The organism is Pseudomonas sp. PDM30 (genome assembly GCF_019218985.1).
GTDB lineage: Bacteria > Pseudomonadota > Gammaproteobacteria > Pseudomonadales > Pseudomonadaceae > Aquipseudomonas > Aquipseudomonas jessenii.
In genome coordinates this window covers 1-57,671 of the sequence record NZ_JAHUWM010000008.1, presented here as the reverse complement: position 1 = coordinate 57,671, position 57,671 = coordinate 1, and the positions used below count along the sequence as shown (strand labels likewise).

The 57,671-nt window shown below is 59.5% G+C and carries 50 protein-coding genes and 2 pseudogenes; 24 read left to right on the top strand and 28 right to left on the bottom strand.

The window, feature by feature from the left end; all coding sequences use genetic code 11:
* The first annotated feature begins 90 nt into the window (after positions 1-90).
* Positions 91-978 carry a LysR family transcriptional regulator gene (locus KW840_RS19165; RefSeq protein ID WP_218496959.1) on the top strand — a complete coding sequence of 296 codons (888 nt, stop codon included), beginning with the start codon at positions 91-93 and terminating at the stop codon, positions 976-978.
* Between the two features lie 61 nt (positions 979-1,039).
* On the opposite strand, the gene KW840_RS19160 is transcribed toward KW840_RS19165, so the two are convergent.
* The 4 genes from KW840_RS19160 to KW840_RS19145 all read right to left on the bottom strand — a co-directional run bounded on the left by KW840_RS19160 (position 1,040) and on the right by KW840_RS19145 (position 5,000).
* Entirely contained in the window at positions 1,040-2,473 is a 1,434-nt protein-coding gene (locus KW840_RS19160) for a S41 family peptidase (RefSeq protein ID WP_256353471.1), read from the bottom strand.
* Positions 2,474-2,639: 166 nt separating this feature from the next.
* Positions 2,640-3,506: a carboxylate/amino acid/amine transporter gene (locus tag KW840_RS19155; RefSeq protein ID WP_218496954.1), complete on the bottom strand. Its 867-nt coding sequence runs from the start codon at positions 3,504-3,506 to the stop codon at positions 2,640-2,642.
* Between the two features lie 344 nt (positions 3,507-3,850).
* Complete coding sequence (locus KW840_RS19150) at positions 3,851-4,450, bottom strand: FMN-dependent NADH-azoreductase (protein ID WP_046043697.1); 600 nt, start codon at positions 4,448-4,450, stop codon at positions 3,851-3,853.
* Between the two features lie 235 nt (positions 4,451-4,685).
* Entirely contained in the window at positions 4,686-5,000 is a 315-nt protein-coding gene (locus KW840_RS19145; RefSeq protein ID WP_057715974.1) for a hypothetical protein, read from the bottom strand.
* 49 nt (positions 5,001-5,049) lie between these two features.
* Between KW840_RS19145 and KW840_RS19140 the strand changes: the two genes are divergently transcribed.
* From KW840_RS19140 to aqpZ, 5 genes are all read left to right on the top strand, one after another.
* Positions 5,050-5,973: a LysR family transcriptional regulator gene (locus tag KW840_RS19140; RefSeq protein ID WP_008018223.1), complete on the top strand. Its 924-nt coding sequence runs from the start codon at positions 5,050-5,052 to the stop codon at positions 5,971-5,973.
* Between the two features lie 14 nt (positions 5,974-5,987).
* Positions 5,988-6,791 (top strand): alpha/beta fold hydrolase, encoded by an 804-nt coding sequence (locus KW840_RS19135; protein WP_218496951.1) that lies wholly within the window; start codon positions 5,988-5,990, stop codon positions 6,789-6,791.
* Positions 6,792-6,794: 3 nt separating this feature from the next.
* A complete protein-coding gene (locus KW840_RS19130; RefSeq protein ID WP_218496949.1) occupies positions 6,795-7,358 on the top strand; it encodes a peptidylprolyl isomerase in 564 nt (187 codons plus the stop codon).
* A gap of 94 nt (positions 7,359-7,452) precedes the next feature.
* Entirely contained in the window at positions 7,453-9,285 is a 1,833-nt protein-coding gene (locus KW840_RS19125; protein ID WP_218496939.1) for an ABC transporter ATP-binding protein, read from the top strand.
* A gap of 313 nt (positions 9,286-9,598) precedes the next feature.
* Positions 9,599-10,297, top strand: a complete 699-nt coding sequence (aqpZ, locus tag KW840_RS19120; RefSeq protein ID WP_057715979.1) for an aquaporin Z — start codon at positions 9,599-9,601, stop codon at positions 10,295-10,297.
* 11 nt (positions 10,298-10,308) lie between these two features.
* Here aqpZ and KW840_RS19115 read toward each other — a convergent pair whose 3' ends face one another.
* Positions 10,309-11,433: a GNAT family N-acetyltransferase gene (locus KW840_RS19115; RefSeq protein WP_218496935.1), complete on the bottom strand. Its 1,125-nt coding sequence runs from the start codon at positions 11,431-11,433 to the stop codon at positions 10,309-10,311.
* Positions 11,434-11,714: 281 nt separating this feature from the next.
* Here KW840_RS19115 and KW840_RS19110 point away from each other — a divergent pair, with 281 nt between their 5' ends.
* Positions 11,715-13,046, top strand: coding sequence for a putative porin (locus KW840_RS19110; RefSeq protein WP_057715980.1), 1,332 nt, complete (start codon positions 11,715-11,717; stop codon positions 13,044-13,046).
* 309 nt (positions 13,047-13,355) lie between these two features.
* Here the strand turns inward: KW840_RS19110 and KW840_RS19105 are convergent, their stop codons facing one another.
* From KW840_RS19105 to aceK, 3 genes are all read right to left on the bottom strand, one after another.
* Positions 13,356-14,477: a beta-ketoacyl-ACP synthase III gene (locus KW840_RS19105; protein ID WP_057715981.1), complete on the bottom strand. Its 1,122-nt coding sequence runs from the start codon at positions 14,475-14,477 to the stop codon at positions 13,356-13,358.
* Between the two features lie 345 nt (positions 14,478-14,822).
* Complete coding sequence (gene hrpA, locus KW840_RS19100) at positions 14,823-18,734, bottom strand: ATP-dependent RNA helicase HrpA (protein ID WP_218496933.1); 3,912 nt, start codon at positions 18,732-18,734, stop codon at positions 14,823-14,825.
* Between the two features lie 178 nt (positions 18,735-18,912).
* Positions 18,913-20,631 (bottom strand): bifunctional isocitrate dehydrogenase kinase/phosphatase, encoded by a 1,719-nt coding sequence (gene aceK / locus KW840_RS19095; protein ID WP_057715983.1) that lies wholly within the window; start codon positions 20,629-20,631, stop codon positions 18,913-18,915.
* Positions 20,632-20,790: 159 nt separating this feature from the next.
* Between aceK and KW840_RS19090 the strand changes: the two genes are divergently transcribed.
* Positions 20,791-21,699, top strand: coding sequence for a DMT family transporter (locus KW840_RS19090; RefSeq protein WP_057715984.1), 909 nt, complete (start codon positions 20,791-20,793; stop codon positions 21,697-21,699).
* Positions 21,700-21,777: 78 nt separating this feature from the next.
* Here KW840_RS19090 and KW840_RS19085 read toward each other — a convergent pair whose 3' ends face one another.
* From KW840_RS19085 to cysK, 3 genes are all read right to left on the bottom strand, one after another.
* Positions 21,778-22,641 carry a DMT family transporter gene (locus KW840_RS19085; protein ID WP_218496923.1) on the bottom strand — a complete coding sequence of 288 codons (864 nt, stop codon included), beginning with the start codon at positions 22,639-22,641 and terminating at the stop codon, positions 21,778-21,780.
* A gap of 481 nt (positions 22,642-23,122) precedes the next feature.
* Complete coding sequence (locus KW840_RS19080) at positions 23,123-24,061, bottom strand: aspartyl/asparaginyl beta-hydroxylase domain-containing protein (RefSeq protein WP_218496912.1); 939 nt, start codon at positions 24,059-24,061, stop codon at positions 23,123-23,125.
* Positions 24,062-24,322: 261 nt separating this feature from the next.
* Positions 24,323-25,297, bottom strand: coding sequence for a cysteine synthase A (gene cysK / locus KW840_RS19075; protein WP_090453716.1), 975 nt, complete (start codon positions 25,295-25,297; stop codon positions 24,323-24,325).
* 129 nt (positions 25,298-25,426) lie between these two features.
* Here cysK and KW840_RS19070 point away from each other — a divergent pair.
* The 3 genes and pseudogenes from KW840_RS19070 (at position 25,427) to KW840_RS19060 (ending at position 28,681) form a co-directional block, all read left to right on the top strand.
* A pseudogene (locus KW840_RS19070) lies at positions 25,427-26,500 on the top strand (DUF748 domain-containing protein).
* A 145-nt stretch (positions 26,501-26,645) separates the two neighbouring features.
* Positions 26,646-27,491, top strand: coding sequence for a MoxR family ATPase (locus tag KW840_RS19065; RefSeq protein WP_057715989.1), 846 nt, complete (start codon positions 26,646-26,648; stop codon positions 27,489-27,491).
* Between the two features lie 11 nt (positions 27,492-27,502).
* A complete protein-coding gene (locus tag KW840_RS19060) occupies positions 27,503-28,681 on the top strand; it encodes a VWA domain-containing protein (protein ID WP_008055445.1) in 1,179 nt (392 codons plus the stop codon).
* A 100-nt stretch (positions 28,682-28,781) separates the two neighbouring features.
* Here the strand turns inward: KW840_RS19060 and KW840_RS19055 are convergent, their stop codons facing one another.
* The 4 genes from KW840_RS19055 to KW840_RS19040 form a co-directional block, all read right to left on the bottom strand.
* Positions 28,782-29,708, bottom strand: a complete 927-nt coding sequence (locus tag KW840_RS19055) for a biotin-dependent carboxyltransferase family protein (RefSeq protein WP_218496910.1) — start codon at positions 29,706-29,708, stop codon at positions 28,782-28,784.
* Complete coding sequence (locus tag KW840_RS19050; protein WP_154860798.1) at positions 29,705-30,409, bottom strand: allophanate hydrolase subunit 1; 705 nt, start codon at positions 30,407-30,409, stop codon at positions 29,705-29,707. The genes KW840_RS19055 and KW840_RS19050 overlap by 4 nt, the downstream gene beginning before the upstream one ends.
* Entirely contained in the window at positions 30,406-31,158 is a 753-nt protein-coding gene (locus tag KW840_RS19045; protein WP_057715992.1) for a 5-oxoprolinase subunit PxpA, read from the bottom strand. Before KW840_RS19045 ends, KW840_RS19050 begins: the two co-directional genes overlap by 4 nt.
* 73 nt (positions 31,159-31,231) lie before the next feature.
* The gene (locus tag KW840_RS19040; protein WP_102671282.1) at positions 31,232-32,518 is read right to left on the bottom strand and encodes an MFS transporter; all 1,287 of its coding nucleotides are present in this window, start codon (positions 32,516-32,518) and stop codon (positions 31,232-31,234) included.
* 146 nt (positions 32,519-32,664) lie between these two features.
* Here KW840_RS19040 and KW840_RS19035 point away from each other — a divergent pair, with 146 nt between their 5' ends.
* The 3 genes and pseudogenes from KW840_RS19035 to KW840_RS19030 all read left to right on the top strand — a co-directional run bounded on the left by KW840_RS19035 (position 32,665) and on the right by KW840_RS19030 (position 36,244).
* Positions 32,665-33,594, top strand: coding sequence for a LysR family transcriptional regulator (locus KW840_RS19035; protein WP_218496908.1), 930 nt, complete (start codon positions 32,665-32,667; stop codon positions 33,592-33,594).
* Positions 33,595-33,855: 261 nt separating this feature from the next.
* A pseudogene (locus KW840_RS28600) lies at positions 33,856-34,118 on the top strand (MFS transporter); the annotation flags it as partial.
* Between the two features lie 14 nt (positions 34,119-34,132).
* Complete coding sequence (locus KW840_RS19030) at positions 34,133-36,244, top strand: TonB-dependent receptor (RefSeq protein WP_218496906.1); 2,112 nt, start codon at positions 34,133-34,135, stop codon at positions 36,242-36,244.
* A 44-nt stretch (positions 36,245-36,288) separates the two neighbouring features.
* Here KW840_RS19030 and KW840_RS19025 read toward each other — a convergent pair whose 3' ends face one another.
* The 3 genes from KW840_RS19025 to KW840_RS19015 are packed head-to-tail and all read right to left on the bottom strand — an operon-like array spanning position 36,289 to position 38,149.
* Complete coding sequence (locus tag KW840_RS19025) at positions 36,289-36,831, bottom strand: DUF2937 family protein (RefSeq protein ID WP_102671286.1); 543 nt, start codon at positions 36,829-36,831, stop codon at positions 36,289-36,291.
* An 11-nt stretch (positions 36,832-36,842) separates the two neighbouring features.
* Positions 36,843-37,619 carry a class II glutamine amidotransferase gene (locus tag KW840_RS19020; protein ID WP_218496904.1) on the bottom strand — a complete coding sequence of 259 codons (777 nt, stop codon included), beginning with the start codon at positions 37,617-37,619 and terminating at the stop codon, positions 36,843-36,845.
* Between the two features lie 32 nt (positions 37,620-37,651).
* On the bottom strand, positions 37,652-38,149 hold the full coding sequence (locus KW840_RS19015; protein ID WP_057715997.1) for a hypothetical protein: 498 nt from the start codon (positions 38,147-38,149) through the stop codon (positions 37,652-37,654).
* A gap of 213 nt (positions 38,150-38,362) precedes the next feature.
* Between KW840_RS19015 and KW840_RS19010 the strand changes: the two genes are divergently transcribed.
* Together KW840_RS19010 and KW840_RS19005 are read left to right on the top strand one after the other, a co-directional pair.
* Complete coding sequence (locus tag KW840_RS19010; RefSeq protein WP_218496902.1) at positions 38,363-40,417, top strand: S9 family peptidase; 2,055 nt, start codon at positions 38,363-38,365, stop codon at positions 40,415-40,417.
* A 217-nt stretch (positions 40,418-40,634) separates the two neighbouring features.
* Positions 40,635-41,108 (top strand): Crp/Fnr family transcriptional regulator, encoded by a 474-nt coding sequence (locus tag KW840_RS19005; RefSeq protein ID WP_057715999.1) that lies wholly within the window; start codon positions 40,635-40,637, stop codon positions 41,106-41,108.
* On the opposite strand, the gene KW840_RS19000 is transcribed toward KW840_RS19005, so the two are convergent.
* A complete protein-coding gene (locus KW840_RS19000) occupies positions 41,105-41,395 on the bottom strand; it encodes a hypothetical protein (protein WP_057716000.1) in 291 nt (96 codons plus the stop codon). The genes KW840_RS19005 and KW840_RS19000 overlap by 4 nt on opposite strands.
* Positions 41,396-41,490: 95 nt before the next feature.
* Between KW840_RS19000 and KW840_RS18995 the strand changes: the two genes are divergently transcribed.
* The 4 genes from KW840_RS18995 (at position 41,491) to KW840_RS18980 (ending at position 43,721) form a co-directional block, all read left to right on the top strand.
* The gene (locus KW840_RS18995; RefSeq protein WP_057716001.1) at positions 41,491-42,177 is read left to right on the top strand and encodes a spermidine synthase; all 687 of its coding nucleotides are present in this window, start codon (positions 41,491-41,493) and stop codon (positions 42,175-42,177) included.
* 50 nt (positions 42,178-42,227) lie between these two features.
* Positions 42,228-42,599 carry a YajD family HNH nuclease gene (locus KW840_RS18990; protein ID WP_007898702.1) on the top strand — a complete coding sequence of 124 codons (372 nt, stop codon included), beginning with the start codon at positions 42,228-42,230 and terminating at the stop codon, positions 42,597-42,599.
* 193 nt (positions 42,600-42,792) lie between these two features.
* Positions 42,793-43,263 carry an RNA methyltransferase gene (locus KW840_RS18985; protein ID WP_007993783.1) on the top strand — a complete coding sequence of 157 codons (471 nt, stop codon included), beginning with the start codon at positions 42,793-42,795 and terminating at the stop codon, positions 43,261-43,263.
* 80 nt (positions 43,264-43,343) lie between these two features.
* The gene (locus KW840_RS18980) at positions 43,344-43,721 is read left to right on the top strand and encodes a DUF2892 domain-containing protein (RefSeq protein WP_057716002.1); all 378 of its coding nucleotides are present in this window, start codon (positions 43,344-43,346) and stop codon (positions 43,719-43,721) included.
* A gap of 128 nt (positions 43,722-43,849) precedes the next feature.
* Here KW840_RS18980 and KW840_RS18975 read toward each other — a convergent pair whose 3' ends face one another.
* Together KW840_RS18975 and KW840_RS18970 are read right to left on the bottom strand one after the other, a co-directional pair.
* Positions 43,850-45,079 (bottom strand): hypothetical protein, encoded by a 1,230-nt coding sequence (locus KW840_RS18975; protein WP_218496901.1) that lies wholly within the window; start codon positions 45,077-45,079, stop codon positions 43,850-43,852.
* 35 nt (positions 45,080-45,114) lie between these two features.
* A complete protein-coding gene (locus KW840_RS18970; RefSeq protein ID WP_008015986.1) occupies positions 45,115-45,564 on the bottom strand; it encodes a YcgN family cysteine cluster protein in 450 nt (149 codons plus the stop codon).
* Positions 45,565-45,728: 164 nt separating this feature from the next.
* Here KW840_RS18970 and KW840_RS18965 point away from each other — a divergent pair, with 164 nt between their 5' ends.
* On the top strand, positions 45,729-46,322 hold the full coding sequence (locus tag KW840_RS18965; RefSeq protein ID WP_218496900.1) for a nitroreductase family protein: 594 nt from the start codon (positions 45,729-45,731) through the stop codon (positions 46,320-46,322).
* 123 nt (positions 46,323-46,445) lie between these two features.
* On the opposite strand, the gene KW840_RS18960 is transcribed toward KW840_RS18965, so the two are convergent.
* From KW840_RS18960 to KW840_RS18940, 5 genes are all read right to left on the bottom strand, one after another.
* Positions 46,446-47,378 carry a D-2-hydroxyacid dehydrogenase gene (locus KW840_RS18960; protein WP_102671295.1) on the bottom strand — a complete coding sequence of 311 codons (933 nt, stop codon included), beginning with the start codon at positions 47,376-47,378 and terminating at the stop codon, positions 46,446-46,448.
* 119 nt (positions 47,379-47,497) lie between these two features.
* Positions 47,498-47,791 carry a YcgL domain-containing protein gene (locus KW840_RS18955; protein WP_057716006.1) on the bottom strand — a complete coding sequence of 98 codons (294 nt, stop codon included), beginning with the start codon at positions 47,789-47,791 and terminating at the stop codon, positions 47,498-47,500.
* Positions 47,788-48,921 carry a ribonuclease D gene (rnd, locus tag KW840_RS18950; protein WP_090453691.1) on the bottom strand — a complete coding sequence of 378 codons (1,134 nt, stop codon included), beginning with the start codon at positions 48,919-48,921 and terminating at the stop codon, positions 47,788-47,790. The genes KW840_RS18955 and rnd overlap by 4 nt, the downstream gene beginning before the upstream one ends.
* A gap of 232 nt (positions 48,922-49,153) precedes the next feature.
* Positions 49,154-50,803, bottom strand: a complete 1,650-nt coding sequence (locus KW840_RS18945; RefSeq protein WP_218497239.1) for a phosphoethanolamine transferase — start codon at positions 50,801-50,803, stop codon at positions 49,154-49,156.
* Between the two features lie 190 nt (positions 50,804-50,993).
* Entirely contained in the window at positions 50,994-52,376 is a 1,383-nt protein-coding gene (locus KW840_RS18940; RefSeq protein WP_057716009.1) for a glutamine synthetase family protein, read from the bottom strand.
* 498 nt (positions 52,377-52,874) lie between these two features.
* Between KW840_RS18940 and KW840_RS18935 the strand changes: the two genes are divergently transcribed.
* From KW840_RS18935 to KW840_RS18925, 3 genes are all read left to right on the top strand, one after another.
* Positions 52,875-54,059, top strand: coding sequence for a cyanate transporter (locus KW840_RS18935; protein ID WP_218496899.1), 1,185 nt, complete (start codon positions 52,875-52,877; stop codon positions 54,057-54,059).
* Positions 54,060-54,072: 13 nt separating this feature from the next.
* Positions 54,073-54,990, top strand: a complete 918-nt coding sequence (locus KW840_RS18930; protein WP_218496898.1) for a DMT family transporter — start codon at positions 54,073-54,075, stop codon at positions 54,988-54,990.
* A gap of 113 nt (positions 54,991-55,103) precedes the next feature.
* Positions 55,104-56,042 (top strand): LysR family transcriptional regulator, encoded by a 939-nt coding sequence (locus KW840_RS18925; protein ID WP_218496897.1) that lies wholly within the window; start codon positions 55,104-55,106, stop codon positions 56,040-56,042.
* 3 nt (positions 56,043-56,045) lie between these two features.
* Here KW840_RS18925 and KW840_RS18920 read toward each other — a convergent pair whose 3' ends face one another.
* Together KW840_RS18920 and KW840_RS18915 are read right to left on the bottom strand one after the other, a co-directional pair.
* Positions 56,046-56,411, bottom strand: a complete 366-nt coding sequence (locus tag KW840_RS18920; RefSeq protein WP_090453683.1) for a 5-carboxymethyl-2-hydroxymuconate Delta-isomerase — start codon at positions 56,409-56,411, stop codon at positions 56,046-56,048.
* A 58-nt stretch (positions 56,412-56,469) separates the two neighbouring features.
* On the bottom strand, positions 56,470-57,396 hold the full coding sequence (locus KW840_RS18915; protein ID WP_150815309.1) for a LysR substrate-binding domain-containing protein: 927 nt from the start codon (positions 57,394-57,396) through the stop codon (positions 56,470-56,472).
* Positions 57,397-57,671 lie beyond the last annotated feature (275 nt).

Sequence of the window (57,671 nt, the reverse complement as noted above, 5' to 3'; positions counted from 1 at the left end):
TGTTGTCGGCTTGGATGTCACTTTAGGGGCTGGCGATAAAAGGGACAATCACCTAAAATCGAGAATAATTGATTCTAAAATAGGGACAATATGGATCGCATCGAATGCATGCGTGCCTTCGTCGTCACGGTTGGCGAGAACGGCTTCGCCGCCGCCGCCCGGGCCATGGACGTGCCGCGCTCGAAAGTCAGCAAACAGATTCAGGCGCTGGAAGAAGCCATCGGTGTGCAGTTGCTGCAACGCACCACCCGCAGCCTGCACCTGACCGAGGCCGGAGCCGAATATTTCGATGCAGCACGGGAGGTGTTGGCGGCACTGGACGAGGCCGAGCAACGCGCCCGTGACGGCATCGGCGAGTTACGCGGTGTGTTACGGGTCAATGCGCCGATGTCGTTCGGTCTTCGGCGACTGGGGCCGTTGATTCCGCTGTTTCATGAGCAGAACCCGAACATCGAACTGCAACTGGTGCTCAGCGACCAGCAAGTCGATCCCGTGCGGGGTGGGTTTGACGTGACCATCCGCATCGCCAGCATGCCCGACTCGACGATGATTGCCCGGCAACTGGCACCCGCGCCGCGCATCATGGTGGCATCCCCTGCTTATCTTGAGCGCGCGGGCGTCCCGCAGACTCCGCAGGACCTGCGCGCCCATCAATGCCTGAACTACGGGTATCTGCAGAGCGGTGTCAGCCTGCAACTGTGCAATGGCAAGGAAACCCAGCGGGTGAACGTCACCGGCCCGTTGCACGCCAACAACGGCGACTTGCTCGCCCAGGCCGCCGAAGCCGGCATGGGCATCGCCCTGCTGCCCGACTTCATCGTCGAGGATGCGCTGGCAGCCGGGCGCCTGGTGCCGGTGCTGTGCGAATGGCAGGCCCCGGCGATCACCATCAACGCGGTGTATTCGTCGGCACGGCGGGTGCCGCAGAAGACCCGGGCGTTTATCGAGTTTCTGGTGGATCAATTGGCGCCCAAATGACTTTTGGGCATCCCACAAGGTTGGCGTGTTGCGACGTGACTCAGAAATAGCGCCGTTCCGATCAAAAATGATCAAGCACCCATTCTTGAACTGCAGGTGTATCGTTTATATCGCCATTAAAAACAAATGGCGGATCATAACTTTGATTGTTTCCTCGAGCTCGGCCTCTCCATACCTTTAACGGCAGCCAGAACTGAGCACCACTCGGCAGTGTTTGAGAGCCTATGTCGATATAAAGTGTATCGCCGCTCGTTGGTAAACCTAAATGGACAACCCCCGGAACTGCAAGAACAACGTCCGCAAAGTCTAGACAGGCACTCGCGCAAAAAGAGTCAGTAACCAGTGCAAGCTTGCCTTTAAAACCTTGGGCATTGGATCCTCTCGCGCCTTCTTGAAGGACCGAGGATTCGTTCGGCTGTCGTAACCAGTCTTTCTTCTCGTGAAGCGCGAACTCCATCGACCCGGTCAGACCAAGAACAAACTTGTAAGCTTCGCTGTCTTTTCCATAATCACTCCCCATGGTAGCCAGAGCATTATTGAGCGTTGAGAGTGCAAAAGGAGAAACACGCCACATCGCATACGCACGAGATGGCTCACCCAGGTTTTTCACCCATTGCGAGCCTAACAGTGCAGAAAGTATTTCAGCACCAACCAAACTGTTACCGCCGCGATTGCCTCGTGTATCAAGCACAACCAACTTGGCATCATTGATACTCTTGATTGCCTCGAGCATTTTATCCAGGGAAGCATTCTCGGCTGCTGACGGCATGAAATTTGATACATGTATCCAATATCGCCCTTCTCCCAAATTCCGGAGCGATTGAGGGGGTTGAGGTTGACGCAGGAAAGCCTCCAGCTGCCCGGAGTCCTCTTGCCACAACAACGTAAAGTTTTGCCTTAGTCCATCCGGAAGAACAACCAAACAACTTTTTAACAAGTCTCTCGCGAGCACGGGATAACTGGCATCATCGACAGTTAACTGCTGAGCCAAATGCAACCAAGTGGACTGTAGATTAAGTCTACGATCAAAGTATGGAGATATTTCACCCTCTAGTTTTTCGCGGACCGATTTATTATCACACGATATAACCTCGGAACCTATCGGCGGCAGCGGTACAGGCCAATTTTCAGCGACGTGCTTTACAACGAAACTCTGGCCACGCATATCCAAAATGAAACCTGCCCAGGACGAACGTCCTTTATCAGGTTGACTCAGCCCTACGTGTCCGTCCTTGAAGCCCGTGATGTAAAAATCAAGCACGGCCTGGGAGTCTTTCTTTGAGTTGACGCGTCTGGACAGCTGACTTGCATCCAGATAACCCCGTTCAACCCAGTCTGAAAAAGACACATTTTCACTGTCTATAGCGCCTGGATGAGAAGTAACCACCAGTTGTCGAATGACAGAAAGATCATTAACAGTAATCTCTCTCCAATCTTTTTTATGCGCCTCATCAGCCAGCACGAAAGGCGGCAAAACAACAACCAATAGAAGCATTAAGCATAAATGCTTCAAGAGAAACACATTAGCGTTACACGTCATTTAAAAAACCAAAAAAACGGACAAATGATGGTCAGATAGATGTCATCTGAGCATTGCCGGCGTTCGCTGCTAACCGAATGCGAGCAGCTCTTCGTCAAAAAATCGCAGCCTGCGGCAACGCCTACGCGAATCTGGTTGCGCGCCGTATACCCAACCGACTAATCCACACCGCCAGCAAAATCACCGAACCACCGAGCAACAACCGCACCAGTTCTTCATGCTGGTTCCAGATCAGCAGGTTGATCAGCAACCCCACCGGCACATGCAGGTTGTTCATCACCGCCAGGGTCCCGCCGTTGACCAGGCACGCGCCTTTGTTCCACCAGTAGAGTCCCAAAGCGGTCGAGACCAGGCCGAGGAACAGCAGCACGCCCCATTGCAACGGCGCTTCGGGCAGGAAGTTCTGTTTGCCGAACAACAGAAACGCCGGCAATGCCACCGCCAGTGCGCCGAGGTAGAAGAAGCCGAAACGTCGGTAATGCGGCAGATCGCTCGGGTGGCGCGCGACCAGATGTTTATAGAGCACCTGCCCGGCGGCGTAGGTGAAGTTGGCCAGTTGCAGCAACATGAACCCCATGAAGAAGTCCGGGTTGATCCGGTCGAAGCGAATCACCGCAGCCCCCGCCACCGCCACCAACGCCGCGACCAGGGCCCAGGGGTTGAAGTGACGATTGAGCGCATCTTCAATCAGGGTCACGTGCAGCGGCGTGAGGATGGTGAACAGCAACACTTCCGGCACCGTCAGTACGCGAAAGCTCAGGTACAGGCAGACGTATGTCACGCCGAACTGCAACGCGCCGATCAATAGCATGCCACGCATGAATGCCGGCTCTACCGAGCGCCAGCGGGTCAGCGGGATGAACACCAGCCCTGCCAGTAGCACGCGTACCAGCACGGCGAAGTAACTGTCGACATGACCGGCCAGGTATTCGCCGATCAAACTGAAGGAAAACGCCTGGATCAGCGTGACAAAAAGTAGATAGCCCATGCTCGCCTCATTTCGAATGGCGGCGACGATAGCGGTTTTTGCTGCTGATCGCGAACACCCAAATAATACAAATTCCTTGTGGGAGCGAGCTTGCTCGCGATAGCGGTGGATCATTCAACATCATTGTCGACTGACACTCCGTCATCGCGAGCAAGCTCGCTCCCACAGGGTTTTGTCGGTGTTGGTTAAATCCCGGGCAAAAAAAAGCCCGATCTCGCTAAAGCGTTCAATCGGGCCAGGGCACTCAGGAGCAACAAGTGCGAAGGGAGGTTCGATGCGCGTACAGGCTTGAAGGGTTGCGCCAGGTCACTAGACCATCCAGCGATTATCTGGCGATTAACCGGTCAGGCCACTTGCGAAAGCTTGGCGTTCGCCTGGTTCAGGCCTTTCTCCTGGAAGTCTCCGCCCAGGTTCATGCCTTCGGCGTGGATGAACGTCACGTCGTGGATACCGATGAAACCCATGACCTGGCGCAGGTACGGTTCCTGGTGATCGGCGGTGCTGCCGGCATAGATGCCGCCGCGAGCCGTCAACACATACGCACGCTTGCCGCTGAGCAGGCCTTGGGGACCGGTTTCGGTGTACTTGAAGGTCACGCCGGCACGCAGTACATGGTCGAGCCAGGCTTTCAGGGTGCTGGGGATCGCAAAGTTGTACATGGGCGCGGCCATGACCAGTACATCGGCGGCAAGCAATTCATCGGTCAACTGGTTGGAACGTTCCAGGGATGCCTGTTCGATGTCGCTGCGCTGCTCGGCGGGTTTCATCCAGCCACCCAGCAGGTTGATATCCAGGTGCGGCACCGGCTTGACGGCCAGGTCCCGGACAGTGATCTGGTCATTCGGGTGAGCGGCTTTCCACTGGCTGATGAACGTCTGGGTCAGTTGGCGGGAAACCGAGTCTTGCTGACGGGCACTGCTTTCGATGATCAGAACGCGGGACATGGGATGTAGCCTCCATCTGAGAATGCTGTAGGTCGATGGAGTGAAGGTTAAACAGAGTCATATCGATGAAAAAGCGCAAATAACTGCTATAACCCATCAATAAATTCGTTTATAAGCTCAGCATGCACTACCCCCTGTAGGAGCGAGCTTGCTCGCGAGGCGTCATGTCATTCAATTTTTTTGTTGCCTGACACACCGCTATCGCGAGCAAGCTCGCTCCCACAGGGGATTGATTTCATTTCGGGGTGCAGGTCAGCTCGATGCGCAGCTTGATGATGCTGCGGGTGAACTTGGCGGTGGCATTTTTGTGCTTGCCGGCCGGTACGTCGATCTTGCGGGTACGCGGTGCTTCCGGGCCATTGATGAAAACGACCTTGCAACTCGCATCGACGTCGCCGTAGTTGGCTACCTGAATGGAGCCGATGTCGTTATCCGTGTCGTAGGTCTGGTAATCGATCTTCATGCCGTTGAGGTCTTTTTTCACATCGATCGGGTAAGCCATCGCCGTCAGCGGCAGCAGCGCCAGCAGCACACAACAGAATTTTTTCATTCAGCAGCCTCCAATTAGGGCTGCCAGCTTAGGACAAGAGGAGTTCAACATGAAAGCGCCCCGCGTGACCCTCGATCAATGGCGAACGCTGCAGGCTGTGGTCGATCACGGTGGTTTCGCCCAGGCCGCCGAGGCGCTGCATCGCTCGCAATCGTCAGTCAGCTACACCGTGGCCCGCATGCAGGATCAACTCGGCGTGCCGTTGCTGCGTATCGACGGACGCAAAGCCGTGCTGACCGAAGCCGGCGGCGTTCTGTTGCGCCGCTCCCGGCAACTGGTGAAACAGGCCAGTCAACTCGAAGACCTGGCCCATCACATGGAGCAGGGCTGGGAAGCCGAAGTGCGCCTGGTGGTCGACGCTGCCTACCCGAGTGCCCGCCTCGTCCGCGCCTTGACCGCGTTCATGCCGCAAAGCCGTGGCTGCCGGGTGCGCCTGCGCGAGGAAGTGCTGTCTGGCGTGGAGGAAGTCCTGCTCGAAGGCGTGGCCGACCTGGCCATCACGGGTTTCAGTATTCCCGGTTACCTGGGCGCTGAGTTGAGCGACGTCGAGTTCGTCGCGGTCGCCCATCCGGAGCATCCCCTGCACCGCCTCAACCGTGAACTGAGCTTCCAGGACCTTGAAAGCCAGATGCAGGTAGTGATCCGCGACTCGGGCCGCCAGCAACCACGGGACGTCGGCTGGCTCGGTGCCGAACAGCGCTGGACCGTCGGCAGCCTGGCCACCGCTGCGACCTTCGTCAGCAGCGGCCTGGGGTTTGCCTGGCTGCCCAGGCACATGATCGAACGGGAACTCAAGGAAGGTACGCTCAAGCTGCTACCGTTGGATCAGGGCGGCAGCCGTAACCCGAGCTTTTACCTGTATTCGAACAAGGACAAACCGCTGGGACCGGCCACGCAGATTCTCATCGAACTGCTGCGTACGTTTGACACCGCACCACTGGACGCACCGTTCGCCGCCCCCGAACAAGCCTGACACGGAGTGTATGCATGGCCTATTTCGAACACGAAGGTTGCAACCTGCACTATGAGGAATATGGTCACGGCACGCCGCTGCTGCTGGTCCACGGTCTCGGCTCCAGCACCCTGGACTGGGAAAAACAGATCCCGGCACTTGCCACCCGCTACCGGGTGATCGTCCCGGATGTGCGCGGTCACGGCCGTTCGGACAAACCCCGGGAGCGCTACAGCATTGCCGGATTCAGCGCTGACCTGATTGCACTGATCGAACACCTCAATCTCGGTCCGGCACACTATGTCGGCCTGTCCATGGGCGGCATGATCGGCTTCCAACTGGGCGTGGATCAACCGCAACTGCTCAAGAGCCTGTGCATCGTCAACAGCGCGCCCGAGGTCAAGCTGCGCAGCCGCGATGACTACTGGCAGTGGTTCAAGCGCTGGAGCCTGATGCACGCACTCAGCCTGCGCACCATTGGCAAGGCACTGGGTAGCAAGCTGTTCCCCAAACCCGAGCAGGCCGATTTGCGACAAAAAATGGCCGAACGCTGGGCAAAAAACGACAAACATGCTTATCTCGCCAGCTTCAATGCCATTGTCGGCTGGGGAGTCCAGGAACGACTTTCGAAGGTCACCTGTCCAACCCTCATCGTCAGCGCCGACCGTGACTACACACCGGTGGCGCTGAAGGAAAACTACGTAAAACTGCTGCCCGACGCGCGGCTGGTGGTGATCGCCGATTCACGCCACGCCACGCCGCTGGACCAGCCGGAACACTTCAACCAGACGCTGCTGGAGTTTCTGACCGCAGTCGACACCACCACTCAGGATCACTGACCCATGCTGAAAACAATCGCCCTCGCCGCAGGCACCGTCCTGTTTGCCGCCAACCTGATGGCCGCGACGCCGGAAAAGGCCCCGCATGTGCTGCTGGACACCACCAACGGCCAGATCGAAATCGAACTGGACCCGGTCAAGGCCCCGATCAGTACCAAGAACTTCCTTGCGTACGTCGACAGTGGTTTCTACAACAACACGATTTTCCACCGGGTGATCCCGGGGTTCATGGCCCAGGGCGGTGGTTTCACCTCCTCGATGCAGCAGAAACCGACCAAGGACCCGATCAAGAACGAAGCCAGCAACGGCCTGCATAACGTGCGTGGCACGCTGTCGATGGCACGCACCTCCGATCCTGACTCGGCCACCAGCCAGTTCTTCATCAACGTCAAGGACAACGATTTCCTTGATCCGGGCCGCGACGCCGGCTACGCCGTGTTCGCCAAAGTGGTCAAGGGCATGGACGTGGTCGATATCATCGTCAACACGCCTACCACCAGCAAAAACGGTATGCGCGACGTGCCGGCCGATCCGGTGTTCATCAAGTCAGCCAAGCGCATCGACTGAGACTAAGCTGGACAAGGATGTCCGAGCCGTTGCCGGTGTTTGCCGGCAATGCTCAAAACGTTAAAAGGAGAGCCCGCTCGCGGGCGAACAACCAATGCTTTATCGCCGCTTTGAAAAACTGATCGATGTGTTCCGCGAAGCACCGACGGCGTCTCCGCCGGACCGGGTTTTCCCTTTCTACACTTATTACCTCAAGCAGGTCTGGCCGAGCTTCGCCGCCCTGCTGATCGTCGGCCTGATTGGTGCGTTGATCGAGGTGGCGTTGTTCAGCTACCTGAGCCGTATCATCGACCTGGCCCAAGGCACGCCGAACATCAATCTGTTCCGGGATCACGCCCTCGAACTGACCTGGATGGTGGTGGTCGCGCTGGTGCTGCGCCCCATATTCGTGGGCCTGCATGACCTGCTGGTGCACCAGACCCTGAGCCCCAGCATGACCAGCATGATCCGCTGGCAGAACCACAGCTACGTGCTCAAGCAGAGCCTGAATTTCTTCCAGAACGACTTCGCCGGGCGCATCGCCCAACGCATCATGCAAACCGGCAACTCACTGCGCGATTCCGCCGTGCAGGCCGTGGATGCGTTGTGGCATGTGCTGATCTACGCCATCAGTTCCCTGGTGCTGTTCGCCGAAGCCGACTGGCGCCTGATGATCCCGCTGCTGACCTGGATCTTCGCCTTCATCGGCGCCCTCTGTTACTTCGTGCCACGGGTCAAGGATCGCTCGGTGGTGGCGTCCGATGCGCGCTCCAAACTCATGGGGCGGATTGTCGACGGCTACACCAACATCACCACCCTGAAATTGTTCGCCCACACCAACTTCGAGCAGCAATACGCCCGCGAAGCGATCAAGGAACAGACCGAAAAGGCGCAACTGGCTGGCCGTGTGGTCACCAGCATGGACGTGGTCATCACCAGCATGAACGGCTTGCTGATCGTCTGCACCACCGGCCTGGCCCTGTGGTTGTGGACGCAGTCGTTGATCAGCGTCGGGGCGATTGCCCTGGCCACCGGCCTGGTGATCCGCATCGTCAACATGTCCGGCTGGATCATGTGGGTGGTGACCGGCATCTTCGAAAACATCGGCATGGTGCAGGACGGTCTGCAGACCATCTCGCAACCGGTCAGCGTCACCGACCGTGACCAGGCCAAACCCCTGGCGGTGGCCCGTGGCGAAGTACGCTTCGAACAGGTGGATTTCCACTATGGCAAGCAGAGCGGGATCATCGGCGACCTCAACCTGAGCATCAAGGCTGGCGAGAAAATCGGCCTGATCGGCCCTTCCGGCGCCGGCAAGTCAACCCTGGTGAACCTGCTGCTTCGCCTGTACGACGTCGAAGGCGGACGCATCCTGATCGACGGCCAGAACATCGCCGACGTCAGCCAGGAAAGCCTGCGCGAACGCATCGGCATGATCACCCAGGACACCTCGCTGCTGCACCGCTCGATCCGTGACAACCTGCTGTATGGCAAACCCGACGCCACCGACGCCCAACTCTGGGAAGCGGTGCACAAGGCCCGGGCTGACGGTTTCATTCCTTCGTTGTCGGACGCTGAAGGCCGTACCGGTTTCGATGCCCACGTCGGTGAGCGCGGGGTGAAACTCTCCGGCGGCCAGCGCCAGCGCATCGCCATCGCCCGGGTACTGCTCAAGGACGCGCCGATCCTGATCATGGATGAGGCCACGTCGGCACTGGACTCGGAAGTCGAAGCAGCGATCCAGGAAAGTCTCGAGACCCTGATGCAGGGCAAAACCGTGATCGCCATCGCCCACCGGCTGTCGACCATCGCCCGGATGGACCGGCTGGTGGTGCTGGAAAACGGCAAGATCGCCGAAACCGGAACCCACGCCGAGCTGCTCGCCCATGGCGGTTTGTATGCGCGGTTGTGGCAACACCAGACCGGTGGGTTTGTCGGGATCGATTGATCCGCAGGATGGCCACATTACCCTGTAGGAGCGAGCTTGCTCGCGATGGTCGTCAACGATAATGCTGGGAGCCTGACAGCCCGCGGCGTTCTCTGGTTCATCGCGAGCAAGCTCGCTCCTACAGGGGGGGGCAAGTGAAGCCGAAAGATTATAGAAAACCGCCAGGGCCCGCCAACAACGGGCCCTGGCGGTTTTTTATGCCTGCTGGAATTCTGAAAAAACCGTGCTGTACTGACTTCAACGTTCTGGAGATGGTTCTGCAGTCCATCGGCTGGATGCTCAAGGCAGCATAATCTCGAAAGGGCACTCTCCTATGTCTCTGTTAAAACGTTCGGCGACTGAGTTGGTTGGTACGTTCTGGCTGGTGTTGGGTGGTTGCGGCAGCGCAGTGTTGGCGGCGGCTTTTCCGGAGGTGGGGATCGGCCTGCTCGGGGTGTCCTTTGCGTTTGGCCTGACAGTGCTGACCATGGCTTTTGCCATTGGCCATATTTCCGGTTGTCATCTCAACCCCGCGGTATCCCTCGGCCTAGTGGTGGGTGGACGGTTTCCGGCCAAGGAATTGCCGGCCTACATCATTGCCCAGGTCATTGGCGGTGTGATTGCCGCCGCGCTGCTGTACTTCATTGCCAGCGGCAAACCCGGTTTCGAACTGGCGGGAGGCCTGGCGTCCAACGGCTACGGCGAACACTCGCCTGGCGGCTATTCGATGGCGGCAGGGTTTGTCTGTGAACTGGTGATGACCGCGATGTTCATCCTGATCATCCTCGGCGCCACCGACAAACGTGCACCGGCAGGACTGGCACCCATTGCCATCGGCCTGGGGCTGACGCTGATCCACCTGATCTCGATCCCGGTCACCAACACTTCAGTCAACCCGGCGCGCAGCACCGGCCCGGCGCTGATCGTCGGCGGCTGGGCGATTCAACAACTGTGGATGTTCTGGGTCGCGCCGCTACTGGGTGCAGTGGTCGGTGGCGTGCTGTATCGCGGGCTGGGCAAGGAAGAAAGCTGACACGCTGAAGTTCAGCCTTGTCGATAAGGCAAGGCTGACTTCGCATCCTCTGCATAAGCCAGCACCCCCAGCCGCTCCTGCTCCAGGAAGTCTTTCACCGCAGCTTTCAATCCCGAATGCCGCAAGTAGTGCCAGGAATGCGTAATGACTGGCTCGAATCCGCGAATCAGTTTGTGCTCGCCCTGGGCTCCGGCATCGAAACGCTGGAAACCGTTGGCAATGGCATAGTCCATGCCCTGGTAGAAACAGGTCTCGAAATGCAGGCGGTCGAACTCTGCCAGGCATCCCCAGTAACGGCCATAAAAACTGTCGCCCCCCACCAGACTGAACGCCATCGCCACCGGCCGTGAACCCTGTTTGGCCAGTACCACGCGAATCGACTCAGGCATGTGCTCGGCCAGCAGGCTGAAAAACTCCCGCGTCAGATACGGCGCTTGCCGGCGCACCGCGTAAGTATTGGCGTAGCAGGCATAGACGAAATCCCATTGCGCCTGGCTCAGTTCCCGCCCCTCCAGCCATTCGAACTCGAAGCCCTGGCCGGCCACCTGCTCGCGCTCCTTGCGCATCTGTTTGCGTTTGCGCGAACTGAGCACGTCGAGGAAGTCCTGGAAATCCCGGTAGCCGCGATTCTGCCAGTGGTATTGACAGCCAACGCGCTGCAGCCAGCCCGGTTGCTCGCTCAGTGCCGCGTCGGTGAACGGATCGGTGAAATTGATGTGGGCACTGGAGAGCCCTTCAAGCTCCAGGTAGCCCGGCAGGCTTTTCAACAACTCGAAGCCGTCTTCGACCGTGGCCGCCAACAGCCGCGGCCCGGTGACCGGACTGAACGGCACCGCGCTCAACAGCTTGGGGTAGTAGTCAATGCCGGCACGTTCACAGGCATCGGCCCAGGCGTGATCGAACACGTACTCGCCATAGGAATGCCACTTGCGATAACCGGGGAGCGCGGCGATCAGTCGATCCCCTTCGACGTGCAATAAATGCTCGGGCTGCCAGCCGGTATGGGGTCCGACGCTGCCGCTGTCTTCCAGTGCGCTCAAAAAGGCGTGACGCAGAAAAGGCTGAGTCTCGGGCACCAGTGCGTCCCACGTCTGCGGGGCGATTTCTGACAGTTTTTGCAGGCGTTGCAACGGCATCACCATCCTCACTCTTCATGGCGTGAAAGCCCCGCGAGTATCGCCTATCGCTCTGCAATGCACACGGGCAAAACGACGACAGCGCTCTAACTCAATAGTTCACGGCAGCTTTGTATCGTCATCGACATGACATCACATTGCCACTGCTCTGTAATAAACCATCGCGATACTGGCGCCTGTTTTTAGAGCGCCGGGTTATACCCGGCCACTGTTTTCCGCCCCCTTATGGTCGGTTGTGTCCCGGATGGCTCTGTCATCCCCTCTCATCTTCGGAGATTGATATGCGTCTTGCTTCCACGAAAACTGCGGCGGCCTTGTGCGGTGGCCTGTTGCTGGCCATGAGTGTTCCGGCCAGTGCCGCAGTCGACGCCAAACTGCTCGACATGCTCAAGGCTAACGGCTCGATCACCAGCGCGCAGTACAGCGAACTGCAAGCCGAGCTGGCCAGGGATCAGAAAGAACAGCAGATCGCCCGTCAGGCTCAGCAAGAGACCAACGAGCAAATCGCGGCCACCGCGAAGAAAACCGACACACTGAGCGCTTTCGACCAGAAACTGGCCTGGGCTGCCAAGACCCAGTTCAAGGGCGACGTGCGCTTCCGTCAGGAAACCGTGCACAACGATGGCGTATCCAACAACAAAGACCAGGACCGTCAGCGCATTCGTGCCCGCCTGGGTGCCTACACCGAAATCAACCCTCAAGTCGACACTGGTATCCGTATCGCCACCGGCAACAACGACGACGCTCGATCCACCAACCAGAGCCTGGACAACTACTTCGACAAGAAGCAAATCTGGCTGGACCAGGGTTACGTCGACTACCACCCGGACGCGATCAAGAACCTGCACCTGGTTGGCGGCAAGATGCCGCAACAATGGGTGAGCATGGGCGACATCATCTGGGATAGCGACATCAGCCCGGAAGGTCTGGCCGTTACCTACAAGTACCCGCTGAGCGGCAGCACCGAGCTGTTCGGCAGCGCCGGTCACTACACCCTCAAGGACAACGTCGACGGTGAAGGCGTGCAGTTCAAGCACGACCTGCGCCTGTATGCCGGCCAGTTGGGTGGTCGCTTCGCCATCACCGACAGCATGAAAATGACCTTGGGCGGCAGTCTCTACGCCTACGACAACGATGACAGCAGCGCCTGCCCTACCAGCGGCACCGTCACCACGCCGTGCGCACTGGCCGTCAACGGCAACAGCCCGGGCGAACAGTTCAAACTGTACGAAGGCTTTGGCCAACTGGACTTCTCCAACCTGCCAGTACCGCTGTCGCTGTACGGTCAGTACGTCAACAACGCCGATGCCAGCAACGACCAGGACACTGGCTGGTTGGCCGGTGTCAAGACCAAGCTTTACGGCTTCGGCGTGGACTACAACTACCGCGACGTACAGCGTAACGCTGTGGTGGGCGCCTTCACCGACTCCGACTTCGCCAACGGCTTCACCGGTTCGCGCGGCAGCAAGCTGAAAGTGAGCTACGAACTGGACAAGAACTTCACCCTGGGCGCGACCTACTACATGGCGACCTCGGACCAGACCAACGCCAACATCAAGAAAACCGATTCGGACATCAACACCCTGCAACTGGATGCCGAAGCCAAGTTCTGATTCACCCCGCTACACGACTCGGGCAAGGAAGCCCGGGACGCTTTTACAGCCTGTCGTTGTTATCTCGGTCCCCATCATCCTCCGACACATCAACGCCGGGCTGTTTTCATATCCCCGCCTGCACATATTCATTGTGGCGAGGGGGCTTGCCCCCGTTGGATCGCGAAGCGATCCCAAACCCGGCCACTGCAATTTGACAGACATACCGTATCAGCCTGTTCTACGTCGACTTCGTCGCCGAACGGGGGCAAGCCCCCTCGCCACAAAAGCCCTGCCAAAAAAATCGCAGCTGCGACAGTTAAAACAATTTCAGCGCTTGCGCAGCAACACGCTACCAATCGAATAACCGGCACCGAACGAACTGAGCACTGCCAGCGAACCTGCAGCCAGATCGTCCTGGTTCTTGTGGAACGCAATCACGGAACCGGCGGAACTGGTGTTGGCGTAGGTGTCGAGAATCACCGGCGCTTCCTGTTCGGTGGCATCGCGACCCAGCAGTTTCTTGACGATCAGGTGGTTCATGCTGAGGTTGGCCTGATGCAGCCAGAAGCGCTTCACGTCGCTGACGTTGAGCTGGTTCTCCTGCAGATGCTCACCGATCAGCTCGGCAACCAACGGGCAGACTTCCTTGAATACCTTGCGGCCTTCCTGCACGAACAGTTTGTCCTTGGCACCGATGCCCTCTTCCGCCGCGCGGTTGAGGAAGCCGAAGTTGTTGCGGATGTTGTTGGAGAACTTGGTCAGCAGCTTGGTGCTGACGATGTCGAACTGGTACTTGGACGTCGCCAGGTCAGCACGCTCGATGATCACCGCGGTGGCAGCGTCACCGAAGATGAAGTGGCTGTCGCGGTCACGGAAGTTCAGGTGACCGGTGCAGACCTCCGGGTTGACCATCAGGACCGCCCGGGCCTGGCCCAGCTGCACGCTGTTGGCGGCGGTCTGGATACCGAAGGTCGCCGAGGAGCACGCCACGTTCATGTCGAAACCGAAACCCTGGATGCCCAACGCTTCCTGGACTTCGATGGCAATGGCTGGATAGGCGCGCTGCAGGTTGGAACAGGCGACGATCACGCCGTCGATGTCCGCGGCGGTCTTGCCGGCGCGCTGCAAGGCTTGTTCGGCCGCGCCGATGGCCATCTGGCACAGCACCGACCACTCGTCGTTGGAGCGCTCCGGCAGGCGTGGGGCCATGCGCTGCGGGTCGAGGATGCCATCCTTGTCCATGACAAAGCGGCTTTTGATGCCCGAGGCCTTTTCGATGAACGCGGCGCTGGATTCGGTCAATGCCTCCACTTCACCGCGCGCAATGGCATCGGCGTTGTCGGCGTTGAATTGCGCGACGTAAGTATTGAAAGACTGCACCAGCTCTTCGTTGGAAATGCTATTGGCCGGGGTGTACAGGCCGGTGCCGCTGATGACGACGTTATGCATGGTCGTGTCTCTAATCTGTTCAGGCAGAAAGCATTGGCACCGTCGTACCAATACACAAAGGGTCTATTCCCATCCGGGGGACGCAAACCTGGCATCGCTTTATTCCGACCTGCCCGAGACCGTGAAGGCTCAAAACCGCGGGGCCGGCGTTTATAGGCGCGAAGTTTGCCATAAACCGTGGGTTTTGGCCCCTTTTTGCTGGACAACCCACCTGTTATAGACACCACAGCAACCTGTGGGAGCGAGCTTGCTCGCGATGGGGCCATCAAATTCAACATCTATGCTGCATGACAGGCCGCTATCGCGAGCAAGCTCGCTCCCACAGGGGTTGCACCGGCCTCGCGTCTACGGCTCGACTTGCGCCCACTGCTTGTTCAGGCGCTTGTCGGAGATAGGCACCTTGGTTCCCAACTGTTGCGCAAACAACGAAACCCGGTATTCCTCCAGCCACCAGCGATACAACTCAAGCTGCGGATCGCGCTTGCCTTCCTGGGCGTGTTTGCTGGCGCGGGTCTGGTATTGCGTCCACAGGCCGCTCAATTCGCCGCTCCAGACCCGGTCGCGCTGCACCTGGGCACCGATTTTTTCAAAGCGCTGTTCGATCGCCTTGAGGTAACGCGGTAACTCCTTGAGCCACTGCATCGGCGTTTCCCGGACAAATCCCGGATAGACCAGGTAGCTGAGCTGCTGCTTGATGTCGTTCAGGGCCACGGCTTGGGCGAGATCGATCTTGCCCTTGAAGCGCTTTTGCAGGCCATGCCAGAGCTTGAGGATTTCCAGGGTCAGCTTCGCCACACGTTCGGCGTGCTCGGTCCAGGCGCCACGCTTGCGCTCGGCCAGGGACGCCAGACCGGCGCCGTCACGGGGCAGCGGGTCTTCACCTTCGAGAATGCAGCTGTCGAGGCTGGCCAGCAGAATGTCTTCCACCAGCGCATCGACCCGTCCCATGTCGCGGTACAGCAGGCCCAATTCGGTCAGGCCCGGCAACTTGCCGCGCAGGAACTTCGCAGGCTCAGCCAGTTGCTGCATCAGCAAGCGTTGCAGGGCACGGCGATGCTGGAACTCGGCTTCGGCCGGGGTGGAGAAACGCCCTTCCTTGACCGTCCCGGCTTCCTCCACCAGCGCCGGGTAGACCGTCATCGACAGCCCGGCGATCTTCTGTTGGGTTTTCTCGGCCACGGCGGCAAACACTTTCGGCTCCACCGGTTGCTGGCTCTTCGCGGTTTGCGGAACCGCCAATGCAGCCTGGCTGGCCTCGGCGAAACGCGCGGTGAGCTCGGCCAGATCGCGACCTTCGCCGAGGAACTTGCCCTGGGCGTCGACGATTTCCAGGTTCATCCGCAGATGACTTTCGACCTGCTGCGCGGCCTCGCTCCAGGCTTCATCGCTGACGCGGGCACCGGTCATGCGCAGCAGTTCGCGACCCAAGGCCTGAGGCAGCGAGCCCTCGGCAAAGGTCATGCGCTGCAAGGCCGCCTTGACGAAGTCCGGCACCGGTACGAAATTCTTGCGCAAGGCCTTGGGCAAGTTGCGCACCAAGGCAATGCATTTGGCTTCGATGACGCCCGGCACCAGCCACTCCAGGCGTTCCGGTGGCAGCATCGGCAACAGCGGTGCCGGCACGCGCAGGGTCACGCCGTCGCGCGGGTGATTCGGTTCGAAGTGGTAGCTGAGGGCTAATTCCAGATCGCCGATATGCAGCGTATCCGGGTAATGCTGGGCGGTGACTTCACTGGCTTCGCGGGCCAGCACGTCTTCTTCGCGCATGATCAGCAGCTGCGGGTCTTTCTGGCTGTTGATGCGGTACCAGCTGTCGAAGGTCGCGGTCTGATGGATCTCCGCCGGCAGCCGTGCGTCGTAGAAGGCGTACAGGGTTTCTTCGTCTGCGAGGATATCGCGACGGCGGGCCTTGGCTTCCAGTTCGTCGAGTTGTTCCAGCAGCTGTTTGTTGGCGGTCAGGCACTTGGCTTTCGACTGGATCTCGCCGCGCACCAGTGCTTCGCGGATGAACAATTCGCGGGACACCACCGGGTCGACCGGGCCGTAATGCACCGGCCGGCGCCCGACCACGATCAACCCGAACAGGGTGATCTGCTCGAACGCCACGACCTGGCCGCGCTTCTTCTCCCAGTGGGGCTCGAAGTGATTTTTCTTGATCAGGTGCCCGGCCAGCGGCTCGATCCAGTCGGCATCGATCTTGGCGACCATACGCGCGTAGAGCTTGGTGGTTTCCACCAGTTCGGCGGTCATCAACCATTGCGGGCGTTTTTTGCCGATTCCCGACGACGGGTGAATCCAGAAGCGCCGCTGACGGGCGCCAAGGTAATCGCCGTCTTCGGTTTTCTGGCCGATCTGGCTGAGCAACCCCACCAGCACCGCTTTGTGCAGTTTCGGATAGTCCGCCGGCTCTTTATTGAGGCTCAGCTGCATGTCGCGGCAGATCAGGCTCAATTGGCGATGGGAGTCGCGCCACTCGCGCAGGCGCAGGTAATTGAGGAAATTCTTGCGGCACCAGTTACGCAGCGGACTGGCCGTCAGCGCCTGGCGCTGCTCTTCGAAACCACGCCACAGATTGACCAGCCCGGCGAAGTCCGAGTCGGCGTCTTTCCACTGGGCGTGGGCCTGATCCGCCGCTTGCTGACGCTCCGGCGGACGCTCGCGCGGGTCCTGGATCGACATGGCGCTGGCAACGATCAGCACTTCCTGCAGGCTGCCGAGCTTCGCCGCTTCCAGCAGCATGCGGCCCATGCGCGGGTCCACCGGCAGCCGCGCCAGTTGGCGACCGAGCGGAGTCAACTGGCTGTTGCGGTCCACCGCCGAAAGTTCTTGCAGCAGGTTGTAACCGTCGCTGATGGCCTTGCCATCGGGCGGCTCGATAAACGGGAACGCGGTGACTTCGCCGAGGCGCAGATGCAGCATCTGCAAGATGACCGCCGCGAGGTTGGTGCGCAGGATTTCCGGATCGGTAAATTCCGGGCGACCGAGGAAATCCTCTTCGCTGTACAGGCGCACGCAGATGCCCGGCTCGACCCGTCCACACCGGCCTTTACGCTGGTTGGCGCTGGCCTGGGAAATGGCTTCGATGGGCAGGCGCTGGACCTTGGCCCGGTAGCTGTAGCGGCTGATGCGCGCCGTTCCGCTGTCGATCACGTAACGAATGCCCGGCACGGTCAGCGAGGTTTCCGCGACGTTGGTCGCCAGTACCACGCGACGGCCTGGGTGAGACTGGAAAATCCGCTGTTGCTCGGCCGGCGACAACCGCGCGTACAACGGCAGGATTTCGGTGTGCTTGAGCTGAGCCTTGCGCAGCATGTCGGCGGCGTCGCGAATCTCGCGTTCACCGGGCAGGAACACCAGCACGTCACCGGGGCTGCGGCGTTCGCTGCGCTCGTAGGCGGCGATTTCGTCGAGGGTGGCAAGGATCGCCTGATCCACCGTCAGGTCGTCCTCGACGCGGTTGCCCTCTTCGTCCTGCTCAAGCGTCAGCGGGCGATACCAGGTGTCCACCGGATAGGTGCGGCCGGATACCTCGACAATCGGCGCGTCATCGAAGTGCCTGGAGAAACGCTCCAGGTCGATGGTTGCCGAAGTGATGATGACTTTCAGGTCGGGACGGCGCGGCAGCAGGGTTTTCAGGTAGCCGAGCAGGAAGTCGATGTTGAGGCTGCGTTCGTGGGCCTCGTCGACGATGATCGTGTCGTAGCGTTCCAGATAACGATCATTCTGGGTTTCCGCCAACAGGATGCCGTCGGTCATCAGTTTGATCAGGGTGCTGGAATCGCTCTGATCCTCGAATCGCACCTGATAGCCGACCAACGCGCCCAGCGGCGTACCGAGTTCTTCGGCGACCCGGCTGGCGACGCTGCGTGCAGCGATCCGGCGGGGCTGGGTGTGGCCGATCAGGCCGTGCTGGCCGCGGCCGATTTCCAGGCAGATCTTCGGCAACTGGGTGGTTTTACCCGAGCCGGTCTCACCGGCGATGATCAGCACCTGATGCTTTTCCAGCGCCTTTTTGATTTCGTCGCGCTTGGCGGCGATCGGCAGGCTGTCGTCGTAACGGATCACCGGCAGGCTGGCCTTGCGCGCCAGTACCTGCTCACAGGACGCCTGCATCCGCGTCACCCACTGGCCCAGCCTGGCCTCGTCGGGTTTCTTGCGCAGCTCAAGCAACTGCCGCCGCAGCCGGTGGCGGTCGGCGAGCATGGCGTGATCGAGGTTTTTCAGCAGTTTGTCGATGGAGGGCGATTCGTCGGTCATCGGGTACGCAATTCGGTCGTCTAGTGGCGCAGGGTGGCGATTGTCGCAGATTTTACGACCGCTGCGCGGCCGATCGCGAGCAAGCTCGCTCCCACACTGGATGTATAGCGACCACAAAATCAGAGCACACTGCAGTCAAATGTGGGAGCGAGCTTGCTCGCGATGGCGTCAGTGAGAACTACTCGTTGTCCAAGCCTTTACGCCGATACGGAAACACATCAATCACCTTCCCCGCCCGAATCGCTTCCTGAAGGCTCTTCCAGTAATCGGCGTTGTACAACTCGCCATGCAACTGATCGAACAACTTGCGCTGCCCCGAATCGGCAAACAGGAACGGTGGAAACTCTTCCGGGAATACGTCCAGTGGCCCGATCGAGTACCACGGTTCGGACGCCATTTCATCTTCGGGTGTACGTGGCAGCGGGATGTGGCGGAAATTGGCCTCGGTGAGGAAGCAGATCTCGTCGTAGTCGTAGAACACCACCCGACCGTGACGGGTCACCCCGAAGTTCTTCAGCAGCATGTCGCCGGGAAAGATGTTGGCCGCCGCCAGTTGCTTGATCGCCAGCCCATAGTCTTCCAAGGCCTCCCGCACCTGCGCCTCGTTGGCGTTCTCCAGGTAGAGGTTCAGCGGGGTCATGCGGCGCTCGGTCCAGCAGTGGCGGATCAGCACCGTATCGTCTTCCACCGACACTGTGGATGGTGCGACTTCCAGCAGTTCCTCCAGGCACGCCGGATCGAACTTGCTCAGGGGGAAACGGAAGTCGGCGAACTCCTGGGTATCGGCCATGCGCCCGACCCGGTCGACGCTTTTCACCAGGCGGTACTTTTCGATCACCGTGGCGCGGTCGACGTTTTTCGACGGCGAGAAACGGTCCTTGATGATTTTGAACACGGTGTTGAAACCCGGCAGGGTGAACACGCTCATGACCATGCCGCGCACGCCGGGGGCCATGATGAACTGGTCGTCGGTATTGGCCAGGTGATTGATCAGTGCCCGGTAGAATTCCGACTTGCCGTGCTTGTAGAAGCCGATCGAGGTGTACAGCTCGGCAATGTGCTTGCCCGGCAGGATGCGTCGCAGAAAGCCGATGAACTCCGCCGGCACCGGCACATCCACCATGAAATACGAGCGGGTGAACGAGAAGATGATCGACACGTCTGCTTCATCGGTGATCAGCGCATCGATCTGGATGCCGCGACCCTCCAGGTGCAACAATGGAATTGCCAGCGGCCATTGCTCGTCGGCGGTGTAGATGCGCCCCACCAGGTACGCGCCTTTATTGCGGTACAGCACCGAGGAAAACAGCTCGACGCTCAGCTCCGGATCCTTGCACACCCAATCCGGCAGGTTCTCGCGCAGTTGCGCTTCGAGGCGCTTCAGGTCACCGGCCAGGTCGGCGTAATCCTCACTGAAACGGTAGTCGGCGAAGATGCTGGCGAGCATCGCCGACAATTGGCCTTGCGGCTTGTAGGTGCGGGTTTGCGCGGCCCGGGCGCGGCGCAGGCTCGGCCGGGTGGTGTGGATGAACATGCAGCCGTCGCTGATCAGGTCATGGCTGAACAGCCCACAGAAGATCGAGTTGTACCAGGTCTCGGACAGTTCATCGTCGAAGCGCAGGTCGATCAGGCTGATGTAGGCGTTTTTGACCAGCGGCCAGCAGCTGACGTCCAGGGTGTCGGCGTCAAACGCGGTGCGCAGTCGCTCCACCGTTTCACCGACCTTGTCTTCATACAGATTGATCCGTGCCGCCGACGCCGTCTGCGTTTCCTGCCACTTGGCCTGTTCGAAGCGGGCCCGGGCGCCGTCGGTGATCTGGCGAAAATGCTCGCGGTAATCGTCAAAGCCATCGAGGATCAAACGGGCGATGTCGGCGGCTGGCCATTGCTGCGGCATGGTGAGACCTCTGCGGGAATTCGGGAGGCTTGAGCTTAGCCAGTGAACCGGGTGCAGGAGAAGCGTAATTTTCCGGGTGAATTAAATGCCCGGTTTTCGGTTGCCATCGATCACACACTCAGCAACACTTTCGCCCCTCCCCCAAGGAAGGACCGCGCTGTGAACCCCGTCGATATTTTCCGTTTACTGTCCCTGGCGGCCATTTGGGGGGCCAGTTTTCTGTTCATGCGCATCATCGCCCCGGTGATCGGCAGCATTCCTACCGCTTTTTTCCGTGTATCGATCGCCGCTGCCGGACTGCTGGTGATTCTCGGCCTGATGCGCATCAGTTGGGATTTCAAGGGCAAACTCAAGACCGTGATGCTGCTCGGGGTGATCAACTCCGGGATTCCGGCGACGCTCTATTCGGTGGCTGCGCAGGTGCTACCAGCCGGTTACTCGTCGATTTTCAATGCCACGACACCCTTGATGGGCGTGCTGATCGGCGGCCTGTTTTTCCATGAAAGGCTCACTGGCGCCAAACTCGGCGGCGTGTTCCTGGGGCTGTTCGGCGTGGGCGTGCTGACCCGTGCCGGTCCGGTGGCGTTCGATTTGGAACTGCTGATGGGTGCCGTCGCCTGCCTGCTCGCGACCACCTGCTATGGATTTGCGGGGTTTCTGGCCCGCCGCTGGCTCGATCAGGCCGGTGGTCTCGACAGCCGTTTGTCGGCAGTGGGCAGCATGCTTGGCGCGACATTGTTCCTGCTGCCGCTGTTCGGCTACAGCGTGATAAGCCAACCACCCGCGACCTGGGGCGGCTGGAGTGTCTGGCTCTCGTTGCTGGGGTTGGGTCTTGGATGCACGGCGTTTGCGTACATTATTTACTTCCGCCTCCTGAGCTCGATTGGTCCGGTGAAATCGATGACTACGACCTTTTTGATCCCGCTGTTCGGCGTGCTGTGGGGGGCGCTGTTTCTTGATGAGCCATTGTCGATGGCGCATGTCTATGGCGGGATGTTGATTGCGCTGGCGTTGTGGTTGGTGTTGAAGCCGGCGGCGGTGAAACCGGGTTTGGTGGCTGGCCGGTAGTGTTGTGGCGTTTCAGATGACGCCAAAAATCACAAAGGCCCGGAGCATGGCTCCAGGCCCTTGCGGGTTTGCACGCAATTACGCGGCTTTACGGAACACAAACACCAGACCGACGATGATCAGCAGCATGCCGAACAGGCTCAACATCGCCAGGCGATTGCCGAAGATCAGATAGTCCATCACCGCCGTTACCGCCGGCACCAGATAAAACAGGCTGGTGACGTTCACCAGATTGCCTCGGGCGATCAAGCGGTACAGCAATAGCGTCGCCAGCACCGACACCACCAGCCCCATCCATAGCACCGGCAGGATGAATCCACTGCTGTGTTCGAAGTGAAACGGCTGGAAGGGTACGAAAATCCCGCACAACAGCAGTCCGGCCAGATACTGCACTGGCAGTGTGCCGAGGGGATTGTCGGTGATGCGTTTCTGCATGATCGAACCGAACGTCATGCTCGCCAGCGCCAGCAGACCGAAAAGCATGCCCGCCAAAGACATGCCGGCCAAACCGATGCCCTGGTAAACCACCATGATCAACCCGGCCAAGCCTAGCGCCAGACCGAACATCCGGCTTATTGATCGGTGCCGCTCCATCAGCACCACGGTGAGAATCGGCTGCACGCCCATGATGGTCGCCATCACCCCGGGCGTGACTTTAAGGTCCAGGGCCAGCAGATAGAAAATCTGATACGCCCCCAACAACACCACGCCGGTGACCATCGCATACAGCATCGGTTTGCCGCCCTTGGGCAACTTCAGCTTGAGCAACGGCACCAGCAACACCAGGCCGCCCAGGGCGATGACGAAACGGAACATCAGGAAGGCAAAGGGCGACGCGTGGGCCAGCCCCCATTTGGAGAAGATCGCCCCGCTGCTCCACAGCAGAACGAACAGGCTCGTGGACGCCGCCGCGAGCGCGGAGTTTTTCGAAAGGACAAACATGAATACCACCTGTAGTCAGGCAAAAAGCCAACTCAGCCGAAGCTGAAATTCAGTCGTTTTTTTCAGGTAGGCAGGGGAACAGCAGAAAGCAGCTGATCAGCCCGAAATGCCAACGCCTGGCGGTGAGACCACCGCGCACACTGGCGTGCGACTGACAGGAGGGGGGTAATGACTGATCTGCCCCGGTTGCTGATTCCCGCACGGCACGACGCCAGCGTTGACCGCTGAATCGACTACCGCGTTGAAGTGGGGTGCAGGCATTGGGCTGATCTTTACTCGAGGGATAAAAAAGTGAGTCCGAAACTCACCGTGCGCCGACTATAACCAGCGTTCGACATGGATTGCAACGACTCGACCAAAAGGCCAGCTACGACAGTTGTTACAGAGTCTGCAGTGTGCGGTTGGAGGGGCATTCAGGGATTGCGCGAAAACCTGTAAAAAACCGCTCACAACGAACGGTTCTTTTATTCTGTATCCGGCGTTAGCCAAACAACCAATACCCCAACAACATCAGCACCAGCACCGCCAGTACCGGACGCAGTACACGGTAGGCCTCGGGATTGCGCCGCTTCCATTGCTTGACCACACCACTGAATTTATCGCTGGAGTTCTTGCTCCAGGCATAGACCCGGTTGATGCCCCCTACTCGCTCGTCATCAAGGTTCTGCGGTGCAGTCGCACGACCTAGCCAGGCGCTGATACTGCGATTGATGCGGGTCATGAAGCGATTGCTCAGCGGACGTTCGATATCGCAGAACAGTATGACACGGGTCTTTTGCGTTTCATTCTTGACCCAGTGCACGTAGGTTTCGTCGAACATCACGTCTTCACCATCGCGCCAGGCGTAAACCTGACCGTCGACAAAGATGCGGCAATCATCGGAATTGGGGGTGGACAGGCCCAAGTGATAACGCAGGGAACCGGCAAACGGATCGCGATGCGGATTGAGGTGGCTGCCGCCCGGCAGTAGCGCGAACATGGCGCCTTTGACGCTGGGAATGCTGTTGACCAGTTGCACGGTTTTCGGGCACAAGGCTTCGGCGGAAGTCAGCGGTTTGTCGTACCACTTGAGATAGAAGCGCTTCCAGCCCTTCTTGAAGAACGAGCCAAAGCCGGCGTCGTTGTTCTTTGCCGCCGCGCGGATATACCCCTCGTCGAACAAGTGCATCGCTTCGTCGCGAATCACCTCCCAGTTGTCCTTGAGTACATCAAGTTCCGGGAACTTGCTGCGATCCAGATACGGTTTCGACGGCACGCCGGAAAACAGGTACATCAGGGCATTATAGGGGGCGAACAGTGCCGAATGGTTAACGAACTGGCGCAAAACCGGCAGGCGCGCCTTGCCGCGCAAATGCACATAGAGGGTGCTACCGAGAAACAGCAACAACAACGAGGCTTTCGCGGCAAACGACGGGATCATCGACAACTCCTTTGAAGATAAACGGCACCGCACCACGTCCATTGCCCGACGTGGCTACCAGCATGATAAACACTACCGCCCCGGTGAAAACCTGCACTTTTCAACATTCAATGTTAATGAATGTGCAACAAACTTTATTAACATAAGGTGCCTGAACGCTGGCTGATGCAATCCATCATCAACCGGAACAGATCAATGGATCGCAACCAGCGATAACGCCTCAACCGTCAGCGCCAGCCACGATCCGCCAATGCCTGGCACTTACTGGCGATTCTCCTGTTCGGTAAACAGATCACTGAACAGCATGCTCGACAGGTAACGCTCACCGGAATCCGGCAAGATCACGACAATGGTCTTGCCCTGCATTTCCGGGGTCTCCGCCAGTCTTACGGCGACCGCCATGGCGGCGCCGCTGGAAATCCCGCACAAGATTCCCTCTTCCTGCATCAAGCGCAAGGCCATGGCCTTGGACTCTTCGTCACTGACCAGTTCCACCCGATCGACGATCGACAAATCGAGGTTCTTCGGCACAAAACCGGCACCGATGCCCTGGATCTTGTGCGGGCTCGGCTTGATTTCTTCACCGGCCAGGGCCTGGGTGATCACCGGCGACACCACTGGTTCCACCGCCACCGAGAGTATCGGTTTGCCCTGGGTATTCTTGATATACCGTGAAACCCCGGTGATGGTTCCACCGGTTCCGACACCTGCCACCAGCACGTCGACCGCGCCGTCGGTATCGTTCCAGATCTCCGGGCCGGTGGTTTTTTCGTGGATGGCCGGGTTGGCTGGGTTGTCGAATTGCGCCGGCATGAAATACTTCGACGGGTCGCCAGCAACGATTTCACCGGCTTTCTCGATGGCGCCTTTCATGCCTTTGGCCGGCTCGGTCAACACCAGTTCGGCGCCCAGTGCCTTGAGTACCTTGCGGCGTTCGATACTCATGGACGCCGGCATGGTCAGCATCAGCTTGTAGCCACGGGCGGCGGCCACGAAGGCCAGGCCGATGCCGGTATTGCCGGAGGTGGGTTCTACGATGGTCATCCCCGGCTTGAGTTTGCCGCTGCCCTCGGCATCCCAGATCATGTTCGCACCGATCCGGCACTTGACCGAGTAGCCAGGGTTGCGCCCTTCGATCTTGACCAGGATGGTCACACCACGCGGCGCAATGCGATTGATCTGCACCAGCGGCGTATTACCGATGGAGTGGGCGTTGTCAGCGAAAATGCGGCTCATGGCTGGGTCCTTAACGACAGCATTGAAATAGGGCATCAAGGTAAGCCTCTTGCCCGCAGGCGTCCAGTCGGGTCGAACGTCCGCTTATCAGTGCAGTCAATGGCTTTAGACAGCCAGAGATTTGCCGCCATGAAACGTCGATACAGCTGGCCCCTGTGGACCCTCGCCGGCCTCGTTCTGCTGCTGGTTGCCTTGCACATTGCCCTGCCCTACATCGTGCGCGATTACCTCAACGAGAGATTGGCGAACATGGGTGACTACCGCGGCCAGATTACCGACGTGGACCTGGCCCTGTGGCGCGGCGCCTACAAAATCAATGGACTGAAAATCGTCAAGGTCAATGGCAAGGTCCCCGTGCCTTTCGTCAATGCGCCATTGATTGACCTCTCCGTCAGCTGACACTCGCTCTGGCATGACCACGCAGTGGTGGCCGAGGCGCAGTTCGACAAACCCGAGGTCAACTTCGTCGATGGCGCCAACAAGCAAAATTCCCAGACCGGCGAGGGTACCGACTGGCGAGCACAATTAGGCAAGCTGCTGCCCATTACCCTGAACGAAGTGCGGATCAACGACGGCAAGATCAGCTTTCGCAACTTCAACTCCAAGCCACCCGTGAACATGAATGCCACAAAAGTGGATGCCAACATCTACAACCTGACCAACGTGGTCGACACCAAAGGCAAGCGTGATGCGCGCTTCGAAGGCAAAGCCCTGCTGCTGGGGCACGCGCCACTGGAAACCACGGCCACTTTCGATCCCTTGAGCGACTTCGAAGACTTCGAGTTTCGCTTGCGCACCACGGATATCGAGCTCAAGCGCTTGAACGACTTCGCCGCGGCCTACGGCAAGTTCGACTTCAATGCCGGCCATGGCGACGTGGTGATCGAAGCCACAGCCAACAAGGGGCGACTGACCGGCTACATCAAGCCCCTGCTGCGCGATGTTGATGTGTTCAACTGGCAGCAGGATGTGCAAAGCGAGGACAAAGGGCTATTCCGCTCGATTTGGGAAGCCCTCGTCGGCGGTACCGAGACCGTCTTGAAAAACCAGGGCAAAAACCAGTTTGCGACACGGGTCGAACTCAAGGGTAATGTGCATCAGCAAGATGTCAGCGCATTCCAGGCTTTTTTACAGATTTTGCGCAATGGTTTCATCCAGGCATTCAATGCGCGGTATGAACGGCCAAAGCCGGATGCAGGCTGAGTCACCAAGTGACGCCCCATTCAGAGACTGAATAAGCCGTCTGCGTTCACAGTCGACCGGACACCGCGTTATAGTCGGGGCTGACTCTTTTATTGCCCCCCGCCCTGCCTCGTACAGGTCGGCGTTACCGTTCGAGGATTAGCAGATGAAGTTCGAAGGCACCCAGGCCTACGTCGCCACCGATGACCTGAAGCTGGCGGTCAACGCCGCCATCACCCTGGAGCGGCCGTTGCTGGTCAAGGGCGAACCGGGCACCGGCAAGACCATGCTCGCCGAGCAACTGGCCGAATCCTTTGGCGCCAAGCTGATCACCTGGCACATCAAATCCACCACCAAGGCCCACCAGGGCCTGTACGAGTACGACGCGGTCAGCCGCCTGCGCGATTCGCAGCTCGGCACGGAAAAGGTCCACGACGTTCGCAACTACCTGAAAAAGGGCAAGCTCTGGGAAGCCTTCGAGTCCGAAGAGCGGGTGATCCTGCTGATCGACGAAATCGACAAGGCCGACATCGAATTCCCGAATGACCTGCTGCAAGAACTCGACAAGATGGAGTTCTACGTTTACGAGATCGACGAGACCATCAAGGCCAAAAAACGTCCGATCATCATCATTACCTCCAACAACGAAAAAGAGCTGCCGGACGCCTTCCTGCGCCGCTGCTTCTTCCACTACATCGCTTTCCCGGATCGCGTGACGATGCAGCGGATCGTCGACGTGCACTACCCGGACATCAAGAAAGACCTGGTCAGCGAAGCGCTGGACGTGTTCTTCGACGTACGCAAGGTGCCGGGCCTGAAGAAGAAGCCTTCGACCTCCGAGCTGGTGGACTGGCTGAAGCTGTTGATGGCCGACAACATCGGCGAAGCGGTGCTGCGCGAGCGTGATCCGACCAAGGCCATCCCGCCGCTGGCCGGTGCGCTGGTCAAGAACGAACAGGACGTGCAACTGCTGGAGCGTCTGGCGTTCATGAGCCGTCGCGGCAGCCGATAAGGGTCAACGCCATGTTGCTCAACCTGTTCAATGAAATGCGTGCAGCCAAGGTGCCGGTCTCGGTGCGTGAGCTGCTGGACCTGATCAACGCGCTGAAACAGCGCGTGACCTTCGCCGACATGGACGAGTTCTATTACCTGTCCCGGGCGATCCTGGTGAAGGACGAAAAGCATTTCGACAAGTTCGACCGGGCGTTCGGTGCCTACTTCAATGGTCTTGAAAAACTCGACGACCACTTGCAGGCCTTGATTCCCGAAGACTGGCTGCGCAAGGAATTCGAGCGTTCGCTGACCGACGAAGAGCGGGCGGCGATCCAGTCATTGGGTGGCCTGGACAAGCTGATCGAAGAGTTCAAGAAACGTCTGGAAGAACAGAAGGAACGCCACGCCGGTGGCAACAAGTGGATCGGCACCGGTGGCACCAGCCCGTTCGGTTCCGGCGGTTTCAACCCGGAAGGTATTCGGGTCGGCGATGCCGGCAAGCGCCAGGGCAAGGCGGTCAAGGTCTGGGACCAGCGCGAATACAAGAACCTCGACGATTCGGTCGAGCTGGGCACCCGCAACATCAAGGTCGCCCTGCGGCGCTTGCGCAAGTTTGCCCGTCAGGGCGCGGCCGAAGAGCTGGACATCGATGGCACCATCGACCATACCGCCAAGGATGCCGGCCTGCTGAACATCCAGATGCGGCCGGAGCGGCGTAACACCGTCAAGCTGTTGCTACTGTTCGACATCGGCGGCTCGATGGACGCCCATGTGAAGATTTGCGAGGAGCTGTTCTCGGCCTGCAAGACCGAGTTCAAGCATCTGGAGTACTTCTACTTCCACAACTTCATTTATGAATCGGTGTGGAAGAACAACATGCGCCGCACCTCCGAACGTACTTCGACCATGGACCTGCTGCACAAGTACGGTGCCGACTACAAAGTGATCTTCATCGGTGACGCCGCCATGGCGCCCTATGAAATCACCCAGGCGGGCGGCAGCGTCGAGCACTGGAACGAAGAAGCCGGTTACGTGTGGATGCAGCGGTTCAAGGAGAAGTACAAGAAACTCATCTGGATCAACCCGTATCCGAAGGACACGTGGGGCTATACCTCTTCGACCAACATCGTGCGGGATTTGATTGAGGACCAGATGTATCCGCTGACCCTTCGCGGGCTGGAGGAAGGGATGCGGTTTCTGTCCAAGTAGTTCTGCTGTCTGGACTGACGCCATCGCGAGCAAGCTCGCTCCCACAGGGTCTTATGTACGGCAAAGATCCAATGTGGGAGCGAGCTTGCTCGCGATGCTTTTAAAGGCTAACAAACTGACGCAGATACTGAATCTGTTCTCGATGCGCCACATCCTGCACCACCGGCCGCAACCGCACCCGCGCCCCCGGCAGGCACTGCGCAAGCCGCGCCAGTGCCAACGGTGTCAACGCCCCCAATCGCGGATAACCACCGATGGTCTGTCGATCATTGAGCAACACAATCGGCTGCCCGTCAGGCGGCACTTGCACCGCCCCCAACGGAATACCTTCGGAAATCATCGGTTTGCCCTGGTACTGCAGCGCCGTGCCCAACAGGCGAATGCCCATCCGGTCGGCTCGGCTGTCAAGACTCCACACGCTGTTGAACGCATCGAACAGACTCTGCCCGCTGAACTCGCCAATCTGCGCACCAAGCACCAGATCCAGCAATGGCTCGCCGGTGAAATCCGGCACGCATTGGCTTGGCAACTCCCGCAGCAATACCAGCGAGTTCCCCGAGTAGCTCAAGGACGCGCCTTTACCCAGCGCATGGCCCATTCCGTCCAGGCCACCCAGTTCCTCACGGACCACCGTCGCGCTGCTGCCCAGCACTTTCGGTGCATCAAACCCACCCGGCGCCGCCAGATAGGCCCGGGCGCCGAGTAGCGGTCGGGCGAATTGCAAACGCTGACCTTTGTGCAACCTGAAACTGCGCCATGGCGCCAGCGCTTCGCCATCCACCTGCGCGCCAAGATCCGCGCCGGCCAAGGCCAGCAAGCAATCTTCCTCGGCCACGAGGGTGAATCCGCCAAGGGTGATTTCGATTACCGGCGCATCCAGCCCGTTGCCCAATAGCCAGTTGGCCCAGGACATCGAACGCCAATCGGCGGCTCCGCCCTGGGTCACGCCCAGATGCCGCACGCCAAATCGACCGGCATCCTGCAACAGGCACAGCGCCGTACTCGCTTCAATGGTCAGACGGCTCATGCCTGGGCCTCCAGTGGCGTATCGTCACCGCCCAGGTTAATGAATTCGGCATGGCCGACCGCTTCGAACCGTACGGTGTCACCGGGTTGCATCAGGCTGTAGCCGTCACGGTTGCGATCGAACAATTTGGCCGGCGTGCGGCCGATCAGGTTCCAGCCCCCCGGCGACACCACCGGGTAGGCCGCCGTTTGCCGTTCGGCGATGCCGACACTGCCGGCGGCGACTTTCTTGCGGGGCGTGTTCAGACGCGGCGCGGCGAGCACCTCTTCCACCAGCCCCATGAAAGCGAAGCCCGGCGCAAAGCCCAGGGCAAACACCTGATATTCACGCTCGCAGTGACGACGGATCACCTCCTCCACCGCCAACCCGCTGCGTTGCGACAACAGGCTCAATTCCGGACCGACGCTCAAGTCGTACCACACCGGCAACACATGGCAGGTACCGCGCGTACGCGCATTGGGCGACAGATCGATCAGTGCCTGGGCAATCAACTCCCGGGCCTGGGCGGGACTCAGCGCGGTCAAGTCGTAATGCACCATCAAGGTGGTGTAGGACGGCACCAGATCAATCAGATGCCCGGCGAATGCCGTGCGCAGACTTTCACTGGCCGCCAGCATCCACGGCATGTTGGTTTCGGCAATTTCATCGAACAGGCGCACCATCAGGCAGTCCAGCGCCACCACTTCCACCCGCAGCTTCATGACGCGCTCTGCCGGTTCAAGGCTTCACGGATGCGTTGCACGGCAGCGACCGAACTGGCGTTGTCGCCGTGCACGCAAAGAGTGTTGGCCTGCAAATGCAGGGCGCTGCCATCGCTGGCGGTGAGCGGATCGCCACGGGCAATGGTCAGCGCCTGCTCGATGATTTTTTCCGGATCGTGATGCACCGCTCCCGGCAGTTGTCGCGACACCAGCCTGCCGGCGCTGTCATAAGCGCGGTCGGCAAAAGCCTCGAACCACAGGGTCACGCCGTATTCATCGCCCAGTTGTTGGGCGGCGCTGTTGTCGCGGGTGGCCATCAACATCAACGGCAGGTTGCGATCATAGGACGCTACCGCTTGCAGCACCGCGCGCAGTTGTGCCGGGTTGGCCATCATGTCGTTGTACATCGCGCCATGGGGTTTGACGTAACTGACACGACCGCCCTGGGCCCGGCAGATGCCGTCGAGGGCGCCGATCTGGTAATGCAGAATGTCTTGAAGTTCCTGGGGGGCATAGGCCATGGAGCGGCGGCCGAACCCCACCAGGTCCTGATAGGCCGGATGCGCGCCAACTTGCACACCGTGGCTGAGGGCCAGGCTGACGGTCTTGCGCATGATGCTCGGGTCGCCGGCGTGGAAACCGCAGGCGATGTTGGCGCAATCGATGAAGGGCATGATTTCCGCGTCCAGCCCCATGGTCCAGCTGCCGAAACTCTCGCCGATGTCGCAGTTCAATAGCAGGCGGCTCACACTGAACACTCCTGTAGGCTTTATTCTTTTCAGCTGCGGGACATATCCGTAAGACAGCCCCGCAGGTTATCAGTTACTGGGCGTCGAGTTGCTTGCCACGGGTTTCCGGCAAACTCAAGGCCGCGAGGATCACCACGCCGTAGGAAACCGCCGCAAAGGCACCGATGCCTACACTCAGCGGCACGGTCTGGCTGAGCAGGCCAATCAACAGTGGAAACAACGCCGCCAGCGCCCGTCCGATGTTGTAGCAAAAACCCTGGCCCGAACCGCGAATGCGCGTGGGGAACAACTCGGTCAGGAATGCACCCATGCCACTGAAGATCCCGGAGGCAAAGAAGCCCAGCGGAAAGCCCAGCCACAGCATCACGCCGTTGCTGACCGGCAGTTGCGTGTACAGCAACACAATGGTGAACGAGCCGACGGCGAACAGGATGAAGTTCTTTTTACGTCCGAGGATGTCGGTCAAATAGGCGCTGATGACATAACCCACGTAGGACCCGACGATCACCATCGCCAGATAACCGCTGGTATTGAGCACGCTCAAACCGCGTTCGTTCTTCAGAAAAGTCGGCAACCAGGACGTGATCGCGTAGTAGCCGCCCAGGGCGCCGGTGGTCAGCAACGAAGCGCGAATCGTGGTGAAGAGCATGCCGGGGGCGAAAATCTCGTAGAACTTCGACGGGTTGCTCGGCTCCTGCCTGGCTTTGGCTTCACGATAGATTTCCGGGTCCTTGACCAGGCGGCGGACGAATATCACGAAGATTGCCGGCACGATGCCGAGGATGAACAGCGCGCGCCAGGCGTCTTCCGGTGGCAATACCGAGAACAGCAGCGCATACAGAATCGCCGTCAGCCCCCAACCCAGCGCCCAGCCGGACTGCACCATGCCCACGGCCTTGCCACGGTCCTTGGCTCGAATGACTTCACCGATCAGCACCGCGCCGGCCGTCCACTCGCCGCCGAAACCGAAGCCCATCAGGGTCCGTGCAATCAGCAGTTGCTCGTAGTTCTGGGCAAAGCCGCAGAGGAAGGTGAAGAAGGCAAACCACAACACCGTCAGTTGCAAGGTGCGCACACGACCGATGCGATCGGAGAGAATCCCCGCTACCCAGCCGCCGATGGCCGAAGCGATCAGCGTGCTGGTGTGAATCAGCCCGGCCTGGCCGGTGGTGATGCCCCACATGGCAATCAGGGTTGGCACCACAAAGCTGAGCATCTGGGTGTCCATGCCGTCCAGGCCATAGCCGATTTTGCAGCTCCAGAAGGTGCGGCGTTCCTGCTGATTGATGTTGCGATACCAGTCGAAAGGTCCCGGACGGGCCGAGGCTTTCGGAATGGCGGTGGTGTCGGGCGCACTCATGGCAAATCTCCGCACTGATTTTATTGGTATTGTTCTGAGCCCCGACGACGCCTATCGTGGGAACCGGATGCGCCGATTTTTGGACGCGCGCCCCTGCTGCGTCCAACTAATAAAAACCCGCCTTAGACATAAGAAATCTTTATCCCATGAACCTGAAGTTTCTCGAGACCTTTGTCTGGGTCGCCCGACTCAAGAGTTTCCGCCTGACCGCCGACAAGCTCTTCACCACTCAGGCCTCGATTTCCAGCCGCATCGCAGTGCTTGAAAGCGAGCTGGGGGTAAAGCTGTTTCTGCGGGATTCGCGCGGCGTGAGCCTGACGCCCGAAGGCCTCAAGGTGCTCGATTACGCCGAGCAGATGATGGACACCATGCAGGCGCTCAAACAGTCGATCGAGACCCGCTCGAGCAAGGCCGGACGGGTGCGCATCGGCGTGATGGACACGGTGATCCATACCTGGCTCAGCCCGTTGGTGGCGCAGATGACCGATCACTACCCGCTGGTGGAAATCGAACTGGTGGCCGATACCTCGCTCAACCTCTGCGATCAGCTGCAAAAAGGTTTTCTCGACGTGATCCTGCAAACCGACCTGCTGCGCCAGGAAAGCGTGCGCAGCCTGGAACTGGCCAGCCACCCCATGGGCTGGATTGTCGCCAGCAACTCGATCTACAACCGCAATTACACAAACGTCGCCGAACTGGCGCGTGAGCGGATCATCACTTATTCGAAAAACTCCCATCCGCATCAGGAAGTGCTGGCGCTGATGCAGGCCAATGGCGTCATGACACCGCGACTGAACTGCGTGAACTCTGTGTCGGCCATCACCCGTTTGTTGCGCGACGGCTTCGGCATCGGCGCATTGCCACCGGTGCTGGTGGCCGAGGAACTGGAGCGGGGGGAATTGACCTTGCTGGCCATCGACCAACGCCCGCCCAACCTGCAAGTGGTGGTGTCATGGCGGGTCGGCGCGGAGTGGGTCGAGGAGATCGTGACGTTGTGTCAGCACGTGGTGGAGCGGTATGCGCAGAAGGTAGGCGAGCACTACATGGTCTTGAGCAAACCCCTGGCCAGCCTCTGAAAAGGAGCGCCTCACAGCACAACAAGCAATTACTATCATTTGCATTAATATTTTGAAAATGTATTCTCTGCGCGCATTCAGCTAAACCACTGTCCAGAAGGAATCGGACTTGATGCGCGCTTTCACGCAAAGACAGCAGCAACTGCTCTCACACTGGAGCGAAGCCTTCGGCACTCAGGCCTTCCAGTCTCGCCGCATCACCCCCGACCATTTGAGCTATGCACCGGCGCCCGCCGCGCTGCGCTGCCTCCAGCGTCCGATCCTGCTTACATCTTGCGTCTCATCGAGAGCGTTGCCTGGCTCTGCGCCTTGACACTGGCGGCCACGGCACTGGCTTACGAATGGCTGGGGGTTCTCGTCTCCGGGGCATCTGGCAAGGCGCACTGTTCCCCATCACCTAGGCACTGATCGCCAACACCGTGTTTTCAAGCCAGCAGGGTTTTGCCCTCGGGATCCGCCGGGTGCGCTCATTCACCTCCACATCCGGCCCCGCAAAGTTACCTAGCCACACTTATCACGACTAAAAAAAGACCACCTCATGACCCGAACCAAACTTTCCTTGCTGATTCCGCTGCTCGGCTCCGTCAGCGTCCAGACCTGGGCCGAGGACACCGACCAGCAACCCGGCACATTGAACATGCAAGCCACCGTCGTTTCCGCGACTCGCAGCGAAGCGAGCATTGCCTCGATTCCTGGCTCGGTCCAGGTGATCGACGAACAACAGATCCGCGAACAGAGTGGTGCCGGGCGTCGGGTCTCCGACATTCTGGGGCAACTGGTTCCCGGCCTGGCGCCGTCCAGCGGCGGGATGAGCAACTTCGGCCAGACCCTGCGCGGGCGCAACATGCTGGTGTTGATCGACGGCGTGTCGCAGAACGCCACGCGTGACAACTTCCGCCAGCTCAACAGCATCGCACCGGCCAGTATCGAACGCATCGAGGTGGTTTCCGGCGCCAGCAGCATTTACGGTGCCGGCGCCTCAGGCGGCATCATCAACATCATCACCAAACGCAATCAGGGTCAGGACCTTGCCTACAGCAGCAAACTGGGCCTGACCAGCGGCAACAACCTCAACAGCAAGGGTTTCGCCTACGAGGCCTTTCAGAGTGCGACCGGGCGCAAGGATGCCTTGGACTGGTACGTGTCCGCCGACCTGACCCAGCGTAACGATCAGTACGACGGCAACGGCAACCGCATCCCTCAGGACACGTCCCAGGGCAGCAACATGGACACCGAAACCTATGACCTGCAAGGTCGTTTCGGTTACGAACTGGATGCCGACAAAAAACTCAGCCTGTCGCTGCAGGACTACAAGGACCAGCAAGACACCGGCTACACCAAAGACCCGAAAAACTCGCAGCAAGCCGTGGCGGTCAAAGGGCTGAAACTTGATGACCAACCCTATACCCATAACCAGGCGGCCAACCTCAACTACACCGACAACGACTTCTACGGCCAGGGCCTGCAACTGGAAAGCTACTGGCGCCGGGCCGACGCGCTGTTCTTCCCGGACCTGTCGCGAGGCAAGGCCGGGATCGCCGACAACAACAGCGTGCAGGATGTCTACGGCCTGCGTGCGGCCATCGACACGCCGTTGCCGGCCATCGGCAGCGCCACAGGCAACCTGGTCTGGGGCGCCGACTATGATCACGAACGCTCCCGCCAGCGTGGTGACCAATACACCCTCAAAGGGCTGACCTACACCAAGACCGGCACCACTTACGAGATGGGCCCGGATATCGAAACCACCACCAAGGCGCTGTTCGGGCAGATGTCCTGGGACATCGGAGACTGGACCCTGCGTGGCGGTGTGCGCCGCGAATGGATCGAAAGCGAGGTCTCCGACAGCATCGCCTACGGTCAGATCGTGCAGACCGGCGTACGCGCCATCCTGCCCGGTGACACCCTCAAATACGACGCCACGCTCTATAACCTGGGCGCGGTCTATCACCTGAGTGAGCATCAGGACGTCTTCGCCAATTACAGCCAGGGCTTTTCGCTGCCGGACATCCAGCGCTTCTTGCGTGACGTGAGCAGCACCTTCGACATCCAGAGCCTCAACGCCCAGGCCATCAAGGTCGACAGCTATGAGCTGGGCTGGCGCGGTGACTGGGACCGGTGGCAGGCCGACGTCACCGTCTATGAAAACACCTCGGACGTGACTCAGTTCTACGATGCCAATAGCCGTGTCTTGCGTCTGATCAATCAGAAGGAGCGGGTTCGCGGCATCGAAAACAGCCTGACTTACCGCGCGACCGATCACTGGTCGGTGGGTGGTACCTATGCCTGGGCCAAGGGCGAGACCCAGCAGAACGGGAAATGGATCGATCTGCCGGCAACACGCATTTCACCGGCCAAGACCACGCTGTTCGTCGGCTACACCGAAGACGACTACAGCCTGCGCCTGCAAGGCATGCACCTGTCCAGTTACGACGCTGCGGCCAAGGACAACAACGGGCGCGACATCGAAGGCTATACGCTGGTGGACCTGCTCGGCTCCGTGTACTTGCCGGTCGGTCGCCTGGAAGGCGGGGTGTACAACCTGACCAACCGCACGTACGTCAATCTGTTCGCCCAGGCCAACGCCAAAGCACCGTACCCCAATGCCGAAGGCCGTACCTTGAGCATGAGCTATTCGATAGATTGGTAATCAACCGAGGAGCCGGCTTGCCGGCTCCTTGACGTTCGACGGGGTTACAAACCGCGCAAATCCCGCTCTTCGATCGGCCGGCTCTGGCGCAGACGCTTGCCGCCCAGCACCACCCAGTCAATCAGTCGGAACAGGCACTCGATCCCGAACGACAGCAGCAAGGCGCCGCTCATGCCCCAGACCATCGCTTCGGGCGTCAACAGGATCTGGTAGCTGTAGCCATTCCAGGTTTCCTTGCGGATATCCGGATCGGCGGCCAGCACCACTTGCAGGAAGCGGATGTACCACGGGCCCTGCATCGCCTGGAATTGCTTGTCCAGCGCCACCTGACGGGTCAGCAGGTTGCCCAGGCTGTCGGCGTCGCTGCGAAAGATCGGGTCTTCGCTGGCGCGGTAATGCGCGACCAGAGCCTGCATGTCACCCTTGAAGAACTGATTGGCGGTGTTCTGGAAGCCGCTCAGACTGGTCTGCGCCTCGATCAGGTGCGCCTCGACCCGCTTGGCATAATCGCTGATGAAGCCCGGCACCTGGACACCGATCAACAGGCCCGCCGCAAACAACACCAGCCGTAGATAACTGAGCAACATGCAAGGAGTCCTTATTCGGTCTGGCCCTGGCTGACGCATTCGCCGCGTCGCCACAGGCTCCATTGACCCGGTTCGTAACGGGTCCAGGTTTCGTTTTCGGTCAGGGGTTCGGTGGCAATGACGGTCACCACATCGTTAGGCGTGGTTTCGGCCTGAAAGTCGACGATCACGTCGACATCTTTCAAGCGCGCCGGGCCAAACGGTGCACGACGGGTGATTTGCGCCAGCTTGGTCGAGCAATAGCAGAACAGCCAGTCACCGTCGCTGAGCAGGCAGTTGAACACGCCTTTGTTGCGGTATTCGGCGCACGCTGCCACCAGGTCAGGCAGCAGCTCTTCGACCTCGACCGGCTCGGGGAACGCCGCACGCACACGGTTGAGCAAATCGCAGAAAGCCGCTTCGCTGTCGGTATCGCCGACCGGGCGATAGAAACTGGCCACTGGCTGGAAGTCCGCCAACTGGCCGTTATGGGCGAAACACCAGTTTCGCCCCCACAGCTCACGGACGAACGGATGCGTGTTGGATAGGGAGACCTTGCCGACGTTGGCCTGGCGGATGTGCCCGATCACCACTTCGCTCTTGATCGGATAGCGCTGCACCAGGTTCGCGACCTCCGACTCGCAGCTCGCCGCTGGGTCCTGGAACAGCCGCAGTCCACGGCCTTCATAGAAGGCAATGCCCCAGCCATCGCGGTGCGGGCCGGTGCGTCCGCCGCGCTGCATCAGCCCGGTGAAGCTGAACACGATATCGGTCGGGACATTGGCGCTCATGCCCAATAACTCACACATGCTCGGACTCTCGCTCAATCGCAGGGGCAAGGTTACAGACGGGGTTCGACTCGCATCCGCTGAGGAGTGCTCGGCACGGGCGGACGACCATAACGATCATCGCCGGCACCGCCGAACGGTTGATCGTCCTCGGGCTCGTCGGCACGGACGGCGGCTTTGGCGGCGGCAGCCTGCTCCCTGCGGGCATTGGAGGCGCGCTCGATGGGGAAACGGATCGCCACCAGCACCAGATAGAGGCCGAACGCGATCATGCCGTACATGAACAGATCGGAAATCGCCCGCCAGGCGTTGTTGCCGACCTTGAACAGCAGGTCGAGCGCGGTAATGGCGAGAGCCGGTGCGATTTTGTCCTTGACCGGGTCGATGATGGTCGGGCTGAACAGCAGCACGACCATCGCCAGCCGTAGCGGCTCACGCAGCCAACGCCACATCCAGCGGGTCAAGCGCATCCACACCAACAGGCAGCCCAAAGCGGCGAAGGCGTAGAGGCCCCAAGCGATCAGATAGTCGTTCTCGGTCATGGTGTCCATGGCAAGGCAGGCAAAGAGGCGCTTATGATAACGGCTTTTCGCCCATCAGGCTGCATCAATGCCTTCGGTCAAGACATAGAACCCTGTGGGAGCGAGCTTGCTCGCGATGGCGGACTGACAGTCAACATTGATGTTGGATGTACTGGCCTCATCGCGAGCAAGCTCGCTCCCACAGGTTCCAAACCTATTCCGTACACTGCTCGAGAACCCTTCATGCCCCTATCCGCCAACATTCACGACGCTCCGATTGCCCACAAGGCTGAAGGCTCCGACCCGTATGCCTGGCTGCAAGAGCGCGACACCGAGGCAGTGCTCGACTACCTGAAAGCCGAAAACAGCTATCAGCAAGCGCAAACCGCCGACCAGGCCGCATTGCGCGAAACCCTGTTCCAAGAGATCAAGGGGCGGATTCTCGAGACCGATCTGTCCCTGCCCTCGCCATGGGGCCCCTATCTGTATTACACCCGCACCACGGCAGGCGATGAGTACGCCAGGCACTACCGCTGCCCGCGTCCGGCCGATGACAGCCTGACCCTCGACGAAAGCCGCGAACAACTGCTGCTGGACCCCAACGAACTGGCCAAGGGTGGTTTCTTTTCGCTCGGGGCGTTCAGCATCAGCCCGGACCACCAGCGTCTGGCCTACAGCATCGACTCCAGCGGCGAGGAGATTTACACGCTGTTCGTGAAGGAATTATCCGACGGCCGTGTCAGCGAGCTGGAATTCCAGGACTGCGACGGCAGCATGACCTGGGCCAACGATAGCCTGACGCTATTCTTTGGCGAACTGGATGACACCCATCGTCCGCACAAGCTGTATCGCTATCGACTGGACGGCACGGCGGCCGAAGAAGTGTTCCATGAGCCGGACGGGCGCTTCTTCATGCATTGCTACCGTTCAAGCTCCGAGCAGCAATTGCTGCTGTCCGTGGGCAGCAAGACCACCAGCGAAGCCTGGGTGCTTGACGCCAACCAACCGCAGCACGCCTTTACCTGCATCGCGCCACGGGTCGAGGAGCATGAGTACGACGTCGATCACGGCGTACTCGACGGTCAATGGACCTGGTTCATTCGCAGCAACCGTGACGGCATCAATTTCGCCTTGTACACGGCCGTCGATACCGGCGCCGCACCCACCGAAGCCGACTGGCAGAACCTGATCCCCCACAGCGACACGGTGATGATCGACGGCATCAGCCTTAACACCGGGGCCATGACCCTGAGCCTGCGGGTTGGCGGCTTGCCGGTCATTGAAGTTCACCCACAAAGCCTGGCGCCTTATCGTGTGCAACTGCCGGATGCGGCCTACAGCCTGCACGTGCAAAACAGCCTGGAGTTCGAAAGCAACCGGATTCGCCTGCGCTACGAAGCATTGAACCGTCCGGCGCAAATCCGCCAGCTTGAACTGGCGACCGGCGAGCAGAAAGTCCTCAAGCAAACCCCGGTGCTCGGCCCGTTCGATGCCGACGCCTACGTCAGCCAACGCCTGTGGGCCAGTGCGCCGGACGGCACGCAAGTGCCCATCAGCCTGGTGATCAAGCGCGCAGACCTGGGCAAACCCGTGCCGCTGTACCTCTACGGCTATGGTGCCTACGGCGAAAGCCTCGACCCATGGTTTTCCCACGCGCGCCTGAGTCTGCTGGATCGCGGCATGGCGTTTGCCATTGCCCACGTGCGTGGCGGCGGCGAACTGGGGGAAGCCTGGTATCGCGCCGGCAAGCAGGAGCACAAGCACAACACCTTCAGCGACTTTATCGCCTGCGCCGAACACCTGATCGCCCAAGGCTTCACCACTGCACCGCAGTTGGCTATCAGTGGCGGCAGCGCCGGTGGCTTGCTGATCGGCGCGGTGCTCAACCAACGGCCGGAGCTGTTTGGCGCCGCCATCGCCGAAGTGCCGTTCGTCGACGTACTCAACACCATGCTCGACCCTGATCTGCCATTGACCGTGACGGAGTACGACGAGTGGGGCAACCCTGAAGAGCCGGACGTCCATGATCGGATCAAGGCCTACGCCCCGTATGAAAATGTCACCGCGCAAGCTTATCCGGCAACCCTGGTGATCGCCGGTTACAACGACAGCCGCGTGCAGTATTGGGAAGCAGCCAAGTGGGTGGCGAAATTGCGCGCGACCAAGACCGACAGCAATCCCCTGCTGCTCAAGACTGAATTGGGTGCCGGGCATGGCGGGATGAGCGGTCGATATCAGGGATTGCGTGACGTAGCACTCGAATATGCATTTTTGTTCAAGGTTTTGGGCATGGCCTGAGGAACCTGGCGCGGTGTGCCGGTCTTAATTGCGTACACCGGCAGCCGATACAACACCTGTACCCTGTGGGAGCGAGCTTGCTCGCGATGGCGTCAGCACAATCAACATTACCGTTGCCTGTGAAGCCGCAATCGCGAGCAAGCTCGCTCCCACAAGGGGTTTTCGGTGACTTCAAATTCGAGCCAGTAACAGACACAACAATAAAGACCGTGACGACATGTCTGAACCAACCTTTCTGAACAACGAAATTCGCGACTGGCTGATGGATTGCGGCCTGTTCAATCAACTGCAGCCAGCCGACTTCGCCGCGGCTTCGGGCTACTTCAGTATCAGCACCATTGCCCAGGGCGAGGAAATCTTCCAGGAGGGCGATGCCGGCAGTTTCATGTGCATCATCCATACCGGTCAGGTGGCGGTGCAGAAAACCAACGCTGACGGGCAGCGAGTTACCATCGCCACGTTGCGCAGCGGCCGCTCGTTCGGTGAAATGGCCGTGCTCGACGGCGAACGGCGCTCGGCCAGTTGCGTGGCCGCAAGCAACTGCCAGTTGCTCAACCTGGGCAAGGACTCGCTGGAAAAGATGCTCAACGACGCACCGAAAATCGCCGCCAAGATCATCCGCGCCCTCGCCGTGTCCCTCTCCAAACGACTGCGCATGGCCGACGGTCAACTGCTTTCGCAGCAGGTCTAGCCGCCCGGCGATTTGGTTTTCGGCGGATTGGGCTCCAGGCCCGGTATCGGCTGGTCCTTGATCGGCGGGCTGGGCATTTCAATCGGCACCAACGGCGGACCGCTACTGCCGGGGCCGACTTTAGGCAAAGGCGCCGGGCTGATTTGCGGGTACGGCGTGGGCGTCGCGGTGCCGGGCGAACCGGGTATCGGCGCAGGGCTGACGGGAATCGATTGCAGCTGTTGCGCCTGCACTGCAGTTATCGAGAGCGCGGCCAGGGCAATGACCGTTAGAATGGTGCGCTTCATCAATGGCTCCGTTGGCCTTGTCGTCATAAACAGGCTACTCCCAACTGCGTCTGTTTGCCCTCCCGAGTTCTGCCAATTTTCTTCAAGTGAGCCCCATGAAACGTTTCGTTCTGCTGGACACCACCCCCATCCCTGAAAACGGCGGCGCCCTGTGCCTGTTCGAATACGGCGAGGATTTTGTCATCAAAATCCAGGGCGGCGACGGCGGACAATTGATGAACACGCGCATGCACGGCTCCGAAGATGCCCTGGCCGAGATCCCGTGTCGCAAGGTCGCCGGCCGACCGGGTTCACGGGTGCTCATCGGTGGCCTGGGCATGGGTTTCACCCTCGCTTCGGCGCTCAGGCACCTGGGCAAGACTGCCGAAGTGGTGGTCGCTGAATTAGTGCCTGGCGTCGTGGAGTGGAATCGCGGGCCACTCGGCGAGAAAGCCGGAAACCCGCTTCAAGACCCGCGGACCGTGATTCGCATGGAAGACGTGGCCAAAGTCCTGCAGGCCGAGCCCCAGGGTTTCGATGCCATCATGCTCGACGTCGACAACGGTCCCGAAGGTTTGACCCAGAAAGCCAACAGCTGGCTCTACTCCGCCGCAGGCCTCAGTGCCTGCGCCAAGGCCCTGAGACCAAAAGGCGTGTTGGCCGTCTGGTCGGCCAGCGCTGACCGGCAGTTTTCCGACAAACTGAAGAAGGCGGGTTTCAAGGCCGAGGAAGTGCAGGTCTTCGCCCACGGCAACAAGGGCACCCGCCATACCATCTGGATTGCCGAGAAGCTCAAGGGCTAGGCTAAACTTCACCCTATAACCGTCATTAGTCTTTCTACAAAGGTGAACCCATGAGTTCGTCCACCCCGACCAACACTTCGAAGCTGGATCGCATCCTCGCCGACAACCAGCGCGACAAGGAAATGGGCTACCGCGACAAGGCCCTGAAGATGTACCCGCACGTCTGTGGCCGCTGCGCCCGTGAGTTCTCCGGCAAGCGCCTGAGCGAACTGACCGTGCACCACCGCGACCACAACCACGACAACAACCCGCAGGACGGCTCGAACTGGGAGTTGTTGTGCCTGTACTGCCACGATAACGAACACTCGCGGTATACCGACCAGCAGTATTTCGACGAAGGCTCGCTGAGCACGCCGAAAATCGCCAAGGCCACGCACAATCCGTTTGCGGCGTTGGCGGGGTTGATGAAGAAAGAAGACTGAAGATTTTCAGCGCCTGATCCGGCCTCATCGCGAGCAAGCTCGCTCCTACAGTTGACTTTGTGAACGACACAGATCAAATGTGGGAGCGAGCTTGCTCGCGATGGCAATAGCCCTGCCACCGCCAATCTCCAAACTGACCGCTGCCGCCCAATCCCCGTATAATCCCGCTTTTTTCCCGAAAGGCACCCCGCTCGTGGCAGACAAACGGTACAGCTGCATTGGTTTGTATAACCCCAAATCACCGGAGAACGTCGGTTCGGTGATGCGCGCCGCTGGCTGTTATGGCGTGGCGTCGGTGTTCTACACCGGCAAGCGCTATGAGCGCGCCGCCGACTTCGTCACCGATACCAAGCGCGTGCACTACGACATCCCGCTGATCGGCATCGACGACCTGAAGAAAATCCTGCCCCTCAATTGTGTGCCCGTCGCCGTGGAACTGGTCGAGGGCGCCCGCCCGTTGCCGGAATACACCCACCCGGATCGCGCGCTCTACATCTTCGGTCCGGAAGACGGATCGCTGGATAAAGAGATTCGCGACTGGTGCGAAGACGTGGTCTACATTCCGACCACCGGTTGCATGAACCTGGCCGCCACGGTCAACGTCGTGCTCTACGACCGCATGTCCAAGGGGCTCAATACCCGCTCCGGGCCAAAATTCCGCTGAATCGCCACACATCCGATTGAACGAGCTGCCCGCCCAGGCTGTCAGTTTGACTATCGATCACTGAAGCCTGGAGACAGACCATGAGCGAACTCAAACCCGTCGAGCGTATCGAATCCACCCCGTTCCAGAGCCCTTCCGAGCAAAACGTGCAGGGCTGGGAACGCATTGGCTCCCTGGCCGGTGGCGTGGTGATGGTGGGCAAGGGACTGCGGCGTGGCGGGATCTTTGGCCTGATCCAGGTGGCCATCGGCGGCGTGGCCCTGGCGCGTGGAATTACCGGCCACAGCTCGGCGAAAAGCCTGCTGGAGAAAAGCCGTCAGGACATGAACAACGTGCGGGCGAAAATTCAGCGGGCGGGTGAAGAGTTGAAGACGCTGAAGGCCAATGCCGAGGCGGCGACCAAAACCGCAACCGTTACCGGCAATGATTCCTTGAAGTCGCCGAAAGCCGGGGTTTGAATCGGGATCTGCGCTGAAGCCACTGGCCTCATCGCGAGCAAGCTCGCTTCCACAGGGTTATGTGGCGCTCACAACATTTGTGTTCACCCCCAATCACTGTGGGAGCGAGCTTGCTCGCGATGACGGACTCACTGAAGTAAACCGGTATCAAGGACTTTGGAAGAGTCGCCAATAACACTCTCCGACAGCTGCACAAAGTCCTTGGTATCAACGTTATCCATCCGCATCACCCCGCGCAGCACATCATCGAGCGAACGCTTGTTGTGGGTTTTCAGGCGAATCTCGCGGTCCAGCTCCTGCAGCAACACCACCGCCCTGGCCACCTGCGTCGAGCTGATCCGCTCACCGCGCAGCGTGGTGACTTTCTGGCTGATCTTGACCAATTTGCGATGCAGGCTCTCGTAGCGCTCATCGCTCATGCCGCCAGCCCGACGCACCAGTTCGATGGCGTAATACTCAGCAAAGCCCTCACTGATCCAGTCACTGCGCCGGGTGCCTTTGACGCGCCCGAACACCTGGGCCAACTCACGGACCAAGGCACTGGTGCCGCTTTCGCTGACCACCGGCAGACGACTGTTGAGGTAGATCGACTCGTGCGCCGACTGGCTGCCGCGCCACATTGGATCATTGGCCCCGACGATCAGCAGTTTGCCCGGGTGTCGCGGATACAGCGCCTGCACTTGCGGCCAAACGAAGGTCAGCAGCGTCAGCACATCCATACGGCGCATGCCCTGCCCCAGCGGCGAGGCGACTGTGACTTCGGTCTCGCCCAGACGAGTGCGGCGACTGCCGAGCTCACCTGCGAGCATCCAGCCGGTAGGCCGGTCGAACAGTCGGGAAGGGTTATCGATACGGAATTTATTCGGGCCGATTCGTGGCCAAGCGGTTTCAACGCTTTTCCAGCCACCGGGCAGCTCGAACTCAAGGCGTGAAACCAGTTCGATGCCGTCCTGTTGATCGAGTCTGGCAGCCGGCACCAGATTGTCGCCGCGCATCAACGCCCAGCTTGGCGTGATGCGCGTGTCGAAGCTGCCGCTCTTGCGCCCGTGGCTGATACTCACGCGGTAGGTCAGGCTGGCCTTGTCCGCAGCCGGACGCCAGACACCGCGCGCCGCTTTGCCGGGGGTCAGTTGCCATTGGCCGTCAGCCTTGAAATCGCTGTAGTGACTGCCGTCGCCAAGGTCGAAATCCAGGCTGCGTACCGCCGAGCCCTGGGCGAGCGTCAGGCGCACTTCGGCCTGATCGCTCTGCGGCAACAGGCGCACGTGGTAATCCAGATTGACCTTGTTCGCAGCCCATGCCGGCGAATTCACGGCCAGTAATCCAAGGATCCACGCCTGCCGCCATCCCACAGCCATACACACTCCTTCGTGAAACGTTGTACCTCAGGCAATCAGCCTGCGCGGAAAATCAGATGATCTTCCCAATCATCTTCCGGCACGCTGCCTTCGGCGAGCATGCGCCCGGACTGGGAAATCCGCTCGTGATGAACGGCATCGCGATCACCGCACACCAGGTGATGCCACAACGGCAGGTCCTTGCCTTCGCTAACCAGGCGATAGCCGCAGGTCGGTGGCAGCCATTTGAATTCGTCGGCCTTGCCCGGCGTGAGCTGGATACAGTCCGGCACCGAGTCACGGCGGTTGGGATAGTCCGTGCACTGGCAGGTTTTCAGGTCCAGCAACTTGCAGGCGATGCGTGTGTAATAGACGCTGTTGTCGTCTTCGTCTTCAAGCTTTTGCAGGCAGCACAATCCACAGCCGTCGCACAGCGACTCCCATTCCTCCTGATCGAGTTGATCAAGGGTCTTGCGTATCCAGAACGGTTCTACTTTGGCGGCCATGGTTCGAGTATCGACATCAGGTGGTGAAAAGGCCGCCAGTCTAGTGCCCGCAGCTCCGCGGGCCAAGCATTGGCGACTGTCGGTACACCGGGCTTGTCAGTTTTTGCGCTGCCAAGTAGGGTTTTGTGTTGCTCCCACTTTCAAACGTAGCCAGGAATCTCTTGATGAGTGCCAACCCACGCGTTGCCGATTACGCCATTCACCCTCAGTTCACCGATCGCTGGTCGCCCCGCGCCTTCACTGGCGAAACGATTCCGGAGGAAACCCTGCTGAGCTTCTTCGAAGCCGCCCGCTGGGCACCCTCGGCCTACAACTCGCAGCCGTGGCGCTTTCTCTACGCACGTCGCGACACGCCGAACTGGGAGCGTTACCTGGGCCTGTTGAACGAATTCAACCGCAGCTGGGCGCAACATGCTTCGGCCCTGGTGATCGTGATTTCGAAAACCACCTTCGTTGCGCCTGGCGCAGCCGAAGAAACCCCGGCCCTGTGGCACACCTTCGACACCGGCTCCGCCTGGGGTCACCTGGCCTTGCAGGCGAGCCTGAGCGGCTGGCACACCCACGGCATGGCCGGCTTCGACCAGGAGCTGACCCGCAAGACACTGAACATTCCTGAAGGCTACGCCCTGCACGCCGCCGTCGCGGTGGGCAAGCTGGGGGACAAGGCGAGCCTGGCGGAATATCTGCAAGCCCGTGAAGAACCCAGCCCGCGTCGTCCATTGAGCGAGTTGGCGGCTGAAGGTGACTTCACCCTCTGAGCCATACTGAAAATCCCTGTGGGAGCGAGCTTGCTCGCGATAGCGGTAGAACAGTCAATATTGATGTTGAATGTACCAGCCTCATCGCGAGCAAGCTCGCTCCCACAGTTTTTGAGGGTGTGTTCAATACCCGCGATCGAAATCCACTTCCCCGCGCAACGCCTCTCCCGCCTCATAAGCCCGCAGGTTCTCGACAAACAGCTTCACCATCATCGAAGGCGAAGTCGGGGCCGAGCTGTGGCCGGTCAGCAGCAGGCCCCAGGCCGTCCAGAACGGATGACGCTGGGGCAAGGGTTCCTGACGGCACACATCGATCACTGCACCCGCCAGATGCCCTTCCTTCAAGGCATCCACCAGATCCGCATCGACCACCGCCACTCCGCGACCGGCGTTGATGAACAACCCGGTCGGCTTGAATTGCTTGAACAGCGCCGCGTCGTAGACATCGTGGGTGTCCGGCGTGTTCGGCAGCAGATTGACCACGTAATCGACTTCACCGACCAGCCGCGGCAAATCCGCCATCGAACCAACTTCGATAAACGGTGCCTGCTCCCGTGCGCTGCTGGCAACGCCATACAGTTCGACGCCAAACGGCACGAGGAACTGCGCGACACTTTGACCGATATCACCGGTGCCGACGATCAACACCCTGCGCCCCGCCAGGCTCTGGACCTGGCGACTGTCCCACTTGCGCTCGACCTGGCTGACCAGTCGCGCCAGCACTTCACGCTCGTGACCGAGCATGTACGTGAGCACGTACTCGGCCATGACCTGGCCAAAGATTCCGACTGCACGGGTCAGCCGATAGTGCCGCGGCAAGCCATCGGCCAGCAGCGGCGTGATGCCGGCCCAGGTCGATTGCAGCCATTGCGGTTGATGACCCTGGCGTAACAGGGTCGCCAGCAAATCAGGCTGGCCGAGCCACACCGGGCAATCGGCGGCCTGGCTGGCCAGTTCGGCGGAATCACCGCTGGTCAGTACCTCCAGGTCCGGTGCCGCCTCGCGCAACAGTTGGGCGTACACGGGGTGGTCGTGTTCAGCAATCAGGACGCGCATGCTTCAAACCTTTCAAAAACAGTGCAGACGGCCGCCGACAGAGCAGTGCTCCGTCGATGCTGCCATCGCTAAAATCAATCAGTGTTTCATAACCACTCTGAACAGAGTCTGTCTGCCGCTCACATCGGATCGTTGCGACGCAACAATTCTTCCGGCAAGTGCTCGATGTACTCGTCTTCGGCAGGCGGCATTTGCAGGTGATAACCCTGTTTCTCGAGGTTTTCCAGCACGACCGTGATGTCCTCGCGCGACAGCTTGCGCTCGGGGCTCAGCACCAGGTCGAACGCGTGGATGGCCTTGCCGAAGGCTGCCATCAGGGTATCCGGCACGCGCTCCAGAGCATCGCTCTTGAGCACATACAGGTACATTTCGTTTCTTTTCGAGCTGCGGTAGATGGAGCAAATACGTTTCAAGGCTGTTCTCCGGCGGTGGCCAGGCTGTCGAGCAGCGCCTGGCCCATCAATTCGCGGCGCCAGCCACGCAGCGAATCAGGCAATTGGTAGGGACCATTGGGGAAGCCGCTCTTGAGCAGCGCTTCCAGGGTTTTCTTGCGCAGCATCAGTTCCGGCGCGATGTTCAGGCGCTCGGCTTCGGCCTGGCCTATGGCCTTCATTTGTTTGAGCAGCGCAGCAGCATCCACCGGCAACGGCTCCGGCACGGCTGGCGGCCACTGATCAGGCGACACACTGCCAGAGCGCTTGATCAGATCAAGCAGAAACTCGCCGTCCTGACGCACGGTACGTGGGTGCATGTCTTCGATTTTCGCCAGCGCGCCGAGGTTATCCGGTTGCGTACGCGCCAGTGGCCACAACGAATGCTCGCGGATGATCCGGTTGCGCGGCAGGTCGCGGGCCCGGGCTTCCTTTTCACGCCAGGCGCAGAGCTCACGCAAAACGGCAAGTTGGGCGCGAGACAGCTTCCAGGCCAGCTTGGCATCGCGATAGACCTCGTACGGATCGATCTCGCGGCGCAGGTTGGCCACCAGTTCGGCGCCATCCTCCAGGACCCAGGCGTATTTCTCGTCGGAAAGCTTTGGACGCAGTTTTACGAAAACTTCAGCCAAATGCACGGCATCTTCGGCGGCATAGCTGATCTGGGTTTCGGAAAGCGGGCGTTGCAGCCAGTCGGAACGGGTTTCCCCCTTGGGCAGGTCGATGCCGAGCACTTCCTGCACCAGCCGCGAATAGCCCATGGAAAAACCAAGGTTCAGGTAAGCGGCAGCCAGTTGCGTATCAAACAGTGGCGCCGGCAGGCTGCCGGTCAGGCGTAGCAGGACTTCGAGGTCTTCGCTGCACGCGTGGACAACTTTGACCACCGCAGGGTTTTCCAGCAAAGCGGCCAATGGCTGCCAGTTGTCGATGGTCAGCGGGTCGATCAGATAGGCGCGAACGCCATCACCGATCTGCAGCAGGCCGGCGATTGGGTAGAAGGTGTCGACCCGCATGAATTCGGTGTCGAGGGCAACGAATGGCAACTGTTGCCACTCGGCACACAACCGTCCAAGGCTATCGTTGTCGCGAATCCAGTGAATATCGATGGCCACACGGCTCTCCCTTGAAGAATGGCGCGCAGTATATATCGCCCCCGGCGATTTCCGCGCATCCACTGAACAAGAGCATTAGCGAAAATTACTGCGTGACATAAAGAATAGTCCTACAAAGCCGAGCTAGCTGGTCTTGCCCAGCACCTGGAACCGTCGCGAGAATCACCGTGTTCGGCCAACACAGGTCAAAAACCAGGTCGGTGGCCGCTGCGTGAAACAGAGTCAGAGGCGATCATTCCTTGGCCAACACGCCGTCTGTCACTGGACGACGACATCCGGCAAACATGTCCAGATCCTGGTGGTAGACCTTGCTGTCGACCTCCAGCAGCCCAAGCATCGAATGGAACAGGTTGTCCTGGCTGAGGGACTTTTCACGGCTCTGTTGCAAGCAGCGGGTATCTAGCGCAAACGACTTTTTATAGCTGTCGGAGAACCAGGCAAACATGGCGACATGCTTTTGCTGCTCCGGTGCCAGCATGTAGGGCGTGCCGTGGAGGAACAAGTTGTATTCACCCAGGGACTCGCCGTGATCCGACAGATACAGCATCGCGGTATCCACTTTGTCTTGGTTGCTGCGCAGCAGATCGATCAAGGTCGACAGTACATGGTCGGTATAGACCAGGGTGTTGTCGTAGCCATTGACGATACTTTCGCGGCTGCAATTGTTCAGGGCATTACTCTCGCAAACCGGGGTGAAGCGCTCGAACTCTTTCGGATAACGCTTGAAGTACTCAGGACCGTGGCTGCCCATCTGGTGCAATACCAATACCGTGTCCTTGTCCAGGGTATCGATGAAATGCTGCAGCCCTTGCAGCAGGATTTCATCGCGGCATTCACTGTTGGCGCACAGCGCCGGGTCCTTCAGATTGCTGACGTCCTGAAGGGTGACGCGATCGCACGTACCTTTGCAGCCTGACTGGTTGTCACGCCAGATCACGTCGATACCCGCATGCTTGAGCACGTCCAACAGGCCTTCTTCGTTCTTTGCCTTGCCGGCGTTGTAGTCCTTGCGCCCCATGTTGGAGAACATGCAAGGCACCGATACGGCGGTTTCAGTACCGCAGGAGTGCACATCGGTGAAAGCGATCAGGCCATCTTCCTTACTCAGCTTCGGAGTGGTGTCGCGGCTATAGCCAAGGATGCCGAAGTTCTCCGCCCGGGCACTTTCACCCACGACAAGTACCGTCAGGGATTTGCGCCCGTGAGTTTGCCAGGCTGGATTGCGCCGGGCATCTTCACCGAGCTTCACAAAAGGTTGATGTGCAGACGCAACCTGCTCGCGCAAGAAGCCAGCCGAGGCACCAATGTAGTTACTTGGCACCACCATCAGGCGTAACTCGTGGTGATTGCGAAACAGCGAAGACAGGCCTTGATAGTTAACCAGTGCAACTCCACCAATGACTGCTGCCGAGGCAAAAGTCACCAAAACCTTACTGAGCAGTTCACGGTGCCAACGACGATAATTAATCGGTGTCTTCCACAACAGCCAGGACGGCAAAACGCCGAGCAGTAAAATATAAACAAACAACTTGAGCGATAGTAAGTCACGCACTTCCGTTGCATTGGTCTCGGCGAAGTTACGCAGCATGCCGGTATCGATCAAAACACCATACTGGCTCATGAAATAAACCACGCCCGCGCTGGTCATGAACAGCAGGGTCAGGAGCGGCTTGAGCACCGGCCGGAATGCCAACAGGGTCAGCACAATGTTGAAGGCCGCGAAGATCATCACCCCGAAGGCCGCGCGCATGACGATGCCTTTGCCATCGGATGCGGTGATTTCGAACAGGTGTTGCCAAAGTACGTAATTGAAGCCAACTAACAAAAACGTGCTGGCAATCAGTGTCACCCATTCGGGGCGCACGGCTTTAATATTAAGCATGATATTTGGCGGATCCTGAAAATAAGTGTCTACGGCAAATGTGAAAATTTCATTTACCGAGACAGCTGTAATTTTAGGTAGCCAACAATCAATTTTTTGTGAAAAATAAGCCAACAATTAGTTGGCTTATTAAGTCCGCCTGACACTTTCAGACTATTTGAGAATGGTTCAGCCCCGATTCAGATTCGACTCAGGCCTGATGCAAATACCAGCGCCAGTCCTGTTCACCGACCTCCCCCATGAATTGACGATACTCAGCGCGTTTCACCGCCAGGTAGACGCCGAGGAATTCACCGCCGAAGGCTTCCCTGGCCCAACTCGAACCTTCCAGTGATCGCAAGGTGGTCAGCCAGTCTGTCGGCAACAGTTTCGTGGCCTGGGCGTAGCCATTGCCTTCCACCGGCGCACCAGGATCGAGTTGTTCGCGGATACCGCGATGAATACCGGCCAGAATCGCCGCAGCCGCCAGATAGGGATTGGCATCTGCGCCACAAATTCGATGCTCGATGTGCCGGGAATACGCAGGCCCACCTGGGACACGCAAACTCACGGTGCGATTGTCTACGCCCCAGGTGGCCGCCAGGGGCGCATAGCTGTTGGCCTGGAATCGACGGTAGGAGTTGGCGTTGGGGCAGAACAGCAACAGCGAATCGAGCAAGGTACTGAGCATGCCGGCGACGGCCTGCTTGAGCAGCGGCGTTCCATCCGCAGCTTCGCTGGCGAAGAGGTTGTTGCCGTCCTTGTCCGCCAGGCTCACGTGCATGTGCATCCCGGTGCCGGCAAGGTCATCGAAAGGCTTGGCCATGAAACAGGCTGTCATGCCGTGCTTGTGCGCCACGCCTTTGACCAGACGCTTGTAGCGCACCGCTTCATCCATCGCCTGTAGTGCGTCGGTGCGGTGTTCGAGAGTGATCTCCACTTGCCCCGGCGCGTATTCGGAAATGGCCGTGCGCGCCGGAATCCCCTGGAGTTTGCAGGCACTGTAGAGATCGGCCAGGAACGGCTCGATCTGTTCAAGCTCGCGTAAACCATAGACCTGGGTGCCGTACGGACGCCCGCCATCGACATCCCGCGCCGGTTGCGGCCGGCCATTGCTGTCGCGTTGCTGATCCAGCAGGTAGAACTCCAATTCCGCCGCCATGACCGGGTAATAACCGTCTGCCTGCAAACCCTCGATGACTTTCGCCAGCAAATGACGGGGATCGGCAATAGTGGCGGGCATTCCCTCCGTTGGGTGCATGCTGACCTGCACGGCCGCGGTCGGTATCAGACGCCACGGCATACGCGTGAGGCTGCCGCTGATCGGGTAGGCCCGGCAGTCGATATCACCGACATCCCAGACCAGCCCGGAGTTTTCCACGTCATCACCGTTGATGGTCAGGCCGAGGATGGTGCTCGGCAATGGTCGCCCGCTTTCATACACCGCCAGCAACTCGTCACGATGCAGCAACTTGCCCCGCGGCACACCGTTGTTGTCGAGGATGAAAAGCTCGAACATTTCAATATCCGGGTTCTGCTCCAGAAAGGTCAGGGCTTCTTGCCGGGTGGCAAACGAGGTCGTGGCACAACTCATGGGAACTCTCTTTTTCCGTGTCAGACGGGTACGCAAAAGCACCCGCACTTTAATCCCGCCATCAAGCGGAACAGGTAGGAACAATCAGCGGAAAAAGCAGGAATCCGGCGGGCGCGCATGGCGGCAATGCCACAGCGCCCAAAAAGCCAGTTCAGAAGGAAGTGCAGAGAGGTTTGGCGCGGTGGCAGGCGTGAATCGACGACCAAGGCTCGACGCTCGAACGCCGTTGGATGCCTTGCAGTGGATTGCGACTGGCCAACCGTCCATAGAGAGAACCGCAGAAAACAGATGACCCGCAGCGTCACACGATGGCTTAAGTCGTTAAATCAGGATTTGAAGAACCTTGGATGTCGTCTGGCTAAACATTTGGCGGTTTTGTGCTGCCTTCAGTGGGGAGACGGCCTGTATTTGATTTCTAAATACCACCCCGGACTTTCTGATTTGCGCCCTTCGGGCCTCGCGCGCCTTAATCGCCCGCCTATTCATCAAGGTCCGAACATGGAAAACACCCGAGCCACTTCCCGCCCTGCCCTCTGGCTCATGTTCAGCATTGTCCTGGTTGCCCTGAACCTGCGCCCTTCCATGGCCGCTGTCGGGCCGCTGCTCTCAGCGATTCGCGACGACATTGCGCTGAGCTTCAGCCAGGCTTCACTGCTGACAATGTTACCGGTGACGGCCATGGGGCTGGCGATGTTTGTCGGCCTGCGCGTCAGTCAGCGATTCGGCGATCAACGCACGGTAGTCTTCTCGTTGCTGATCATCGGCGTGGCCACGCTTTCGCGGTTGTTCCTTGATTCAGCCGCGCAGTTGCTCCTCAGCGCGGTGCTGGCCGGTATCGGGATCGCCTTGATCCAGGCCCTGATGCCAGCGTTGATCAAATCCCGCTTCAGCGACCACGTAGCCCTGTGCATGGGGCTCTACGTCACATCGATCATGGGCGGTGCGGCCATGGGTGCTTCCTTTGCGCCGCTGGTGATGGAGCGTACCGGCAGCTGGCGTATGGGCCTGGCGATCTGGGCCGTTCTCGCTGTGCTGGCATTGCTCTTCTGGCGCAGCCAAAGCGCGGGGATGCCAATACTGGATTCCAAGGCATCCGGCAAAGGTTCGTACTTTGCCAATTCCCGCGCGTGGTTACTCGCGATTTTCTTTGGCCTGGGCACTGCGTCCTACACCTGTGTTCTGGCCTGGCTGGCGCCTTACTACGTGGAAAAGGGCTGGAGCGAGCAGCACGCCGGATTGCTGCTCGGGTTTCTGACCGCCATGGAAGTGTTGTCGGGTCTGTTGACGCCCGTCATCGCCAACCGCAGCCACGACCGCCGCGTCGTGCTGATGGTATTGCTGACACTGATCATCGCCGGTTTCTGCGGACTGATTCTGAGCCCACGGCATTTGAGCCTGCTGTGGCCATGCCTGCTGGGGCTGGGCATTGGCGGCCTGTTCCCGATGAGCCTGATCGTATCGCTGGATCACCTGGACAATCCATTGCGTGCTGGCGGCCTGACCGCATTCGTGCAAGGCATCGGCTACTTGATCGCCGGCCTGTCGCCGCTGCTGGCGGGGATCATCCGCGACCAGCTCGGCAGCTTTGAATGGGCCTGGTGGTCGCTCACGGCGGTCATGGCGCTGATGATGCTGATGGTTTTTCGCTTCAACCCAAGGCACTACGCCCGCCACATCCATTGACCCGGAGCCTGCCATGAAAACCACTGTTTTCGCCGTCGCTCACGCCAGCATGCTGCTTTGGGCCTTGTTGATCGCCGCATCGTTTTCCGCGGCGGCGCAAGTCAGCCAGGCCATCGACCCGATCCTGCTGACGGGTTTACGTCTGCTGTTTTGCGCTTTGGTGTTTCTGCCGTTGTTGCTGCTCAAAGGCGATACCGTCATGACCGTCCGCGCACTGTTTGGTCACGCGGTGCTCGGCCTGCTGCTGGCGTTGTACTTCGGTTCGCTGTTCGAAGCGTTGCGCTACACCTCGGCCGTCAACACCGGGACGATGTTCACGCTGGTGCCACTGATGACCTTGGGTTTCGAAGCCGTGCTCACACCTGACAGCCGTCTGAAACAACGGATTATGCCGATGCTGCTCGCCGCTGCCGGGGCAGTGTTGTTGATCATGAAAGGCATCGGCCCCGGCGAGTTGCCATCGCCCTATGCATTGACGGTGTACGGCATCGGTTGCTTGGCGATGGCGCTCTACGCCCCCCTCAGCCAGCGTCTGAAAGCCAATAGCCTCAAGGGACGCGGACCGGTGTCCATGACGTTCTGGAACATGCTGTTCGGTGCGCTGTTTCTGCTGGTGTTCTGTGGATTCAGTGGCGGTTGGCGTTCGGCATCATTACTAACGCTCAACGACTTCTATTGGCTGATGTACCTGGCAGTGTTCGCCACCCTGGCGACGTTCTGGCTGCTACACCGGGCCATCGGCGTGATCGCGCCGTCCTCGGTGATTTCCTACATCTACCTGAGCACGCTGTTCATCACCTTGTTCCACTGGCTATGGGGACACCAGACGCCGCTGCCGCTGGAAATGACCGGCGCGGTGCTGGTGGGCCTCGGCATGTTCGCGCTATTGATGTCCAGCCGCCGCGCCGTGTCGGCGATGGTCCAGGGCTGACACGGCCTTGGGCGAAACGTCCTGCAAGGCATTCTCCCTGCTCGCCCATTCCGCTAGGATAATTCCCCCCCCTTGCACACGGTCAGCGCAAGGGACGCAGCGAGATGGAATGGATGCTGAACAGTAATTCGCTTAGAAAGCTCGACATGCAGGACCTCATGGTATTCGTCGCCGTGTATGAGCAGAACAGTGTCACCGACGTATCCGAGACGCTTTGCGTCAGCCAGTCCACCGTGAGTTACTGCCTGAAGAAATTGCGCACCAGTTTCGAGGACGAACTGTTCATCAATACTCGCACCGGCGGCATGCAGCCCACCGGCAAGGCCAGCGCGATGTACCCTCACGTGCTGAAAATCCTCGAAAGCATCAACCTGTGTCACGCCGGCTTACCCACGTTCGACCCAGGCCTGCAACCCGTGACCTTCAACATCTGCGCCCCGGAGTATTTCGAGCAACTGATCCTGCCGCGCTTGTTGAAAACCTTCGACCTCGCCGATCTTCCGGTGATGGTCAATGTGTTCAAACTCCAGGCCGATATCCCTGCCCAAGCGTTGCGCGAAGGCAGCCTCGACCTGGTGATGTGCTTCGGCCCGAACTTTCATCGCAGTCACGTCGATTTCAAATCGCAGACGCTGCTCGAAGATGACCTGGTGTGTGTTTTCGACAAACGCGCCACGCCGGCAGAACCACGCTTGAGCCTGCAAACCTATGTCGAACGTCGACACGTGTTCCCGACACCCTGGACGTCCGCCACCAACATGGTCGACGGCTGGCTTGCGCAGCAGGCACAACAGCGCCATATCGTCGCACGCGCCAACAGCTACAGCGCCGCGCTGAAGCTGATTACCGGCACCGACTATGTTCTGACCCTGCCCCGGCGCATCCAGCGACTACTGGCCAGTGCAGACACCTTCAATCACTGTGAAGCGCCCGCTGGCTTGCCGGGTTTCACCCTCGACATGCAGTGGAACCAGGGTGTTGATCAGGACAGCGCCAACACCTGGCTGCGAGCGCAAGTGATCCAGGCCTGCCTCGAGCAGGAAACAGCCTGATGCTCAGTTGCTGATGGCGGTCTTGCTGTAGGAATCGCGATCGATGTCGAGAATTTCCACGCACAACTGGACTTCAACGCCGCTTGGCCACTCACACACGTCCTGCACCACCGCCAGCAGGCTTTCAGACAGCTGTTTCTTGATCTGTGCGGAACGACCACTCAACAGTGCCAGTTTCACATGCACGAACGCCCGTTCAGCCAATGCAGTACCGACCTTGAACGCCTCGACCCTGATCGCGCGGCTCTTGATGTCGAATTCGGCAGCAAACTGACCGGAAGCCACCAGTGTATTGTTCAACCGCATCAATGCCACTTCGGCATTCAGATCAGTCAGGTTGGCGGTGTATTCCATGTGCAGGTGAGGCATGAGTGGGTTCCTGTAAGTGGGGTGGAAAGGTCGTACATATAACACAGCGCCACCCTGTTCATTCGGGCAGCGGCAATACGGCACGCTCACTCATGAACGCCTCCAGGCGCGAACGTAACCAGCGCTCGGCAGGGTCGCTATCGACATGGCTGAGCCAGACCATGGATAGATCCAGGGTCGGTGTCTTGAAGGGAAAGGGTTCCTTGAACAGCATTCCCGATGCAGCCATCGCCTCAGCGGTGTAGTCAGGTAGGCTGGCAATCAGGTCGGTGCCGGCAAGCAGGGCCGGCAATGCACTGTACTGCGGCACCGAAAGCACCACCTGGCGTGTGCGACCGATATCCGCCAGCCACTCGTCGGCATAGCCACTGACGTTGGCGGTATGGGACACCAGCACGTGCGGTCGCGCGCAATATTCATCGAGGGTCAGCGGTGTATCAGAGGCATCGGCGCGCAAAATGCTGGGCTGGATGTGTCGCAACAACTTGCGCTTGGCATTGGCCGGCAAGCCACGGGTCTGGCTGATACCCACCGTGATATCGCCGGCTGCCAGCAAGTCGGGAATCCGCCAGTAATCGACATGCTGCACCACAAACACCACGTTGGGCGCTTCCTGGCGCAGCGCTCGCAGCAATGGCGGCAACAACCCGAACTCCACATCGTCGGACAACCCGATGCGGAACGACATCGTACTGCTGGCCGGGTCAAAATCATGGGTCAGGCTCAAGGCCACGGACAAGGAATCCAGCGCCGGCGACAGGTGCCTGATGATCTCCTCGGCCCGTGCCGTTGGCTCCATGCGATGGCCAACGCGTATGAACAGCGGATCATTGAACATCGCACGCAAGCGGTTGAGCGCCGAACTGATGGTCGGCTGACCGAGAAACAGCTTCTCCGCCACCCGAGTGACATTGCGTTCGAGCATCAGCGTTTCGAATACCACCATCAGGTTGATATCCGCTTTGCGAAGTTCATTGCGATTCATCCACTGCCCCGATCCAAAAAATCTGCTGACAGTTTAGGTAGCTGGTGCGACTGCCGTCTATCCAACACAGGTCCAACAGCCTGATGCGGGCTGTCAGGGGATATTTCGCACTGAGGCCCATCGCGAGCAAGCTCGCGCCTACAGGGACGCCAAAAACAAAACCCCTACCTGCATACGCAGATAGGGGTTTCGGAATTTAATCTTGACGATGACCTACTCTCACATGGGGAAACCCCACACTACCATCGGCGATGCATCGTTTCACTGCTGAGTTC

What these genes read in the sequence shown, in the direction of transcription:
- KW840_RS19165 (WP_218496959.1), top strand. Translation starts at nt 91, where the DNA reads ATGGATCGCATCGAATGCATGCGTGCCTTCGTCGTCACGGTTGGCGAG.
- KW840_RS19160 (WP_256353471.1), bottom strand. Translation starts at nt 2,473, where the DNA reads ATGCTTCTATTGGTTGTTGTTTTGCCGCCTTTCGTGCTGGCTGATGAG.
- KW840_RS19155 (WP_218496954.1), bottom strand. Translation starts at nt 3,506, where the DNA reads ATGGGCTATCTACTTTTTGTCACGCTGATCCAGGCGTTTTCCTTCAGT.
- KW840_RS19150 (WP_046043697.1), bottom strand. Translation starts at nt 4,450, where the DNA reads ATGTCCCGCGTTCTGATCATCGAAAGCAGTGCCCGTCAGCAAGACTCG.
- KW840_RS19145 (WP_057715974.1), bottom strand. Translation starts at nt 5,000, where the DNA reads ATGAAAAAATTCTGTTGTGTGCTGCTGGCGCTGCTGCCGCTGACGGCG.
- KW840_RS19140 (WP_008018223.1), top strand. Translation starts at nt 5,050, where the DNA reads ATGAAAGCGCCCCGCGTGACCCTCGATCAATGGCGAACGCTGCAGGCT.
- KW840_RS19135 (WP_218496951.1), top strand. Translation starts at nt 5,988, where the DNA reads ATGGCCTATTTCGAACACGAAGGTTGCAACCTGCACTATGAGGAATAT.
- KW840_RS19130 (WP_218496949.1), top strand. Translation starts at nt 6,795, where the DNA reads ATGCTGAAAACAATCGCCCTCGCCGCAGGCACCGTCCTGTTTGCCGCC.
- KW840_RS19125 (WP_218496939.1), top strand. Translation starts at nt 7,453, where the DNA reads ATGCTTTATCGCCGCTTTGAAAAACTGATCGATGTGTTCCGCGAAGCA.
- aqpZ (WP_057715979.1), top strand. Translation starts at nt 9,599, where the DNA reads ATGTCTCTGTTAAAACGTTCGGCGACTGAGTTGGTTGGTACGTTCTGG.
- KW840_RS19115 (WP_218496935.1), bottom strand. Translation starts at nt 11,433, where the DNA reads ATGCCGTTGCAACGCCTGCAAAAACTGTCAGAAATCGCCCCGCAGACG.
- KW840_RS19110 (WP_057715980.1), top strand. Translation starts at nt 11,715, where the DNA reads ATGCGTCTTGCTTCCACGAAAACTGCGGCGGCCTTGTGCGGTGGCCTG.
- KW840_RS19105 (WP_057715981.1), bottom strand. Translation starts at nt 14,477, where the DNA reads ATGCATAACGTCGTCATCAGCGGCACCGGCCTGTACACCCCGGCCAAT.
- hrpA (WP_218496933.1), bottom strand. Translation starts at nt 18,734, where the DNA reads ATGACCGACGAATCGCCCTCCATCGACAAACTGCTGAAAAACCTCGAT.
- aceK (WP_057715983.1), bottom strand. Translation starts at nt 20,631, where the DNA reads ATGCCGCAGCAATGGCCAGCCGCCGACATCGCCCGTTTGATCCTCGAT.
- KW840_RS19085 (WP_218496923.1), bottom strand. Translation starts at nt 22,641, where the DNA reads ATGTTTGTCCTTTCGAAAAACTCCGCGCTCGCGGCGGCGTCCACGAGC.
- KW840_RS19080 (WP_218496912.1), bottom strand. Translation starts at nt 24,061, where the DNA reads ATGATCCCGTCGTTTGCCGCGAAAGCCTCGTTGTTGTTGCTGTTTCTC.
- cysK (WP_090453716.1), bottom strand. Translation starts at nt 25,297, where the DNA reads ATGAGCCGCATTTTCGCTGACAACGCCCACTCCATCGGTAATACGCCG.
- KW840_RS19065 (WP_057715989.1), top strand. Translation starts at nt 26,646, where the DNA reads ATGAAGTTCGAAGGCACCCAGGCCTACGTCGCCACCGATGACCTGAAG.
- KW840_RS19060 (WP_008055445.1), top strand. Translation starts at nt 27,503, where the DNA reads ATGTTGCTCAACCTGTTCAATGAAATGCGTGCAGCCAAGGTGCCGGTC.
- KW840_RS19055 (WP_218496910.1), bottom strand. Translation starts at nt 29,708, where the DNA reads ATGAGCCGTCTGACCATTGAAGCGAGTACGGCGCTGTGCCTGTTGCAG.
- KW840_RS19050 (WP_154860798.1), bottom strand. Translation starts at nt 30,409, where the DNA reads ATGAAGCTGCGGGTGGAAGTGGTGGCGCTGGACTGCCTGATGGTGCGC.
- KW840_RS19040 (WP_102671282.1), bottom strand. Translation starts at nt 32,518, where the DNA reads ATGAGTGCGCCCGACACCACCGCCATTCCGAAAGCCTCGGCCCGTCCG.
- KW840_RS19035 (WP_218496908.1), top strand. Translation starts at nt 32,665, where the DNA reads ATGAACCTGAAGTTTCTCGAGACCTTTGTCTGGGTCGCCCGACTCAAG.
- KW840_RS19030 (WP_218496906.1), top strand. Translation starts at nt 34,133, where the DNA reads ATGACCCGAACCAAACTTTCCTTGCTGATTCCGCTGCTCGGCTCCGTC.
- KW840_RS19025 (WP_102671286.1), bottom strand. Translation starts at nt 36,831, where the DNA reads ATGTTGCTCAGTTATCTACGGCTGGTGTTGTTTGCGGCGGGCCTGTTG.
- KW840_RS19020 (WP_218496904.1), bottom strand. Translation starts at nt 37,619, where the DNA reads ATGTGTGAGTTATTGGGCATGAGCGCCAATGTCCCGACCGATATCGTG.
- KW840_RS19015 (WP_057715997.1), bottom strand. Translation starts at nt 38,149, where the DNA reads ATGGACACCATGACCGAGAACGACTATCTGATCGCTTGGGGCCTCTAC.
- KW840_RS19010 (WP_218496902.1), top strand. Translation starts at nt 38,363, where the DNA reads ATGCCCCTATCCGCCAACATTCACGACGCTCCGATTGCCCACAAGGCT.
- KW840_RS19005 (WP_057715999.1), top strand. Translation starts at nt 40,635, where the DNA reads ATGTCTGAACCAACCTTTCTGAACAACGAAATTCGCGACTGGCTGATG.
- KW840_RS19000 (WP_057716000.1), bottom strand. Translation starts at nt 41,395, where the DNA reads ATGAAGCGCACCATTCTAACGGTCATTGCCCTGGCCGCGCTCTCGATA.
- KW840_RS18995 (WP_057716001.1), top strand. Translation starts at nt 41,491, where the DNA reads ATGAAACGTTTCGTTCTGCTGGACACCACCCCCATCCCTGAAAACGGC.
- KW840_RS18990 (WP_007898702.1), top strand. Translation starts at nt 42,228, where the DNA reads ATGAGTTCGTCCACCCCGACCAACACTTCGAAGCTGGATCGCATCCTC.
- KW840_RS18980 (WP_057716002.1), top strand. Translation starts at nt 43,344, where the DNA reads ATGAGCGAACTCAAACCCGTCGAGCGTATCGAATCCACCCCGTTCCAG.
- KW840_RS18975 (WP_218496901.1), bottom strand. Translation starts at nt 45,079, where the DNA reads ATGGCTGTGGGATGGCGGCAGGCGTGGATCCTTGGATTACTGGCCGTG.
- KW840_RS18970 (WP_008015986.1), bottom strand. Translation starts at nt 45,564, where the DNA reads ATGGCCGCCAAAGTAGAACCGTTCTGGATACGCAAGACCCTTGATCAA.
- KW840_RS18965 (WP_218496900.1), top strand. Translation starts at nt 45,729, where the DNA reads ATGAGTGCCAACCCACGCGTTGCCGATTACGCCATTCACCCTCAGTTC.
- KW840_RS18960 (WP_102671295.1), bottom strand. Translation starts at nt 47,378, where the DNA reads ATGCGCGTCCTGATTGCTGAACACGACCACCCCGTGTACGCCCAACTG.
- KW840_RS18945 (WP_218497239.1), bottom strand. Translation starts at nt 50,803, where the DNA reads ATGCTTAATATTAAAGCCGTGCGCCCCGAATGGGTGACACTGATTGCC.
- KW840_RS18940 (WP_057716009.1), bottom strand. Translation starts at nt 52,376, where the DNA reads ATGAGTTGTGCCACGACCTCGTTTGCCACCCGGCAAGAAGCCCTGACC.
- KW840_RS18935 (WP_218496899.1), top strand. Translation starts at nt 52,875, where the DNA reads ATGGAAAACACCCGAGCCACTTCCCGCCCTGCCCTCTGGCTCATGTTC.
- KW840_RS18930 (WP_218496898.1), top strand. Translation starts at nt 54,073, where the DNA reads ATGAAAACCACTGTTTTCGCCGTCGCTCACGCCAGCATGCTGCTTTGG.
- KW840_RS18925 (WP_218496897.1), top strand. Translation starts at nt 55,104, where the DNA reads ATGCTGAACAGTAATTCGCTTAGAAAGCTCGACATGCAGGACCTCATG.
- KW840_RS18920 (WP_090453683.1), bottom strand. Translation starts at nt 56,411, where the DNA reads ATGCCTCACCTGCACATGGAATACACCGCCAACCTGACTGATCTGAAT.
- KW840_RS18915 (WP_150815309.1), bottom strand. Translation starts at nt 57,396, where the DNA reads ATGAATCGCAATGAACTTCGCAAAGCGGATATCAACCTGATGGTGGTA.